This is a genomic window from Enterobacter sp. RCC_40 (assembly GCF_041360735.1).
Taxonomy (GTDB): Bacteria; Pseudomonadota; Gammaproteobacteria; order Enterobacterales; family Enterobacteriaceae; genus Enterobacter; species Enterobacter ludwigii.
The window spans coordinates 115,030-172,700 of the sequence record NZ_JBFUPR010000001.1 but is presented as its reverse complement, the minus strand read 5'-3'; the positions used below and the strand labels follow the sequence as shown (position 1 = coordinate 172,700).

The following is a 57,671-nucleotide window of genomic DNA, read 5'->3' as shown; positions in this document are numbered from 1 at the left end:
CCAGCGGCAGGGTCGGGAAATCCCGGCGATAGCGGGCAATCACTTCCGGCAGAATATAATTGCCGATCGTACTGCTGGCGTAAACGCGGATGGCTCCGTTCTCTTCGCGGAACAATTGTTCGATTTCAGTCGCCTGCTCCAGCAATGCCAGCGCGCGCGGGTACAGCAGGCGGCCATGTTCATTGACGACCAACCGTTTCCCCACTCTGTCGAAAAGCTGAACCCCCAGTTGCCCTTCCAGATCGGTCAGGGCCGCGCTGACCGCGGACTGGGACAGCGCCAGCATTTGCGAGGCCTGCGTCGTCGACCCGCTTTTCAGCACTTCGGCAAAAACTTCCAGCTGACGCAACGTAATGTGCATGGTCACTTACCACTTATATAGATTGATTATAAGTATATAATCAATTTTATTTTTAAGCCACAACGCCGTAACCTTTTAGCCAGATAAAGGAGAAGGTTATGTCAGAACACACCTTACAGCATCAACGTACATTGTGGCACTTCGTGCCGGGTCTTGCGCTCAGCGCGGTGGTAACTGGCGTAGCGTTATGGGGCGGCAGTATTCCGGCCGTCGCCGGGGCAGGTTTTAGTGCCTTAACGCTGGCAATATTGCTCGGCATGGTGGTGGGAAATACCGTTTACCCCCATATCTGGAAGTCCTGTGATGGCGGGGTTATTTTCGCCAAACAGCATCTGCTGCGCCTCGGGATTATCCTTTACGGCTTCCGCCTGACCTTTTCACAGATTGCGGATGTCGGCGTCAGCGGGATCGCTATTGACGTCCTGACCCTGACCAGCACCTTTTTACTGGCCTGCTTTATTGGCCAGAAAGTGTTTGGGCTGGATAAACAAACCAGCTGGCTGATTGGTGCCGGCAGCAGCATCTGCGGGGCTGCCGCGGTACTGGCAACCGAGCCTGTCGTGAAGGCAGAATCCAGCAAAGTGACGGTTGCCGTCGCGACCGTGGTTATTTTCGGTACGCTGGCGATTTTCCTCTACCCGGCCATGTACCCGCTGGTTGCGCACTGGTTTAGCCCCGAGACCTACGGCATTTATATTGGTTCAACCATGCATGAAGTGGCTCAGGTGGTGGCGGCGGGTCACGCCATTAATCCGGATGCGGAAAATGCCGCGGTCATTGCCAAAATGCTGCGCGTCATGATGCTGGCTCCGTTCCTGATTATCCTGGCCGCTCGCGTAAAACAACTCGCGCCGGCAGGCAGTAGCCAGAAGAGTAAAATCACCATTCCGTGGTTTGCGATTCTTTTCATCGTGGTGGCGGTATTTAACTCCTTCCACCTGCTGCCGAAAGCCGTGGTGGATATGCTGGTCACGCTTGATACCGTCCTGCTGGCGATGGCGATGGCGGCGCTCGGGGTCACGACACACGTGAGCGCGCTGAAAAAAGCAGGTGCAAAACCGCTGCTGATGGCGCTGGTACTCTTCATCTGGCTGATCGTTGGCGGCGGTGCGATTAACCTCGCGGTACATAGCCTGATGGCATAAACCACTTCATCCTTCTCCTGTTAACCCGCTATCATACGTATTTCGGGTTAACAGGAGTCCCTTTATGAAATATGTTGGAGCGCACGTCAGCGCTGCAGGTGGCCTTGCGAATGCCGCCATTCGCGCCGCCGAAATTGAGGCGACCGCTTTCGCCCTGTTCACCAAGAACCAGCGCCAGTGGCGCGCCGCCCCGCTCACCTCTGAAGTGATTGATGATTTCAAAGCCGCCTGTGAGAAATACCACTACGGGCCGGGTCAAATCCTTCCCCACGACAGCTATCTCATTAACCTCGGCCATCCCGTGCAGGAGGCGCTGGAGAAATCCCGCGAGGCTTTTCTTGATGAAGTGCAGCGCTGCGAGCAGCTTGGGCTGACGCTGTTGAACTTCCATCCGGGAAGTCATCTGATGCAGATTGACGAAGATGCCTGTCTGGCGCGCATTGCCGAATCCATTAATATCACGCTGGATAAAACCCAGGGCGTGACGGCGGTCATCGAGAACACCGCCGGCCAGGGCAGTAACCTCGGCTTTAAGTTCGAACATCTGGCGGCCATTATTGACGGCGTGGAGGATAAATCCCGCGTGGGCGTATGTATTGATACCTGCCATGCCTTTGCCGCGGGTTACGATCTGCGAACGCTTGATGAGACGAAAAAGACTTTCGATGAGTTTGAACGCATTGTGGGCTTCAAGTATCTGCGCGGAATGCACTTGAACGATGCGAAAAGCGCGTTTGGCAGCCGCGTGGACCGCCATCACAGCCTCGGTGAAGGCAATATTGGGCACGATGCGTTCCGCTTTATTATGCAGGATGCCCGTTTCGACGGTATCCCGATGGTGCTGGAAACCATTAATCCGGACATCTGGGCAGAAGAGATTGCCTGGCTGAAGGCGCAGCAAACCGCTGAACAGGCGGCATAAAAAAAGCCGGGTCGCATAAGCACCCGGCTTTTTTATTGTTTTACCGCTTACGCCGCTTTCGCGACCCCTTCCGCTTCCGGACGTTTCAGCACCGCGTAAGAGAGACCTGCCACCAGCGTACCGGCCACAATCGCCAGCAGATAACCCAGCACTGGCGTGATTGCACCTGGGATCAGCAGCACGAACAGACCGCCGTGTGGTGCCATCAGTTTCGCGCCAACCGCCATGGAGATAGCACCGGTTACCGCGCCCCCCACGATACAGCATGGCAGCACGCGCATTGGGTCACGCGCCGCGAACGGAATTGCCCCTTCGGTGATAAAGCACAGGCCAAGTACCAGGGCGGCTTTCCCCCCTTCCTGCTGCGCTTTGTCGAACTTACGACGTGCAATGATGGTTGCCAGGCCAAGAGCCAATGGTGGCACCATACCGGCCGCCATAATCGCTGCCATTGGCGCGTAGGTCTGGGTACTCAGCAGGCCAACACCGAATGCGTATGCTGCTTTGTTCACCGGGCCACCCATGTCGGTACACATCATGCCACCGAGAATAGCTCCCAGCAGTACCGCATTCGCAGTACCCATGGTTTGCAGCCAGTGGGTCAGACCCGCCAGGATACCCGCTACAGGTTTACCGATGAGGTAAATCATCGCCAGGCCCACCACCAGGCTGGAAATCAACGGGATGATCAGGATCGGTTTCAGCGCTTCCATACTCTGCGGCAGTTTCAGCTTCGAGCTGATAAGCTTCGCAACGTAACCCGCCAGGAAACCGGCAATGATACCGCCGATAAAGCCAGAACCGGTGCTCACCGCCAGCATACCGCCGATAAGACCCGGCGTCAGGCCCGGACGGTCAGCGATGGAGAAGGCGATAAAACCTGCCAGCACCGGCACCATCAGGGCAAACGCGGAACCACCACCAATCTGCATCAGGGCAGCAGCCAGCGTGCCTTCTTCTTTAAACGCGGTAATACCAAACGCGAACGAGAGGGCAATACACAGACCGCCCGCCACCACCATCGGCAGCATATAAGACACGCCGGTCAGCAGATGGCGATAGGCGCCAGCTGACTCTTTCTTACCTTCCGTCGCAGTTTGCGTGGACCCCGTTGCCTGATACGGCTTCGCTTCCACCAGCGCTTTATCAAACTCCTGAGCGGTCTTTTTTAGCGCCAGGCCCGTTGACGTGCGGTACATCGGCTTACCGGCAAATTTCGCCAGGTCCACTTCGATGTCAGCCGCAACCATCACCAGATCGGCTTCAGCCACCTCTTCAGGGGTGATTGCGTTGCCCGCACCAACGGATCCACGTGTTTCAACTTTTACCCACCAGCCGCGTTTTTTCGCTTCGGTTTCAATGGCTTCAGCCGCCATAAAGGTATGAGCCACGCCCGTCGGGCAGGCCGTGATCGCCACAATACGTTTTGGTCCGGACGCGGCAACCGGCGCCGCGACCGGTGCGCTGTAAACAGACGCATGACCTTTCGCTTCGCTCAGGAACAGTTCCGGGTGTGCCACCGCGCGATTGATGTCGCCCAGCCACACTTTTTTGCCATTCAGCGCACTGTCAGCGGGAATGTTATCACCCAGAACAATCACCATTTCGGCGTCGCCCGGGTTATCCGTCATCTCGAGATGTGCTTTGTTCGCCGCCGCTCCCAGCAAGGTCTTCGCCATATAGGCGCGAGCCTGTCCGAGACCGGAGTCAATGATCAGCAGCGTTTTCATTATTCCTCTCCTGCTGTTAGTTAAAAGGTTTTAAGTCAACGCGCGCCATCATCGCGGCTAACTGGGTACGATCGGTAATACCGACATTGCTCTGGCTAACGGCCAGGGCAGCAACGGCGGTGGCAAGACGTAAAGTATGTTCACTGGATTCACGCATCAGCAGGCCATAAATCAGACCGCCAACCATTGAATCCCCTGCGCCAACGGTGCTGACAACGTCAACCGATGGCGGTTTGGCGATCCATTCGCCAGAAGCGTTAACCCACAGCGCCCCTTCTGCACCAAGAGAGATAACCACGTGAGCGATACCCTGCTCGCGCAGCGCATGGGCAGCGTCAATCACATCTTTTAATTCTGGCAGCTTACGGCCAGCCCAGATCTCCAGTTCGCGGCGATTCGGCTTCACCAGCCACGGCGAGGCTTTCAGGCCGGCGACCAGCGCGTCACGGCTGCTGTCAAAAATAATGCATGGGCACTGGCTTCGCAGACGCGTCATCCAGTCGGTGAACGCTTCCGGACTCACGCCGGACGGCAGGCTGCCGCTGACGCACACCATGTCGAACTGACCAAGCCAGGTCAGAGAGTCGTTCACGAAGCGCTCCCAGTCTGACGGAGTCACCTCGAAGCCTGAGAAGTTCAGATCGGTCACTTCGCCGTCTTTCTCCGTCAGCTTGACGTTGATACGGGTACGGCCCTGAACAACCTGAAAACGGTTAGCAATCCCCAGCTCGCTGAAAAGCTGCTGGAAACCATCCTGGTTATCTTTACCGAGGAATCCGCCCACGGTGACATCGATACCGAGATCCTTGAGCACTTTCGCGACGTTAATCCCTTTACCTGCAGCATGCAGGCCAGTGGTACGCACGAGGTTTACTTCGCCGCGCTCAATCTCCGGGCAAAACCCCACCAGGTCGTATGCCGGGTTCAGCGTAATAGTCGCAACACGTCTGCTCATTATGCGCCCTCCCCCAGACCTGCCGCGATGGCGTCGCCAATCGCTTTCAGCGCCTGTTCAGCATCAGCACCCTGTGCGGTAAAGCGCAGACGGTGACCTTTCTTCACGCCCAGCGCGACAACTTTCATCAGGCTACGGCCGTTGGCCGGTTTGCCCGTGCCATCAAGGTTAGTCACGGTAATCTCACTTTCGAATTGTTTAATGGTATTCACCAGCATGGTGCCAGGACGGGCATGCAGGCCGTGCTCGTTACGCACTACAAACTCAGCGGTCAGCACGTCATCAGTCAGCACATCATCGCTGGTCAGCAGCGCCAGCAGCGTGCTTGCGTCAGCGTTCAGCAGTTTTTCAGCCTTGTCATTCAGCAGCAGATCGCCAAGACGTTTTAGCGCGGAAACCGGCTGTTCATCGGTCATCGCGACGGTGACCAGCATCGCCGCGTGCGCGCCCTCAACGTCAAACGCGTTGGCCGCGCGGCTCACCGCGATAGCGCTGCGCAGGTTGCCTTCAGCACTGTCGTTCAGCCAGATACCTTGTCCCAGGTTCAGCGGCTTCTCATTGATAACGCGCGTGATAAAGGACGCGTCTACCGCACCGGCTTCTTTCAGGCGGCCTGCGTTCAGCGCCTGCAGCGTGACCAGATCGCTCGCCACAACATCCAGGGTCAATGTTTCATTATCCAGTTTCAGCGCTTCACTCTGTTTTTCGCCCATCAGCAACGCGCGCAGCTCTTCCGCCGTCGTCGCGGACTTCAGCTGTTCAGCCACCGAATCATCGCTCAGCACATGCGTCAGCTGACGCAGCAGGCCAAGGTGCTCGTCGCTGCTGGCAGCGATACCGATTGCCACGTAAGCAACCTGACCGTCGCCCCACACCACACCCTGAGGGAACTGATAAACCTGAACGCCGGTTTTCAGCACCTGATCGCGGGTGTCCGTTGTACCGTGCGGAATGGCGATGCCATTGCCGAGGAAAGTGGAGGTCTGCTGCTCGCGCGCCAGCATGCCGTTAACGTAGCCGTCCGCGACATTACCCGCCTGCACAAGGGCAGCGGCAACCTGGCGAATGGCCTCTTCTTTGTTCCCGGCCTGAGCGCCCGGGTGGATATCCTGAACAGATAACTGGAACATGGTTCTCCTCTCCTGCTGAACTTGAATCGTTTCAGCTTAAATGAGAAAAAATGCGCTAGCCTGCTCCGTTTGTTAAAACAAGATAGCGCTGAAACGTTTCAAAAAGTCTTGCGCTTTCTGCTTAACCTTGCAAGAAAAGTTACAAATGGCGATGCAGAATTTAGAGATACAGCACATTTCTTCTTCGCTCAGCTGAATCTTGCTGACGTTCAGCAAGTCAGTTTCAGCTAAGTTCAGCCCGCGACTGTTAATTGAAATGGTATTTTGATTTTTCGTGGCGAAATTGACCGCAGTACCTGTTTATTTTCTGACAAGCGTCGTACACTCCGCGTCTCTTTATGACTTGCTGATACTGAAAGTATGCATAACACCCCTGCCGCCGCCTCGCCAAAACCCTTTGATTTGACGTCCACGGCGTTTTTGATTGTTGCCTTCCTTACCGGCATTGCCGGGGCGTTACAGACGCCCACGCTGAGCCTGTTTCTGACCAATGAAGTCCACGCCCGTCCGGCAATGGTTGGCTTCTTTTTTACCGGCAGTGCCATCATCGGCATTCTGGTGAGTCAGTTTCTGGCGGGGCGTTCCGACAGAAAAGGCGATCGTAAAAGTCTGATCGTCTTTTGCTGCCTTCTCGGGGTGTTTGCCTGCGTGTTGTTTGCTTTTAACCGCAACTATTTCATCCTGCTGTTCGTGGGGGTATTCCTGAGCAGCTTCGGTTCCACGGCGAACCCGCAGATGTTCGCCCTCGCCCGCGAGCACGCCGACCATACCGGTCGTGAAGCGGTGATGTTCAGCTCTATTCTGCGTGCCCAGGTGTCGCTGGCATGGGTCATTGGCCCGCCGCTGGCGTATGCCCTGGCGATGGGGTTTGGCTTTACGGTGATGTACCTGAGTGCGGCTGTCGCGTTTGTGGTGTGCGGCACCATGGTGTGGTTCTTCCTGCCGTCGATGCGCAAAGAGCCCAAAGTGGCTTCAGGCGTACTGGAAGCCCCGCGCCGTAACCGTCGTGATGCGCTGCTCCTGTTTGTTATCTGTACGTTGATGTGGGGAACAAACAGCCTTTATATTATCAACATGCCGCTGTTTATTATTGATGAGCTGCATCTGCCAGAGAAGCTGGCGGGCATTATGATGGGAACCGCGGCCGGGCTTGAGATCCCGACCATGCTGATCGCGGGCTATTACGCGAAGCGTTTCGGAAAGCGTTTTTTAATGCGCATCGCGGCTGTCGCAGGACTGCTGTTCTATATCGGTATGCTGACGGTGCACACGCCAGGACTCTTGCTGGCATTGCAGCTTCTCAACGCCATTTATATCGGCATACTCGCCGGGATTGGCATGCTCTATTTCCAGGACCTGATGCCAGGCCAGGCAGGCTCCGCCACCACCCTTTATACCAATACCACTCGCGTGGGCTGGATTATTGCAGGCTCAATGGCCGGCATCGTGGCCGAGATCTGGAGCTATCACACGGTATTCTGGATTGCGCTGGTGATGTGTACGCTGACGATAGCGTGTCTGGTGCGAATTAAGGACGTTTAAGGGGCGGTGAGCGCTTCCAGCTCAAGAAGGTAGGTGATCGCCTGCGCGCGCGTGCTGCCGCACATCTCCGCGGACGGCTGAAGGCCGGAACAGACTTTCGGGCGCAGCGGGGAACCAAAGATCATGCACAGGTTATTTTCAGCAAGCTGCACACAGCGGGTATTAGCAGGTTTGCCGTCCGGCATGCCAGGAATGGGGCTTGAAATGGACGGTGCGGTACAACACGCGCCACAATCGGGACGACAATCCATACAGGCTCTCTTTCGCTGAAGAACGCCCGCGCAGTCGGGCATTGCGCGCACAGTAACACCTTTTGTGTATTGATAGCAAAAGCCACGAATTCCGCTTGCCTGAAAGGCCGAGCACGAGTAATTTGGCGCGATATTTTTTACCACCCGTAAACAGGATTACTGCAATGCCAAGAGCGAACGAAATTAAGAAAGGTATGGTACTGAATTACAACGGCAAGCTGCTGATTGTGAAAGATATCGATATTCAGGCCCCGAGCGCCCGTGGTGCAGCAACGCTGTACAAAATGCGTTTCGCCGATGTGCGTACCGGTCTGAAAGTGGAAGAACGTTTTAAAGGTGACGATATCGTTGATACCGTGACCCTGACCCGCCGCTATGTTGATTTTTCCTACATTGATGGCAACGAATACGTGTTCATGGATAAAGAAGATTACACCCCGTATATCTTCACCAAAGATCAGATTGAAGAAGAACTCCTCTTCATTCCTGAAGGCGGGATGCCTGACATGCAGGTTCTGACCTGGGATGGCGTGCTGCTGGCGCTGGAACTGCCGCAGACCGTGGATCTGGAAATCGTGGAAACGGCTCCGGGCATCAAAGGTGCATCCGCAAGTGCCCGCAACAAACCAGCAACCCTGACGACCGGTCTGGTGGTGCAGGTGCCAGAATACCTCTCCGCGGGCGAGAAAATCCGCATCCATATTGAAGAAAAACGCTATATGGGTCGCGCAGACTAATGCGCTATTCGCCCGGTGGCACAACGCCACCGGGCAACAGACGTTACAGCAGTTCCGGGTATTTCGTCATCTTCAGCGCCAGCTCAACGCCCCGCACTTCCGCCATGCCTTTCAGACGACCAATCGCCGAATAACCTGGGTTCGTTTTCTTACGCAGATCGTCCAGCATCTGGTGACCATGATCGGGACGGAACGGGATAGGACGAACGTCACCCGCGTGCTTACGACGTACCTCTTCCGCCAGAATCGCATCCACTACCGCCACCATATTCACATCGCCGCCCAGGTGCGCTGCTTCATGGAAGGTTTTTGGATTATCCTCACGACAGGTCGCACGCAGATGCGTGAAGTGAATACGATCGCCGAAGGTTTTAATCATCTGCACCAGATCGTTATCCGCACGCACGCCGTAAGAGCCGGTACACATGGTGAATCCGTTATAGATACTGTCCACGGTCTCTTTCAGCCACTGCATATCTTCAATCGTGGACACGATGCGCGGTAAACCGAGAATAGGACGCGGTGGATCGTCCGGGTGCACAGCCAGACGTACGCCCGCTTCTTCCGCTACCGGTACGATAGCGCGCAGGAAAAACGCCATGTTTTCACGCAGCTGGTTTTTATCAATATTCCCGTATTCCGCTAGTCGCGCGCGGAACTGATCCAGCGTATAGCCCTCTTCAGCGCCCGGCAGGCCAGCAATAATATTGCGGGTCAGCTTTTCAATCTCGGCGTCACTGGCTGCGTTAAACCACGCGAGCGCCTGCTGCTGCTCTTCAGCCGTGTAATCGGCTTCTGCACCAGGACGTTTCAGGATGTGCAGCTCAAATGCGGCAAAGGCAATCTGATCGAAACGCAGCGCTTTTGAGCCGTCCGGCAACGTGTACTCAAGATCGGTGCGCGTCCAGTCAAGAATGGGCATGAAGTTATAGCAAACAGTATCAATACCGCAGGCCGCCAGGTGACGAATGCTCTGCTGGTAGTTCGCAATCCAGGTCTGATAATCACCTGAATGGGTTTTGATATCTTCGTGAACCGGGATGCTTTCCACCACAGACCAGGTCAGGCCTTTTTCCGCCAGTAGCGCCTGACGCTTTTTGATTTCTTCAATCGGCCATACCTGACCATTAGGAATGTGATGCAGCGCCGTCACGACACCCGTTGCGCCAGCCTGACGCACATCATCAAGAGAAACCGGATCGTTCGGCCCGTACCAACGCCAGGTCTGTTCCATTGCCTCACCTCTAAAGTTGTTATACCAATATGGATGACTACGATGACGACTACCATACATGTTTGCCGTAAAGGGTCAACACACCGCCACACATTGATTGATCAAACTCACACTTCGGGGATATTTACGGCTCACCAATTTTATTTGCTGTCATATAACTTTACACTGGTGTTGTTAATTAATGGTTAATCAGGTGTGTATTTCATGAAGACAATTGCCTCCACCTCGCTTCCTGCCCATGTCCAGCTCCCTCGCTACGATCGTAAGCAGTTACGCTCTCGCATCGTCCATTTTGGCTTCGGCGCATTTCACCGCGCGCATCAGGCCTTGTTAACAAACCGGGTGCTGAATGAGAAAGGCGGCGACTGGGGTATTTGTGAGATTAGCCTCTTCAGCGGCGACGTGCTGATGAGCCAGTTGCGCGCACAGGATCATCTCTTCACCGTGCTGGAAAAAGGGGCGGAGGGAAACCAGCCGATTATCGTCGGTGCCGTCCATGAATGTCTGAACGCAAAACTGGATTCTCTGCCTGCCATCATTGAGAAATTTTGTGAACCTCAGGTCGCCATTGTGTCGCTCACCATCACAGAGAAAGGTTATTGCATCGATCCCGCCACCGGTAATCTGGATTTGCATAACTCCCGGATCGTTCACGATCTGGAGAACCCGTCTGAACCGCACTCCGCGCCTGGGATCCTGGTCGAGGCGCTCCACCGCCGCCGTGAACGCGGTTTGTCCGCTTTTACCGTCCTCTCCTGCGACAACATCCCTGATAACGGCCATGTGGTGAAAAACGCGGTATTAGGGATGGCCCAGAAACGCGACCCGGCGCTGGCAGAGTGGATTGATTCACATGTGAGCTTTCCGGGGACCATGGTCGACCGAATTGTCCCCGCCGCGACCGAGGCGTCGCTGGCAGAAATCACGCAGGAGCTTGGAGTAGAAGATCCTTGTGCCATCAGCTGCGAACCGTTTATTCAGTGGGTAGTGGAAGACAATTTTGTTGCCGGACGCCCGGCATGGGAAGTAGCTGGCGTACAAATGGTGCAGGACGTGCTGCCGTGGGAACAGATGAAATTGCGCATGCTCAACGGCAGCCATTCTTTCCTCGCGTATCTGGGCTACCTCGCCGGGTATGCGCACATTAACGAATGTATGGAAGACACCGCTTTTCGCGAAGCCGCACGTCGGTTAATGCTGAATGAGCAGGCCCCAACGCTGCGTATTAAGGGTGTCGACCTCACGGCTTATGCCGATAGCCTGCTCGAACGCTTTGCCAATCCGGCACTACAGCACCGGACCTGGCAAATTGCGATGGACGGAAGCCAGAAATTGCCGCAACGCATGCTGGATGGGATCCGCATCCATCTTGAACGGAAAACCGCGTGGCCGCTGCTGGCCCTGGGCGTTGCAGGCTGGATCCGCTACGTCAGCGGTACCGACGAGCGCGGCGACGCGATTGATGTGCGCGATCCGCTGAGCGATAAAATCCGCACCCTTGTTGCAGCCAGCAGCGACGCTGAGCGCGTCAACGCCCTGCTGGGGCTGAGTGAAATCTTTGGTCACGATCTCGCACAAAATAGCCTATTCGTGGAGGCCATCAGCCAGGCCTATCAGCGCATCGCCCGCCATGGCGCGCGTCAGGCTGTTATCGAAACGTTAAATATTTAGCGATTATTGCGCTTAAGGCGAACGGCGATTGCCTCCGTTCGCCCTCCCCCTTCTCATTGCGCCCGTTTTTCGCCAGGATGATGGATAATTGTTATAGCATCACAATTATCGACTGGAGCGCACGTGACCAAAACCAACCTCATTACCGGTTTTCTCGGCAGCGGTAAAACCACCTCAATTCTCCACCTGCTGGCCAATAAGGATCCGGCAGAAAAATGGGCCGTCCTGGTCAATGAATTTGGCGAAGTGGGTATTGATGGCGCATTACTGGCAGACAGCGGCGCGATGATCAAAGAGATCCCCGGTGGCTGCATGTGCTGCGTAAATGGTCTGCCGATGCAGGTCGGGCTGAATACGCTGCTGCGTCAGGGCAAACCAGACCGTCTGCTGATTGAACCGACCGGGCTGGGTCATCCGAAGCAAATTCTCAATTTACTGACCGCGCCGGTCTACGAGCCGTGGATCGATCTGCGTGCCACGCTGTGCCTGCTGGACCCCCGTCAGCTGCTGGATGAAAAAGCCGTGACCAACGAGAACTTCCGCGACCAGCTCGCCTCGGCAGATATTATCGTCGCCAATAAAGAGGATCGCGCAACGGCGGAAAGCCAGTCCGCACTGGAGACATGGTGGCAGCACTTCGGTGGCAACCGTCAGCGGGTGCAGACCACCCAGGGGAAAATTGATAACGCCCTGCTTGACCTGCCTCGCCTGAACCTGGCGGCGCTCCCGGCAAGCGCGGAACACGCCCACAGCCATCCGCAAAAACAGGGTCTGGCTGCCCTGAGTCTGCCGGAACACCAGCGCTGGCGTCGTAACCTTAACAGCGGCCAGGGCTATCAGGCCTGCGGATGGATTTTCGATGCGGATACCGTATTCGACACCATCGGCATACTCGAATGGGCCAGACTGGCTCCGGTCGATCGTGTTAAAGGGATCATGCGCACCCCGGACGGGCTGGTGCGGATCAACCGTCAGGGCGAAGATTTCTTTATCGAAACGCAAAATGTGGCGCCACCTGATAGTCGAATAGAGTTAATTAGTGCGGTTAACGCCGACTGGAATGCCCTGCAGTCCAGCCTGTTGAAGCTTCGTTTAAGTTTGGGCGGCTAACGTTGCCCCAGATTTCACTCTATGCTGAATGTTATGACGACTCGACTTCCCCTGATATTACTGCTTAATGTCGCCGGTCTGGCGCTCTTTTTCTCCTGGTATATCCCGGCGAATCATGGTGTCTGGTTTCCGCTGGATTCTGCCATTTTTCACTTCTTCAACCAGGAGCTGGTGAAGAGCGAAGCCTTCCTGTGGCTGGTTGCTATCACGAATAACCGCGCCTTTGACGGCTGCTCGCTGCTGGCGATGGGCGGCCTGATGCTCTCTTTCTGGCTGAAAGAGGACAAAACAGGACGCCGCCGTATTCTGATTATTGGTTTGATGATGTTGCTGCTTGCAGTGGTAATTAACCAGCTGGCAACGGCCATTATTCCGGTTAAGCGTTCCAGCCCAACGCTGTTCTTCCCCGATATTTATCGCGTCAGCGAGCTGCTGCATATTCCAACGAAAGATGCGTCGAAGGCCAGTTTCCCGGGCGATCACGGAATGATGCTGCTTATTTTTTCCGGCGTGATGCTCCGCTATTTCGGCCGAAAAGCCTTTGCGATAGCCCTGATTATTTTTGTGGTTTTTGCCTTCCCACGGGTAATGATTGGCGCTCACTGGTTCACTGATATTGCAGTCGGTTCGCTCTCTTCTGTGCTGGTTGCGCTGCCGTGGTGTCTGATGACACCGCTGAGCGACAAGATAATAGCCGTGTTCGATCGCTACCTCCCCGGCAAAACGCAACAAATCAGAAACCAATAATTAACCTTAATTAACACTATGCATCAGGGATCGTTTTGATCCTTGATGCACTTTTCTCCCCTTTCCCCCCCTCCCGTCATCATTTCGTCACAATATTCGTGATAAAAATGAATGTGTTGCACGGTTTTTAACCTTGATCGTGCGCTTTTTGAACAATTATCAATTTTTACTTTCTGTATCACAATTTCTTATAAAAAAAAGGCTTTTTTTGCTCGCAATACCCCAGGCAATCGGTTAATCTCGAACTCGTTTTGCCCCATAGAGATAATTATTTCGCTGGTGAATAAATTTGTGCGCTACGCCACAAATGTGATCAGAAAGAATTGTCTCATTGTGAACAGATAATTAGTCTCGTCACGTTTGGCATTTTTTATAACGATATTTGTCGTTAAGGACTTCAAGGGATAATAAACAAAATGGTCAAATCTCAACCGATTTTGAGATATATCTTACGGGGGATCCCGGCGATAGCAGTGGCGGTACTGTTATCTGCATGTAGTACATCGAACACCGCAAAGAATATGCATCCTGAGACGCGTGTTGTGGGAATGGAAGATTCCTCGTCACTGCAAGCCTCTCAGGATGAATTTGAAAATATGGTACGTAATCTGGACGTGAAGTCCCGTATTATGGACCAGTATGCTGACTGGAAAGGCGTGCGTTATCGTCTTGGCGGCAGCACCAAAAAAGGCATTGATTGTTCCGGTTTCGTACAGCGTACTTTCCGTGAGCAGTTTGGGTTAGATCTTCCGCGTTCAACTTACGAACAGCAGGAGATGGGCAAGTCGATTTCACGCACTAAACTGCGCACCGGGGATTTAGTCCTGTTCCGTGCGGGTTCGACAGGTCGACATGTTGGCATTTACATTGGCAATGACCAGTTTGTACATGCCTCCACCAGCAGCGGTGTGACCATTTCCAGCATGAACGAACCTTACTGGAAGAAGCGCTATAACGAAGCGCGCCGCGTACTGACCCGCAGTTAAAATAATCATTGTATCGTTGGTTATCCCTTGGCCGGCGATATGATAAAAAAAAGCACTGCTTCGGCGGTGTTTTTTTTTGCCCGTTACACTGAATACATTCAGCGGCAATCCAGGAACCACGACGTCTATGTTCACCCGCTACTTCTCCAGTAATCGCAAGATACTTTTCCTCAGCCTTATCACCGGCCTGATCACAGCCCTGCTCCTGGGTTCATTGCAATTTTTCTGGAGCTACCACAAGCGGGAAGTCAGATTCGACACCCTGATTGACGACGTGAGCATCTACATGGAAAGCTACTTCGATGAGTTGAAAAGCTCTATCGATCTCCTTCAGCCGCTCACGCTGAACAGCTGCCACGACGTCAACGCTGAGCTGACCTCTCGCGCGGCGTTTAGCCTTAACGTGCGCGCCTTTTTGCTGGTCAGGGATAAACTGGCGTACTGCTCTTCAGCCACTGGTCCGATGAACGTCCCGATGGAAGAACTGATACCCGAGCTGCACATCGATAAACAGATTGATATGGCGTTACTGCCGGGTACACCGATGATGCCGCACAGACCCGCGATTGCCATCTGGTATCGAAATCCGCTGGTGAAGGATGGCGGCGTGTTTACTTCGGTAAACATCAACCTGACTCCGTATATGCTTTACACCGCACGCCAGAACGAGTTCGCGGGCATTGCCATCATCATTGGCGACAATGCGTTGTCGACCAGGTCCGCCACACTGGTTAAGGCACAGGATTTACATGAAACGCCGGCACGCACCGCGACCCTAAAAGAGGTTCCGCTGACGATTAAACTGTACGCCGAAGAGTGGACGAGCGATGAAATCCTGTTCGCGGTGTTCTTTGGACTGGTCTGCGGGATCGCGGCCGGCTCGCTTAATTTCTATATCCTCACTACGCGTCTTAACCCAGGCAAAGAGATCCTGAGCGCCATTAAACGCGGCCAGTTTTATGTGGTGTATCAGCCTGTTGTGGATGCCGAGACGCTGCAAATGCGCGGTGTCGAAGTCCTGATGCGCTGGAAACATCCGACGATGGGGGAAATTCCGCCTGATGCCTTTATCAACTTCGCCGAAGCGCAGAAGCTGATTGTGCCGCTGACGCTGCATCTCTTTGACCTCATCATCCGCGACGCGCCGGTATTACAGACCCTTCTGCCACCGGGCGCAAAACTGGGCATTAACATTGCGCCGGGGCATCTGCATGCGGAAAGCTTCAAAGAGGATATGCGCACTTTCCTGGACTTAGTGCCGCCGGATCATTTCCAGATCGTGCTGGAAATCACCGAGCGCGACATGGTTAACCATCGGGAAGCCAACAATCTTTTCGAATGGCTGCACAATGAAGGCTTTGAAATTGCGATTGATGATTTTGGTACCGGCCACAGTGCGCTGATTTACCTTGAGCGTTTCACCATGGATTACATCAAAATTGACCGGGGTTTTGTCAACGCGATTGGGACGGAAACCGTGACCTCCCCGGTGCTTGATGCCGTACTCACCCTGGCAAGACGACTGAATATGTCGACCGTCGCCGAAGGGGTGGAGACGCCGGAGCAAGCAGCCTGGCTACGCGAACATGGCGTTGTTTTCCTTCAGGGTTACTGGATTAGCCGCCCGATGCCGCTGGAGCAGTTCCGCCAATGGCAGCCTGAACGTTGAATGATTTCACATTGCCCGTGACGTCACTTATTATTCAGCTTAACTGAGCCGGTCAGTCGAAAGGGAGCCGCCGCGAGATGCTTATGCGCTTTATGTTGCTGCTGTTGGCATTAACGAGCCTGTCCAGCCAGGCGCAAACCATCAAAGAGAACATCGCGTTCTCTGTGATTGGTGAGCCAAAGTACGCGGTCAATTTTACGCACTTTGATTACGTCAATCCTGCCGCGCCAAAAGGCGGAAACGTGACCCTCTCCGCCACGGGGACGTTCGACAACTTCAACCGCTTCGCCCTGCGCGGCGTGGCGGCAGCGCGAACAGAATCGCTCTACGATACGTTGTTTGTTACGTCTGATGATGAACCCGGCAGTTACTACCCGCTGATTGCGGACAACGTGCGTTACGCGGATAACTTTGCGTGGGCGGAAATTTCGATTAACCCACGGGCGCGTTTTCACGATGGGACGCCGGTCAAAGCCAGCGACATTGCCTTCACATTTCACAAATTTATGACTGAGGGCGTTCCCCAGTTCCGCATTGTCTATAAAGGTGTTACGGTCAACGCCATTGCCCCGCTCACGGTGCGTATTGAGCTGAGTGAGCCGAATAAAGAGAACATGCTCAGCCTGTTCTCCCTGCCCGTGATGCCTGAATCGTTCTGGAAAAATCACAAACTTAGCGACCCGCTCTCCACACCCCCGCTGGCGGGTGGCCCTTACCGCATCACCGACTGGCGCATGGGGCAGTATGTTGTCTATTCCCGGGTCAAAGACTACTGGGCGGCAAACCTGCCGGTAAACCGTGGCCGCTGGAATTTTGATACCCTTCGCTACGATTACTACCTTGACGATAACGTGGCATTTGAAGCCTTCAAAGCTGGTGCGTTCGATATGCGCGTGGAGAGCAGCGCTAAAAACTGGGCGACACGGTATATCGGCAAAAACTTCGCTAACGGGTATATCGTTAAAGACGAGCATAAAAACGCGTCCGCTCAGGATACGCGCTGGCTGGCGTTTAATATTCAGCGTCCGGTATTTACTGACCGCCGGGTGCGGGAAGCCATTACCCTGGCCTTTGATTTTGAATGGATGAACAAAGCGCTATTTTACGGCGCTTACAGCCGGGCAAATAGCTATTTCCAGAACACTGAATATGCCGCTCGCGATTACCCAAAAGCGGACGAACTTGTCCTGCTGGCACCGCTGAAAGCAGAACTGCCACCGGAGGTGTTCACGACGGTATTTCAGCCTCCGGCGTCAAAGGGTGACGGCTACGATCGCGACAACCTGCTTAAAGCCAGTAAACTGCTGGATGACGCAGGCTGGCCACTGAAGAATAAAAAACGCGTCGATTCCAGAACGGGCAAACCATTAAGCTTTGAGCTGCTGCTTGCGTCCGGAAGCAACGATCAGTGGGTGCTGCCGTTTAAGCACAATCTTGAACGGCTGGGGATTACCATGAACATTCGCCAGGTCGACAACGCGCAGCTCACCAACCGCAAACGCAGCCGTGATTACGACATGATGCAAACCCTGTGGCCCGCGCAGCCGTGGCCCAGCTCAGATCTGCAAATCTCCTGGGCATCCAGCTATATCGACTCCTCCTACAATGCGCCGGGGGTGAAAAGCCCGGCGATTGATGCCTTGATTGCGAAAATTGTGGCGGCGCAGGGTGATAAAGAAAAACTCCTGCCGCTGGGACGCGCCCTCGACAGGGTCTTAACCTGGAATTACTACATGCTGCCAATGTGGTATATGGGCGAAGACCGGCTTGCGCGCTGGGACAAGTTCTCCGAGCCTGCCGTACGCCCTGTCTATTCACTGGGCTTCGACACCTGGTGGTATGACGTTAACAAAGCCGCCAGACTTCCCGCTGAGCGGCGATAAGGAATCATCATGGGTGCGTATCTGATCCGCCGTCTCCTGCTGATTATCCCGACCCTCTGGGCAATCATCACGATTAACTTTTTTATTGTGCAAATCGCGCCCGGCGGCCCGGTCGACCAGGCTATTGCAGCCATTGAATTTGGCAACAGCGGCGGCATGCCTGGTGGCGGTGGCGAAGGAATGGGCGCGAGCCATGCCCGCACCGGCCTGGGAAATATCAGTGAAAGCCATTATCGCGGCGGACGTGGCCTGGATCCGGAAGTCATCGCCGAGATCACCCATCGTTATGGCTTCGACAAACCGCTTCACGAGCGGTATTTCAACATGCTCTGGGACTACCTCCGCTTTGATTTTGGCGACAGCCTGTTTCGCAGCGCGTCAGTTTTAACATTGATTAAGCAAAGTCTGCCGGTGTCGATTACCCTTGGGCTGTGGGGAACGTTGATTATTTATCTCGTCTCTATCCCCCTGGGGATCCGTAAAGCGGTTCACAACGGCAGCCGCTTCGATGTCTGGAGCAGCACGTTTATCATCATCGGCTATGCCATTCCGGCGTTTCTGTTTGCCGTTCTGTTGATTGTCTTTTTTGCCGGTGGCAGCTATTTCGATATCTTTCCGCTGCGGGGGCTGGTGTCAGCGGATTTCAGCACCCTGCCCTGGTACAAGAAGATCACCGATTATTTCTGGCACATCACGCTGCCGGTGCTTGCGACCGTCATTGGCGGCTTTGCGGCCCTGACCATGTTGACCAAAAACGCCTTTCTCGATGAAATCCGTAAACAGTACGTTGTGACTGCCCGTGCGAAGGGCGTCGGCGAAAAGCAGATCATGTGGAAACATGTCTTTCGCAACGCCATGCTGCTGGTGATTGCCGGATTTCCTGCCACGTTCATCAGTATGTTTTTTACCGGCTCGCTGCTGATAGAGGTGATGTTCTCCCTCAACGGACTGGGCTTGCTGGGATATGAAGCCACCGTGTCGCGCGATTATCCGGTCATGTTTGGCACACTTTATATCTTCACCCTGATTGGCCTGCTGCTGAATATCATCAGCGATATCAGCTATACGCTGGTTGATCCCCGAATTGATTTTGAGGGCCGCTGATGCCGCGTTTAAGCCCCGTCAACCAGGCCCGATGGGCCCGTTTTCGCCACAACCGCCGCGGCTACTGGTCGCTGTGGATCTTTGCCGTCCTGTTTGTCTTAAGCATGTGTTCGGAATTGATTGCCAACGATAAACCGCTGCTGGTGCACTTTAACGACCGCTGGTATGTGCCCGTTCTCACCCAATACAGCGAAAGCGATTTTGGTGGCCCGTTTGCGACGCCCGCTGAATATCAGGATCCGTGGCTTCGCCAGCAAATTGAACAGCACGGCTGGGCACTCTGGGCGCCGGTGCGTTTTGGCGCAAACAGCATTAACTTTGCGACCACCACCCCCTTCCCTTCCCCGCCTTCCGCGCAAAACTGGCTGGGAACGGATGCCAACGGTGGCGATGTGCTGGCACGCATCCTCTACGGCACGCGGATCTCGATCCTCTTTGGGCTGATGCTGACCGTCTTTTCCAGCGTGATGGGCGTGGTAGCAGGTGCCGTTCAGGGCTACTACGGCGGGAAAATCGACCTGTGGGGTCAACGTTTTATTGAAGTCTGGTCAGGCATGCCGACGCTGTTTCTGATCATTCTGCTTTCAAGCGTGGTACAGCCAAACTTCTGGTGGTTGTTAGGCATTACCGTCATCTTCGGCTGGATGGCGCTGGTAGGCGTGGTGCGGGCGGAATTTCTGCGCACCCGTAATTACGATTACATTCGCGCTGCCCAGGTGCTGGGGGTGAGCGACCGCGGGATCATTTTCCGCCATATGCTTCCTAACGCCGTGGTAGCGACCCTCACCTTCCTGCCGTTTATTCTGTGCAGTTCCATCACTACCCTCACCTCGCTTGATTTCCTTGGCTTCGGGCTCCCTCTCGGTTCCCCGTCGCTCGGCGAGCTACTGCTGCAGGGCAAGAACAACCTGCAGGCACCGTGGTTAGGCATCACCGCCTTTCTTGCCGTGGCCGTGCTGCTTTCACTGCTGATTTTTATTGGCGAAGCCGTGCGCGATGCTTTTGATCCCAACAAGGCGGTATAAGATGACGCAGCCCCTTCTCAGTATTGATAACCTGTCGATTGCCTTTTCAAAACAGGGTGAGGCGCGTACCGTGGTCACGGAGTTGTCGCTGCAGATCCAGCGCGGCGAAACGCTGGCGCTGGTAGGCGAGTCAGGATCCGGCAAGAGCGTATCGGCACTGTCGATCCTGCGCCTGCTTCCGTCTCCGCCCGTCAGCTATCCGCAAGGCGACATTCTGTTTCACGGTCGCTCGCTGCTGCATGCCGACGAAAAAACCCTGCGCGGAATTCGCGGCAATAACATTGCCATGATTTTCCAGGAGCCGATGGTCTCCCTTAACCCGCTGCACACGCTGGAAAAACAGCTCTATGAAGTGCTGTCCCTGCACCGGGGCATGCGCAAAGAGGCGGCGCGGGGGGAGATTCTGGATTGTCTTGAACGAACCGGCATTCGCAATGCCGCAAAACGGCTGAACGATTTCCCCCATCAGCTTTCCGGCGGCGAACGTCAGCGGGTGATGATTGCAATGGCCCTGCTCACGCGACCCGAACTGTTGATTGCCGATGAGCCCACCACCGCGCTGGACGTGACGGTGCAGGCGCAAATTCTGCGGCTGCTGCGGGAGCTGCGTGACGAACTGAACATGAGCCTGCTGTTTATCACCCATAATCTCAGCATTGTGAGAAAGCTCGCCGACAGCGTCGCCGTGATGCAAAACGGACGCTGCGTCGAGCAGAACACCGCAGCCACCCTGCTGAAAGCGCCTCAGCACCCCTATACGCAGCGTCTGCTTGATAGCGAGCCCACGGGTGACCCGGTTCCCCTGCCGGCTGACAGCGCGCCGTTGCTGCGCGTTGAGGGGCTGGGCGTGTCGTTTCCTGTTCGCAAAGGGATTCTGCGGCGCATCGTCGACCAGAATCCGGTATTGAAAAATATCCATTTTTCCCTGCGTCCGGGCGAATCGCTGGGACTGGTGGGCGAGTCCGGTTCGGGAAAAAGCACCACCGGCCTGGCACTGCTGCGCTTAATCGCCTCGCAGGGTGAGATCCTCTTTGACGGTATGCCGCTGCACAACTGGAACCGTCGCCAGATGTTGCCCGTTCGTCCCCGCATGCAGGTTGTGTTTCAGGATCCAAACTCCTCGCTTAACCCACGGCTGAACGTCTTACAGATTGTCGAAGAGGGTCTGCGCGTTCATCAGCCGGTATTGACCGTCCGGCAGCGGGAAGAAGAAGTGATACGCGTTATGGCAGAAGTTGGCTTAGATCCGGATACCCGGCACCGCTACCCGGCTGAATTTTCCGGCGGTCAGCGCCAGCGTATCGCCATTGCTCGCGCGCTGATCCTCAAACCGGAGCTGATCATTCTGGATGAACCGACGTCGTCGCTGGACAGAACCGTCCAGGCTCAGATCCTGGCATTACTGAAAGGATTGCAGGAAAAGCACAGGCTGGCCTATATCTTTATCAGCCATGATTTACAGGTTGTGCGGGCGTTATGCCATCAGGTGATTGTGTTGCGACAGGGAGAAGTGGTCGAGCAGGGAGAGTGCCAGCGCGTATTTGCTGCGCCAACGCAGAGCTACACGCGCCAGCTGTTGTCCGCAGACTAGCGCTCAGAAAGGATACTGGCCCGAGAAAGGCTCAGCGATAGCAACACCAAAGTTTTTCAGACGGCAGGTCGCGGCAAATTCATCCTGGCTTTTCACGAACAGGCAGGGTTCACCTTCACACTCCAGTACGGAGCTGTCCACTTCAATATCCGTCAGGGCCTCGCTGAGACGCTCCATGACTCGCCATGCATTTTCGTCGCTCGGGCTCAGCAACTTAAGTGCAACCAGACAATTCTCGCAACCCGCGACGCTTTGCGGAATCGGTTCAACTTTCGAACCTGCAAAACCCGCCGACCAGCGATAGCTCTGGGGCAAGCGATGGACTATGGAGAGTTGTAATGTATTCACGTTCGTTCCCCGGAAGCAAAATTTACTTCACAATTTATTTACATTTATAGTAACACATCATCGCCAGCCTGCACTATTCGGCGCTTTTTTATAGGTGTTCAGGCTCGCGTCGGCGCTATATGTACCCGTTTCTGCGATCTAACTCAACCTTTTTAAATACAATGATGTGACTTTTTACACAAATAGATTTTACATAAAAGAAACAAACACAGGGTAAACGAACGCAGCTTTGGTTGATGTGTGTCAACAAAAAAGGCCCTGACTGGGCCTTATTTGCGCGTTAGCTGGCCACCTTTCGCGGCCGACTGGCGTAGAGATAGAAAAGAATGGAGCTGGTTGCACAAAACGCCATCGCCCACAGCATCGGCCAGGCCGTATTAAACGTGGCCATCGACAGTAACGCCCCGACGATGGCGCCGATGCCAAAGCGGAATGTTCCGGCCAGCGACGAGGCGGTGCCTGCCATATGCGGGAATTCGTCGAGGATCACCGCCATCGCATTGGAGGAAACCATCGACACGCAGCCGACGAAGGCCGCAACCCCCACCACCAGCGCCCAGAAGCCCACGCCTGTAAAAGCACTCAGCACCAGCCAGATAGCCATCACAAACTGGATCCAAAGCCCGGCGCGGAACATGTTCAACGCCCCGACTCGGCGGACAAAGCGGCTGTTAATGATGGTCATAATGAACAGGAAGACGATGTTGAGCGCAAAGTAATAACCGAAGTGCTGCGGAGAAACATGGTTCAGTTCGATATAGACAAACGGCCCGGCGCTCAGGAATGAGAACATCCCGGCGAAGCTGAAACCGCTCGCCAGCATATAGCTCAGCACGCGCTTATGACGAAACAGTGAGGCGAAATTCCCCATTGTGGTTCGGATGTGGAACTTCTGTCGGCGCTCCGCGGGTAGCGTTTCATCAATAAAGAAGAAGATCATTGCCGAGGCCAGCAGCGCGGCAAGCGCCAGGATCCAGAAAATCACATGCCAGCTGAACCATACCAGTACCGCACCACCGGCCATAGGGGCCACCAGCGGTGCAATCGTCGTCACCAGCATCACGAACGACATCATCCGGGAGAACTCTTCTTTCGGGTAGATATCGCGCATCAGGGCATTGATCACCACACTTGCCGCTGCCGCCGCCAGACCGTGGAAAAAGCGCATGACAATCAGTTGATCGATGGTTTGCGCCTGCGCACAGGCCACCGCCGCCCCTGCAAAAATCAGGGTCCCGCCAAGGATAACGGGCTTGCGGCCAAAGCTGTCCGCCATCGGGCCATAAAACAGCTGACCGAGGGCAAAACCGAGAATATAGGTGCTGAGCGTCATCTGCGCGCTGCCTGCCGGTACGCCAAACTGCGCGGAAATAACCGGCAGCGCAGGCAGATACATATCAATAGACAGCGGCATCAGCATGGCCAGCAGGCCAAGAATGAAGACGATTTTGAACGACGAGTGTGGCCTGGTGGTCACAGAGTTCTCCTGAAATTAATGCGAAGGCAGACCAACGCTGGCGATCTCTTCTTCCGTTAACGGGCGATATTCGCCGGGCGCCAGCTCAGGATCGAGTTCAATTGCGCCAATACGTTCACGATGCAGACCGACAACGTGGTTACCCACCGCGGCAAACATACGCTTCACCTGATGGTAGCGCCCTTCACTGATGGTCAGACGAACCTCGGTAGGCGCGATCACTTCAAGCACGGCAGGCCGGGTCAGATCTTTTTCATTATGCAACTGAACCCCGTTGGCAAATTGTTCTGCCGTGTCATCCGCGACCGGAGACTCCAGCGTCACCCGATACGTCTTCTCGCAGTGATGACGGGGAGACGTGATACGGTGCGACCACTGCCCGTCGTCGGTCATCAGCACCAGCCCGGTGGTGTCGATATCAAGACGGCCAGCGGCATGCAGCTTGTGCGCGACCGGTTCGTCGAGGAAATAAAGCACCGTTGGATGATCCGGATCGTCCGTGGAACAGACATAGCCTTCCGGCTTATTGAGCATGAAATAGCGCGGCCCGTGCTGTTGGGTCAGCGGGTTGCCGTCATATTCAACCTGATGGTCAGGCTGGAGTTTGAACGCAGTGTCTTTCACAATGTCGCCATCCACGGTAACGCGGCTGGCGCGAATTTCACGCCCGGCAATAGCGCGGCTTACGCCGAGTTGCTGAGCGATAAACTTATCAAGTCGCATGAAATCTTTTTAGCCTTAATGATGCTGGAAGTCGGACAACAGGTCCGAAAAAGAAGCAGTCTGGAATGGCTCAGTATAATGGTCTGGTTGCGCCACTCAAGGGAAAAAGTTTCGTGGCATACTATATGCGAAATAACTAAACCGAGACCCCATGACTTTTACACTTCGTCCTTATCAGCAGGAAGCCGTTGACGCCACTCTCGCCTGGTTTCGTAAACACCAGGCACCGGCGGCCATTGTGCTTCCGACCGGTGCTGGCAAAAGCCTGGTGATCGCCGAACTGGCGCGTCTGGCACGCGGACGCGTGCTGGTGCTGGCCCACGTCAAAGAGCTGGTGGCGCAAAACCATGCCAAGTATTGCGCACTCGGGCTGGAAGCTGACATTTTCGCTGCCGGGCTAAAGCGTAAAGAGAGCCACGGCAAAGTGGTCTTTGGCAGCGTACAGTCGGTGGCCCGCAACCTTGATCTGTTTCGCAGTGAATTTTCGCTGCTGATTGTCGACGAGTGTCACCGCATCAGCGATGACGACGACAGCCAGTATCAGCAAATCCTCACTCACCTGAAAGAGGTGAACCCACACCTTCGCCTGCTTGGCCTGACGGCGACCCCGTTTCGCCTAGGTAAAGGCTGGATCTATCGCTACCATTATCACGGCATGGTGCGCGGCGACGAGAAAGCGCTGTTCAGCGACTGTATCTATGAACTTCCTTTGCGCTACATGATCAAGCATGGCTACCTGACGCCGCCCGAGCGGCTGGACATGCCGGTGGTGCAGTACGATTTCAGCCGGTTACAGGCGCAGAGCAACGGGTTATTCAGCGAAGCGGAGTTGAACCAGGAGCTGAAAAAGCAAAAGCGCATTACCCCGCATATCATTAGCCAGATAGAAGAGTTCGCCGCGACGCGCAAAGGGGTCATGATCTTTGCCGCCACCGTGGAGCATGCGCGAGAAATTACCGGGCTGCTGCCCGCCGAGGACGCGGCCTTAATCACCGGCGAGACGCCCGGGCCGGAGCGCGACCGCCTGATCGACGCCTTCAAAGCGCAACAATTCCGCTATCTGGTGAACGTGTCAGTGTTAACCACCGGGTTTGATGCCCCGCATGTCGATCTGATTGCCATTTTACGTCCGACCGAATCGGTCAGTCTTTATCAGCAGATTGTGGGGCGCGGCCTGCGCCTGGCGCCCGGGAAAACCGACTGTCTTATTCTGGATTACGCCGGTAACCCGCACGATCTCTACTCTCCGGAAGTCGGCACGCCAAAAGGCAAAAGCGACAACGTCCCCGTTCAGGTCTTTTGCCCTGCCTGTGGTTTTGCCAATACCTTCTGGGGTAAAACCACCGCAGACGGCACGCTGATTGAACATTTTGGCCGCCGCTGTCAGGGCTGGTTTGAAGATGACGAAGGACATCGCGAACAGTGCGATTTCCGTTTCCGCTTTAAAAACTGCCCGCAGTGCAATGCGGAAAACGATATTGCCGCCCGTCGCTGTCGCGAATGCGATACGGTTCTGGTCGATCCTGATGACATGCTAAAAGCAGCGCTGAAGTTGAAAGATGCGCTGGTGCTGCGCTGTTCCGGTATGGCACTGCAACCCGGCGCGGATGACAAAGGCGAGTGGCTGAAAATCACCTATTACGATGAAGACGGCGCAGACGTCAGCGAGCGCTTCAGGGTACATACGCCTGCCCAGCGTATGGCCTTCGAACAACTCTTTATTCGCCCGCACACCCGTACGCCCGGTGTACCGCTGCGCTGGATTACCGTGGCCGATATCGTGCGTCAGCAAGTGTTACTGCGCCACCCGGATTTTGTTGTGGCTCGTATGAAAGGACAGTTCTGGCAGGTTCGGGAAAAGGTGTTTGATTACGAAGGCCGTTTTCGTCGCGCCAACGAATTACGCGGTTAAGGGGACTTTTCATTGATGTGAGGGGCATTTGAGTATAAAATGCTGCCCGCTTCATATCCGTGAAGCAGAACACTCACCTGCTGCTGGGTCGCCTGTAGTAGGGTTTAAAATACAGAGAGAAATCAATGTTTACTATCGAAGCAGAAGTACGTAACGTGCAGGGTAAGGGTGCGAGCCGCCGCCTGCGTAACGCTAACAAGTTCCCGGCTATCGTTTACGGTGGCGAAGCTGCTCCAGTTGCAATCGAACTGGATCACGACAAAGTGTGGAACCTGCAGAACAAACCTGAATTCTACAGCGAAGTTCTGACCATCGTTGTTGGCGGTAAAGAAGAAAAAGTGAAAGTTCAGGCTGTTCAGCGTCACGCGTTCAAGCCAAAAGTCACTCACATCGACTTCGTTCGCGCGTAATCGCAAACACGTCGAAAAAAAAGCCCCGCTTCTGCGGGGCTTTTTTTATGCCTGTTATTTCCCGCCAGAGGTGCGGCGCTGAAGCTGATCGCGCAGGTTCGGCGGCGTGCCTTTAATGGTCAGCGTATCGGTGGCCGGATCCCAGAAGATGCGTTCACCCAACAGCATGGCATCAAAGTTGATAGTCAACCCACCGCCGCTACCGGCAAATTTAGTGAGCTGTCGCAGCGTACTGCGATCCGCCGGGAAGCTCTCTTCGAGCTCATAGCCTTTATCAGCGGTAAATTCCTGGAAGCTGACTTCACTGACGCCCGCCAGCTCTTTTGACAGCGACTCCAGCTCAATCTCTTCTCCTGCCTGCAGCTGTTCGTTGCAGTAACTGTACACCTGCTGGCGCACGGTCTGACGCTCAGATTTATCGAGCTGCGCTTCAGCGGTAAAGTCGTCAACCGCCTGCAGCAGCCCTTTGTTCTGCGCTTTGGCGTTAAGACCTTCGCTGGCGCCGAGGAAGTCCATAAAGAAATCAGCCACTTTACGACCGACGCGGCCTTTCAGGAAGGTCAGGTAGCGGGTCGATTCCGGGTTCGTTTCCCACTCGGTTAAATCGATACGCGCCACGATATCCGCATGGTTGATATCAAGATAGTGGGTAGAGCTGATATCCAGCTGCTCATTCACGCGCATGCTGCTTAAATTGTTCAGCACGGTGACCAGCAGATACTCTACTGCCAGGTAGCGATAGTGACAGAACAGGACGATACCGCCGTCTGCGAACGGGTATTTTGCCAGTTCGTCACGCAGACGTCCGGTGGCGGCGCGGCTAAACGCCAGGAAATCCTCTTCGCCCTGACGCTGCAGACGAAGACTATCAGCCAGTTCGCTCTCTTCGCTGAACAGACCATAGGCTTTATTTTTAGCACTGTAGACGCGGTGCAACTCCGCCATCATTTCCACAACGGTCGCCGTGGGTTCCAGTAACGAATCGCGAAGCACCACTTCAAGGGTTTGCTCATCACGCTTGATAAGCTGGTGCAAGGCAATCTGGTTGATTTCCAGACTCATGATAAACTCTCCTTTTAGACCGGGCGGTATTCAACCACCACCAGGTCATGTGTGCAACAACAGATAAAAAAGGGGAAAAAAAGCTGTCGCTACGGTAATATGTTGCCCTTTCATCAACAAACTGATTTTGATTTATGCCACAACATTCCCGCTACAGTGATGAACACGTTGAACAACTGCTCAGTGAGCTGGTCAACGTACTGGAAAAACATAAAACGCCGACCGATCTCTCCCTGATGGTTTTGGGAAATATGGTCACCAACCTTATCAATACCAGCGTTGCTCCGGCTCAGCGTCAGGCGATCGCCAAATCTTTCGCCCAGGCGTTACAGTCCTCCGTCAGCGACGACCAGGCCCATTAAGGGAAACGAACAACAGTTTATGGTGACGAATCGTCAGCGCTACCGTGAAAAAGTCTCCCAGATGGTCAGCTGGGGACACTGGTTTGCCCTGTTCAACATTCTGTTAGCGACGGTCATTGGCTGTCGTTATCTGTTTGTCGCAGACTGGCCGACAACGCTAACCGGGCGTATTTACTCCTGGATGAGCGTTGTGGGTCACTTTAGCTTTTTGGTTTTCGCCACCTATCTGCTGATCCTGTTCCCCCTGACGTTTATCGTCATGTCGCAGCGGCTCATGCGTTTCTTGTCCGCTATCCTCGCGACGGCGGGGATAACGCTGCTGCTTATCGACAGCGAAGTCTTTACCCGTTTTCACCTGCATCTCAACCCCATCGTCTGGGAACTGGTGATCAACCCGGATCAAAACGAAACGGCCCGTGACTGGCAGCTGATGTTTATCAGCGTTCCGGTGATCCTGCTTATTGAGATGCTTTTTGCCACCTGGAGCTGGCAAAAACTGCGCAGCCTGACCCGGCGCCGCCATTACGCGAAGCCCGTTGCGACGCTCTTTTTCGTCTCCTTTATTAGCTCGCACATCATGTATATCTGGGCGGATGCGAACTTCTATCGCCCTATTACCATGCAGCGCGCTAACCTGCCGCTCTCTTATCCGATGACGGCCCGCCGTTTCCTCGAAAAACACGGCCTGCTGGATGCTCAGGAGTATCAACGCCGTCTGGTCGAACAGGGTAATCCGGAAGCGGTCAGCGTTCAGTATCCGCTGAGCGAACTACGCTATCGCGATATGGGCCGCGGGCAAAACGTCCTGTTAATCACCGTCGATGGCCTGAATTATTCACGTTACGAGAAGCAGATGCCTGCTCTGGCTGATTTCGCCAGTAAGAACGTGACGTTTACACAGCATATGAGTTCCGGTAACTCGACCGACGCGGGTATCTTTGGTCTGTTCTACGGTATTTCAGCCGGATACATGGACGGCGTGCTGTCCGCCCGTATTCCTGCGGCACTGATCACCGGGCTTAATCAGCAGGGTTATCAGTTAGGGCTATTCTCATCGGATGGCTTTAACAGCGCGCTCTATCGCCAGGCGCTGCTGTCAGACTTCTCACTGCCGGCGGCACAGAGCCAGACAGATGAACAGACCGCCAGTCAGTGGATAAGCTGGCTGCAACGCTACGCCCAGGAAGATAACCGCTGGTTCTCGTGGGTTGCCTTAAACGGCACCAACCTTGAGGACACGAATCAGAAAGGCTTTGCGCGCCGCTACAGCCGCGCTGCCGGTGACGTGGATGCACAAATCGACCGCGTGCTCGACGCGTTGCGCGAGTCTGGCAAGCTGGATAACACCGTCGTGATCGTCACGGCCGGTCATGGTATCCCGTTGGGTGACGAGACGAAGAGCATGGAGTGGTCGCGTCCAAATCTGCATGTTCCGCTGGTGATCCACTGGCCGGGAACGCCGGCGCAGCGCATCAATATGCTGACTGAACATAAAGATGTGATGACGACCCTGATGCAACGTCTGCTGCACGTCAGCACGCCAGCAAACGAGTATTCACAGGGGCAGGATCTCTTCAGTGCCACCCGCCGCCATAACTGGGTGTCGGCTGCCGGAGAGAGCACGCTGGTGGTGACTACGCCAGCGCTGACGCTGGTGCTGAACAACAATGGGAAGTATCAGACGTATAATCTGCAGGGTGAGCGGTTGAAAGACCAAAAACCGCAGCTGAGCCTGCTGCTGCAGGTTCTGACGGATGAGAAGCGCTTTATCGCTAACTGATTAATTATAAACCAGTTAGCAACAGATTCCCTTGCATTCAAAACGGAATCGAGTAGTATTCTTTTTATGCGTCGGCACGTAGCGCAGCCTGGTAGCGCACCGTCATGGGGTGTCGGGGGTCGGAGGTTCAAATCCTCTCGTGCCGACCAAAAATACTCTTTAAACCAGCCAGCTATGGCTGGTTTTTTTATTGCTTCATTTCTGATGGGAATTAGTACCTGTAGTTTCAGCACCAACGGTCGACAATCCCCCTTAAAACACTCCGCCACGCTTGACGCTGTATATTTTTACAGTAAAAATACCTCCCCCCACTTGAAGTTATTACGGAGGTTTTATGTTTGTTGAATTGGTTTACGATAAGCGAAATGTTCAGGGCCTGGATGGAGCCAGAGAAATTATATTGGCCGAGCTTACGAAGCGAGTGCATAACATCTTCCCTGATGCTGAAGTGAAGGTTAAGCCTATGCAGGCTAACGGACTCAATAGCGATGCCAGCAAAAGCGATCGTGAAAAGTTGAACCGCATGCTGGAGGATATGTTTGAAGAGTCTGATATGTGGCTTACAAATGAATAAATTTCGTTGAAGCCCTCATATCGAATGTACTGGCGCGGACTTTAGCTGATAATTTTCCTTTGTGTAACACAATAACATTGGACAATCGACTTAGTGCGATACACCAACGTCTGGAGCAGTGATGATGAAAACAGTCGAGATACTGCAATACAATTTACACAAAGGCACCGGAGCATTTTTTCATAACGTCATGGCAGAAATTAGCGTTCCCCTACATCAACGCCACGGCATCGATGTGGTGTCGTTTGGTAACTCTCTGCACGATCTTGATTGCTACTATCTCATTCGAGCCTTTGAAAGTATTGAAAATATGAATACGGTGCTTAATTCTTTCTACGCGAGTGCAGACTGGCGCTGCGGGCCTCGTGAGTCCATCATTGACTGCATCGAAACAAGCATTAAGACAGTAATTGATCTGCCACGAGTAAGTGTGGATGGGCTACGAGTGTAAGTCCAAATCTGTTACGTCGCGATTGAGCGTTTACTGCCATATTAGGTTTGGTTCGGTGTATTGAGACAGCCAAAACGAGTCTGAGCTGATACATATCTAACCCTACCCTGCTCCCCATTGATTAACACACCGCGATGTTTGTAATGTCTTCATAAGCCACATGAGGACATCCCCAAGAAGCGTTTTTCCGACCAACATAATCTTGAAAACCAACCCTTCCGGGTTGTTTTTGTATTTCTGCAAAGGGAATTTCGTGTCATGTAACTCACTGGAAAAAAAGGGGCCCGTTTAGGCCCCCTGATGCGTTACTGTTTCACTTTGGCCTTTTCCTCATTGATGACGTTTAGAGCTGCTGCGGTGCAATCACCCTGAGCGATCCTGAGCGTGCCCGCCTGTTGGCGTTGCTCCAACAATGCGGAAAGCGTGTTGTAAACTTTCGTTTCGTGGTGGGCCTGTGCATAGCCCAACGCCTCGCAGATTTGAAAATCTGACATTGCCGCAACACGTTTACCATTTCCCCCCATGAAAGGCCGGGTGCTTAATGCATCCGTTTCGGGTTGAGAAGCAATGCTACATGCTATTGTAGTCACCGCTGCCAGAATGATGAATGTCCACTGAGCCTTTTTCATCAGTAACGCTTTTTTTAAGGGTTTCACTTAAAATACTTCCCAAATTCGACATGTTGTCGCCTGATTTCTTTCAGGTTTGCCACTATTCCAGCCATACACCAGCCACTGACAACCCCCAAAAACCACCCCATCAAGAGATTGACTATCACCAGTGACCCACGTTTCTGGAGCCAGACTGAGCGCTACCACCACCAATATGATTGCCACCGCCTAAGCCGTGGGCGCTGTTGCTGTTGGCTGCATTGTTGCTGCCGTTCCCCGTTCCATGCTCATGTCGTGAGTTATTACGGCTATGATCGCTTCCCTGACGCTGAGAGACGATCAACGCGTCTACATGCGGAACTGCGATTTGCACATTCGGATCGACTTTGGCGATCTCCCCTGCGGTGGTGGTAGTGGTGACACCATTAACCGTGATATTCACAGGCGTCCCCGGCTTCATACTGGACACAGCAACGTTAATCGAGCCCGTGTCTTTTGTTATGGCAACACTTGTAACGTTATCAGGGGCTTTCGTGGTGGCTGGAGTATGAGTAAGCGAGGGCGAAGTAACCGCCGTGCCAGCGGGTAAGGCTGGACCTGTTGTCGCTTGCTGCATAGACACCACTGCGGCGCGGTAAGTTGTGCCTGTGATTTGTGGCGCAGCCACTGCAGACGTTTTGGTGGCGTCAGGGGTGTTAACGGCAGTTCCTGCAGGTAAGGCTGGCCCTGTTGTGACTTGCTGCATTGAAATCACAGCGTTCCGGTAAGTCGTGCCCGTAATGTGTGGCGTTTTCTGCTGCAGGGGTTGCGGCGTTCTTTGTGTTACAGGTCGCGGCGCATCGGGAGCCGTTTCAGTTGCCTGTACTGCATTAATACGATCGCCTGCAGTGCGTAAGCTGTTTTCGATGTCCCCTAAACGGGCCATATTTTCAGGTGAACGGTCGGCATTGTAAGCCTTTAATGCAGCCTGCTTATCCTCCATGGCCTGATTGGCTTCATTGCGAATCGACTGAATAGCAGTGGCTTTTTCATCCATGGTCATGAAATTAGAAGCGAAGGCGTTCACACTTCCGCATGAAAGCGCAATTATTACGGATAAAGAAATGATAGAATGGCGGTTCATTACAATAATTACCTTTAATTTATGTTAAGGGAAAACAGAAACAACAATTAACTACCCCGGCACATGTCGGGGACTTTTTTCAACAAACGAAACAAGCACTTCAAACCGCGCATAATAACGACTGTAAACGATTACACATTTGATATTTATCAATATCCCTAATTCAAATCGTGGAAATAACAATCAACTCAGCCACTATATTTCCCTGTTAATTCGCTTCAAAACATCTCTATTGTTATCGCAACCAATCATTTTTTTAGTGAATAACACTTAGACGGTGAATTTTTCCGGTTTATTATCCTGCATAAAAAAGTGAAATAATGTTTCAGTGCGCGTGCATTGACGTAACGAAAGCATCCCTCCTCTGGATAAAGCGCCCTGTCCCTGCATAGCTGATACGGCCCAAGCCAGACACCGTCAGCAATACAGAGAGGGATACATGCCCGGATTTCACGCGATAAGAGGTGTGATAATTGAACAACGTGGCGGTATAGCGGGAGGCTAATTACAGAGGCAGGAATTTATTGCAATTGATGACAGGGCTGGTTGAATCAGCATGAATGCTGTCCAGCCCTGATTCTTACGACTAAAAAAAGAAAAGCATTTTAATAACCGTATTCTTACCGCACTTCGGCAGGCGTTTTACGCAGATAAAGCAGCGTCAGCAAACAAATCACCGCGCCGGCATAAAAGGTATATTCTGCGCCCCACAGTTCCCAGATAGCGCCGGCACCCACGCTGGCCATCAGTAACCCGAGCCCGCTGACCAGACTGAAAAGACCAAACGCCGTACCGCGCAAATCCGCAGGCGCTGTTTTAGCCACCATCGCGGCCAGCAGCCCCTGAGTCATCCCCATATGCATGCCCCAGAGCGCAACGCCGACAATAATACCGGTCCAGTGGGTACTCAGGGCCAGAACGACATCAGCGGCAATCAAAACGACTAGCCCCCACTGCAGAAGCCGGGTATGGCTCATACCATCAGAGAGTTTGCCAAACGGATAGGCCGAGAAAGAATAGATCACGTTCATCACCACCATCACCAGCGGGATTAAGGCCAGGGGAACGCCAGACTGTTGCGCACGGAGGACAAGAAAAGCCTCGCTAAAACGTGCCAGTGTGAATACCGCCCCCAGGCCAATGACCCACCAGCACGATTTTCCCAGCCGCGTTAAATTCTCTCTTTTGATGGGATTAGTGCGTTTATGTTCGACAGGGGTTTTCGGCTCCTTCAGGCCGAAATACAGCAGCGCAACCGAAAGAAAGCCGGGGATCAGGGCTATCCAGAAAACCGCGCGAAAATCATTGTGTAGCAGCAGCATTAACCCCACGGCCAGTAGTGGCCCCAGAAATGCGCCGGTGGTATCCATAGACTGACGCAGGCCATATGCCGCCCCACGCAGTTCCGGCGGGGTGATATCTGCGACCAGCGCATCCCGTGGAGCACCGCGGATCCCCTTCCCCGCACGATCCATCAGGCGCGCGCCTAAAACCATCCCCGAAGAGGATGCGAGGGCGAAAAAGGGTTTGCTCAGCGCACCGAGGCCATACCCGAGTAGCGCCAGCCCTTTACGCTTGCCAAGATAGTCGCTAATCGCCCCCGAAAAGACTTTGATAAAGAGAGCGGTAGCCTCCGCGAGTCCTTCAATCAGGCCGATAACCAACACGCTCGTTCCAAGCGTAGTCACCATAAACAGTGGAAGCAGGCTGTGAATACTCTCTGACGAGATGTCCATCAACATACTGACGCCACCCACTACCCAGACCCCACGAGGGATCCGGCTGAGTACCGTAAATCTGGAAAGCATCTGTAACTCCTGCTCTGAAAATAGTGGCCTGACTGCTTACAGAATAGGATACGACGGATTAAAAACCTGAGGAAGAACAACGAGCCAATAAAAAAGCCAGCGCTCAGGCTGGCTTTTTTATCGCAGGAAAGGCGTTTAGTGTTTATCACGCCCACCCAGGAAGAAAATGCCCAGCGGAATGGCAAGCAGCACGGTGAACACCAGGCTATAAACAAAGATCATCGCTGATTGCAGGACATACATGCTGGTCGTCCAGGCAGAGAGAGGAATGTTGTACTGTTCAATAACGCCAACAATGGTTGCCCGCCCAACACACGCGGCAGCAATCATAAACACAACCAGTAGCGCCAACAGGAACTTGCGGCCTTCAGGTGTTTTCAGTTTTGCACGTACCATCTCTCTCTTCCCTTCACAGATGAATAACATTATGTGGCGCTTAAAATAACACGATCTGCCGCCAGACTCCAATGCAGTACAAACAACCACTCATTGCGCATGAATAGAGTTTTATACGCTGCCAATATTGAAAATGTAAGTAAATTACACTAACCATTCACGAACATTATGTTAACCTGTGCCTGATAGTTTGACATAAAGGAATGACTGTGAAAAAAGCACCTCAATTTGCCATTGCCCTGATTGCCGCCGCATGCGTTAGCACCAGCGCTTTCGCCAGCGACACCCCTAAAGCGCAGCCTCTGGAAAAAGTAGCGCCTTATCCGCAAGCGGAAAAAGGGATGAAGCGTCAGGTCATTCAGTTACCCGCTCAGCAGGATGAAGCGAATTTCAAAGTGGAACTGTTAATTGGCCAGACGCTGGAAGTGGACTGCAACCAGCACCGTCTGGGCGGTCAGTTGGAAAGCAAAACCCTGGAAGGTTGGGGCTACGACTATTACGTCTTTGATAAAGTGACGTCTCCGGTTTCGACCATGATGGCCTGCCCGGATGGCAAGAAAGAGAAGAAATTTGTTACCGCGTATCTGGGTGACAACAGTCTGCTGCGCTATAACAGCAAGCTGCCAATCGTCGTTTATACGCCTGCAAACGTGGAAGTGAAATATCGCGTGTGGAAGGCGGAAGAAGAGACGGGCACCGCAGAAGTCCGTTAAAGATAAGCCGGGTGGCGATTTCGCCTGACCCGGCCATGATACTGTGCGGTTTAATAAGCCGGGTAAGCGCTAACGCTACCCGGCTTTTTCACATCAGAGTGCGATATCCGCGACCGGTTTGTTTTCCGCCTGAGGCTTCAGCTCTGCCTTCGGTGCTGCGTCAGCAGCAGCTTGCGGCTTCACATATTGCAGCTGCAGAACGCGGCTGGTGTATTCCAGTTCCTGTTCCGTCGCATCAACGTTACCGTTCAGCTTAGTGCCGTAAGAAGGAATAATGGTTTTCAGTTTTGCCTGCCATTCCGGGCTGGCAACTTTGTCTTTAAACACTTTTTCCATCAGATGCAGCATGATTGGCGCAGCGGTAGAAGCCCCCGGTGACGCACCCAGCAGCGCAGCAACGGTGCCTTCTTTGTCACTGACCACTTCGGTACCCAGACGCAGTACACCGCCCTCTTTCGGATCGCGTTTGATGATCTGTACACGCTGACCCGCCTGCCATAAACGCCAGTCTTCTTTCTTCGCCTGCGGATAGTACTCTTTCAGCGCGTCAAAGCGTTCATCGTCAGAGAGCATCACCTGGCTAATCAGGTATTTCACCAGATCGAAGTTATCCAGACCGACGTCCATCATGGGCTTAACGTTAGAGGTGGTGGTCGCACTCAGCAGGTCCCACAGGGAACCGTTTTTCAGGAACTTCGTGGAGAAGGTCGCGAATGGCCCGAACAGCACCACACGTTTACCGTCAAGCACGCGGGTGTCGATGTGCGGAACGGACATGGGTGGTGCACCAACGGAAGCCTGACCGTAGACTTTTGCCAGGTGACGATTCACCACTTCCGGGTTTTCAGACACCAGGAACTGACCGCCCACCGGGAAGCCTGCGTAATCGTCAGCTTCCGGAATACCGGTTTCCTGCAGCAGTTTCAGCGCCGCGCCGCCCGCACCAATAAAGACAAACTTCGCCTTGATGACGTGCTCTTCTTCATTGTGTTTCAGATCGGCAACGGTCACGCTCCAGCTGTTATCCGCATTGCGCTTAAAGCCACGCACTTCGGTGCTGAGCTGCAGATTAAAGTTCTCTTTTTTCTGCAGGGAACCTACCAGCTGGCGGGTAATTTCGCCGTAGTTCACGTCAGTACCAATTTCAGTACGGGTCGCGGCGACTTTCTGGTTCGGGTCACGACCTTCCATGACCAGCGGAGCCCACTCTTTAATCTGCGCGTGATCTTCGGAGTATTTCATGCCGCGGAACAGCGTGCTCTGCTGCAGAGCCGCATAGCGCGCACGCAGGAAGTTAACGTTCTGCTCGCCCCACACAAAGCTCATGTGCGGCACGGTGTTGATGAAGGAGTGCGGATCGTGCATTACGCCGCTGTTCACCTGGTGAGACCAGAACTGGCGAGAAATCTGGAATGCTTCGTTGATCTCAACCGCCTTCTCGATACTAATGGAACCGTCCTTTTTCTGCGGTGTGTAGTTCAGTTCCATGAGTGCCGAATGGCCCGTACCGGCGTTGTTCCAGCCGTTCGAGCTCTCCTGCGCCACGCCATCGAGGCGCTCGACCATGGTCATAGACCAGTCTGGCTGCAGTTCTTGCAGATAGGTTCCCAGCGTGGCGCTCATAATACCGCCACCAATTAAAAGGACGTCCGTTTCCTGCTCTTTTGGCGTGTCAGCTTTTGCCGCCATTGAGACGGTATTCAGCCCCACGGCAAGAGACAAGAGCATGGCAGTCATTTTTTTCATAATTTATGCCTTAGTGTAAAAGTGCGTGATGCGTGGAAATTGCAGGTGAAAAAAGCTGCGCGGGAACGGTAACAACTTTTAAATGGTGTTTAAAGGTTAAGAAATTATTGTAATTGTGAAATTTAATGATGGATTGTTTGTGAGGGATTACCTATGCGGCTGGCAAAAGGCGGCTTTTCTGGCTAGTATGTTGCGTTTTGTGATCGCGCGCACGGAAGCCTGCCCTAACCTGCGAAGTGTTATGTCATTACCCGATTCTTCTTTACCCCATGAAGGCCATGTCGCCTCGGTGTTACGCTCTCCCCGGCTGCTGATGCGTGAAACGCTGGCAGGCGTGATTACTGCCCTGGCGCTTATTCCTGAAGTGATTTCGTTTTCTGTCGTCGCAGGGGTTGATCCTAAAGTCAGCCTGATTGCTTCCGTGGTGCTGTGTCTTGCCCTGTCCGTGCTCGGCGGCCGCCCGGCAATGGTCACGGCGGCAGCGGGTTCCGTGGCGCTGGTGATTGGCCCGATGGTGCATCAGCATGGCGTGCAGTACATTTTGCCGGCCGTTCTGCTGGCCGGGGCGATCCAGATCCTCTTCGGCGTGCTCGGCATGGCGCGACTGATGCGCTTTATTCCGCAGTCGGTGATGACCGGGTTTGTTAACGCGCTCGGTATTTTGATCTTCTTCGCCCAGGTTCCCCATTTCTGGAGCCGAAGCCCGCTGATTGTGGGCCTGTTCGTGCTGACGCTGCTGATCGTCCTCTGGGTGCCCCGCTATATCAAAAGTATCCCCGCGCCGCTTATTGCCATTGTGGTGTTAACCCTGTTTACCGTGACCACCGGGCAAATCCTGCCGACCGTGGGTGACGAAGGCACCATGAGCGGTGGCCTGCCCGGGCTGACGCAGCTGCTTGTCCCGCTGAACACCGATACGCTGAGCATTATCTGGCCATGCGCATTAAGCATTGCGTTTGTGGGTCTGCTGGAGTCGCTGCTGACGGCAAAACTGGTGGATGAGCTGACGGCGAGCCCGTCCGGCAAGCGCCGCGAAAGCATTGGTCTGGGCATCGGTAACATTCTGGCCGGCTGGTATGGCGGTATCGCAGGCTGCGCCATGATTGGTCAAACCATCGTCAACGTGGAGATGGGCAAAGGCCGCAGCCGCATTTCCACTGTTGCGGCCGGTCTGGTGCTTCTGGTGCTGGTGACGGCGCTGAGTGAAGTGATGGCCCGCATCCCGATGGCCGTGCTGGCCGGGATTATGGCGATTGTCGCCGTCAAAACCTTCAGCTGGCATAGCCTGCAGCCCGCGACGGTGAAAAATGCCCCCATTGCGGAAACGGTCGTGATGCTGGTGACCGTTGCAGCCACGGTTTCAACCGGCAACCTGGCCATTGGCGTGCTGGGCGGGATTATCGTGATGGCACTCCTTCCCGCCCGAATTAAGCGTCGGGTTAAAGAAGAAAAAGCGTTGCCAGCCCAAGAAAAATAAAGAAGCCGCCCGTATCGGTGATGGCAGTGATCATGACGCTCGACCCCACTGCGGGGTCGCGCCCGAGCTTTGTCATCGTCAACGGGATGATGACGCCCATCATCGACGCAACCAGCAGGTTCAGCACCATCGCCAGCATCATCACGCCGCCTAATGCCATATCGTCGTACAACCACCAGGTAATGCCGCCCATAATTCCGCCCCACACCAGGCCATTAATCAGCGCCACGCCCATCTCTCTGAAGATCAGGAAGGCAAAGTTACCCGGCTGAATGTTCTCCAGCGCCAGCGCGCGAACAATCATGGTGATGGTCTGGTTGCCGGTGTTGCCGCCTATCCCGGCCACAATCGGCATCAGCGAGGCTAACGCGACCAGCTGCGAAATGGTGTGTTCGAAGCCATCAATCACGCGGGAGGCGATAAACGCGGTACAGAGGTTAATGGCAAGCCAGGCCCAGCGGGTTTTGACCGCCTTGCCCACGGAGGCATGGACGTCATCTTCGGCGCTGATCCCCCCAAGCGCACGCAGATCGTTATCGGTCTCTTCGTAGACCACGTCAACGATCTCATCGATTGTCAGACGTCCCATCAGCTTGCCGACCGAGTCCACGACCGCCGCACTCACGAGGTCGTCACGTTCGAAGGTACGCGCGGCTTTTTCCGCGTCATCCTCCGGCGAGAAGACCATCGGCTCGTTTTCCATGACCTCGCTCACCCGCCGCTGAGTGCTGTTGAGCAGGATCGTTTTCAGCTCCAGCTCACCAAGCAAGGTTTTATCCCGCGAGGTCACGAACAGTTTATCGGTGTTGTCGGGCATACTGCCCAGGCGGCGTAAATAGCGCTGCACCGTGCCGAGCGTGACGTCCGGGCGCACCGTGATGACGCCAAACTCCATAATTGCGCCAACGCTGTGTTTATCGTAGTGCATCACCTGGCGCACGCGCGCCCGCTCATCGGCAGGCAGCGAGGCCAGCAGTCGGCCGGTCAGGTTACGCGGCAGGTGTTGAACAAGGTAAATCTGCTCGTCGATATCCAGCGTTTGCAGGGCATCAAGAATATCCCGGTCGCTCATCTCATCGATAAGATCATCCCAGACGTTTTCCGACGCCTCCAGCAGCACCTGCCCGCGCTCGTGATCCTGCACCAGACGCCACAGGGCGTGACGCTCTTCCGAGGGAAGTGCTTCGAGGGTATCCGCCAGGTCGGGCGGAGGCAAATGGGCAACCAGTGCACCTACCTCAGCAATATCGTCGGCTAAAGTGCCGACATCATATTGCTCAGCCAGGGTCAGTTTGCCCAGTAACGCAGACGTGACCGCTTTATCGGTCGTGAGAAGCCATATGAGACGCGCACGTTCCTGGTCACGCTGCCGGGCGCTGTTTTTCTTTAATACCGACATCAATCATAAATCCATGAAATGAGATGGCATTAAGCATAGCGCGGGGATATGTAAATAAGAATAAACAACGGGACGGGATGCATAAAAAAGCGGCACATCGGCCGCGATTTTATCCCCTCTCCCGGTTGGAGAGGGGAAGACGAGACATCAGGCCGTGCGCGCTACCGCATCACGAGACGCCGCATCGCGCTCCTCGCCGGTCAACTCGCTGAGCTTACCGTCGCGCATCTCCAGCAGACGGTCGGCATGAATGAAGTAGTGATCGTCATGGCTGATGGCGAAAATAGTTTTGCCCATCGCCTTCATCAGCGGCAGTAACACCTGATAAAACTCGCGGCGGAAATGCGGGTCCTGGTCTGCCGCCCACTCATCAAGCAGGATGATGTCGCGCTCTTCAGCCAGTGCCAACAGCAATGCCACGCGCTTTTTCTGCCCCTTCGAGAGTTTCAGGTTCAGGATTTTACCGTCCTGAAGCTCAAGCTTATGGGACATCTGCAGTTGCCCAAGCCATTTCTCCACCAGCGCAGGGTTAGCCTGCTGCCCTTCCGGCCCCAGCAGCTGATCAAAGAGCCAGACATCGGTGAAGACCGCCGAGAAGAGCTTGCGATAATCCTCTGGTTTCTCCGCGCTCAGCGCTTTACCATCCAGCAAAATCTCGCCCGATTGCGGCTGATATAAACCGGTGAGCAGCATCGCCAGCGTGGATTTCCCGCTACCGTTACCGCCAATCAGGAACAGCAGCTCGCCGCGATGAATCGTCAGGTTTACCGGTCCGACGGAAAAAGCGTTGTCCTGATAGCGGAACATGACGTTACGCAGCTCCAGCGTTTGCCAGTTCGGGAAGGCCTGCGGGCGTGGGAATTCGGCTTTAAACGGTGCGAGATCGAATTTATTGAGCTTGTTAAACGCCACCTGAGCGCTCAGCAACGTTGGCAATGCGCCCACGGCGGAGAGGAGCGGTGTACGCAAAAACAGCAGCGTCAGTGAATAGGTCGCCGCGACGTTGGTATCCGCCCATCCCAGACTGTTCGCCATCCAGAAAACCAGACCAATGGCGCCCAACATCATAATGTTCGACCAGTTCACCGCGCTCAGGTGGAAGGTATCGGCGCGAATGATGTGATGCCGGTATTCGCGGGCATCGGGAATATAGAGATGGTTAAAGATATGCTCGGCACGCTCGCGATTCAGGGTCAGCTCTTTACGCCCTTCCAGCACGGTCTGGTAATCGTTATAGAGCTTATCCTCGGTTTCACGCAGCACCGCCATGTGTTTATAGACGCGCGACACCAGCAGAAAACCGCCCCAGATGGTGATAACAATCCACAGCGCAGTGACAGCCAGCATTTTTGTGGAGAGCCAGGCGAGATACGCCGCCGAACCAAAGGTCAAAATAATGCCCTGCACCAGCTCCGGCAGACGAACGAAGGCAATGGTAATGGCGCGCACGTCGCTGGTCAGCCCTGCCAGCAGGGAGGCACTTCCAAGCTGCTCAACGCGTTCTACCTGCGTGTCCAGAATACGCTTGATAAATTCACTGCGCAGACGGAAAACGAAATGGTGTCCCAGCGCCGTCAGCGCCAGCTGCGAGCCGAGCGTCACCGCCATCAACAGCAGTAGCAGGCCAAGAAACTCCGGCAGGACGGCGAGTGAGGTATCGACCATTTCAATCAAGCGCACGTTAATAAACGCGATCAGGCCGATACCTAACGCGGCGCTGGCGAGGCTTAACGCCATGACGGCAATGAAGGGCCAGCGATACTGACGCCAGACGAGGAGAAGTAGTTGCATGCAGGCAATCCGGGCAATAAAAATCAGCCAGCAGTTTAAACTGCCGGACGGTTACATCAAGAATAATTCTTATTTTTATTGGCCACGGGATGCCTGCCGGAACGTCAGGTTAAGGCGGAACTCGCCGGTCTGAGGATGTACTCCCGGTTTGAGGGGCTGAATGCCGTGATAAAAAAGCCGCGATTCCCTGCCCCAAACCACCACATCACCGTGCTCCAGCATGAGCCGTTTCAGCGGATCGTTACGGCGTAATCCGCCAAACTGGAAGACCGCGGGCAGACCTAAGGATACCGAGACGATCGGCGCGCGCAGATCGGGTTCATCCTTGTCCTGATGCAGGGAGAGCTTTGCCCCCACGGCGTAGCGGTTAATCAGACAGGCATCCGGGCGAAAGTCGGCATAGCCCGCTTCAACGGCGGCGTCATGGCAGAGCGCCCGAAAAACGTCAGGCATCGGCGGCCATGGCTGGCCGGTTACAGGATCGCCCGGGGCATATACATAGCCCTGCGCGTTTGTCGCCCAGCCCAGTTCTCCGCAGTTCGTCATCGCCACCGACATGGTGTACCCCCCGGGCGTCACCATGTGTCGAAACGGCGAGACCGCCGCCACCTCATCGATGCCGGCAAGCAGCGCCGCCGCGCGGGAAAGCGCAAAGCGGCGCAGGATCACCGCGCCGGGCGCAAGGGGCTCCTGCCAGGGTTCCGCATCTGCAAAAAGATCGAGCATTATCCCTCCGGGTTCTTTGCCTCACGTTTCAGTAACAACGCCTTTCGTTCTGTCCCCCAGCGGTAGCCCGAAAGCGCACCGTCGTGACGAACAACACGGTGGCAGGGGATGATAACGGCCAGTTTATTTGCGGCACAGGCTCCCGCCACCGCACGGACAGCGCCTGGGCTACCGATCGTCTGCGCCACCTGGCGATAACTTGCCGTTTCACCGCGGGGAATGTCACGAAGCGCCTGCCACACACGCTGCTGGAAAGCGGTGCCCCGAATATCCAGCGGAAGTGCCAGCGGCACGGTATGGTCATCGATAGCGCTAATCACCCGCTCAATACGCCGGGCGAATTCTCCTTCCAGCGTTTCTCGCTCTGCTTTGGGAAACAGCGTCAAAAGCTCCTCGGTTAATGTCGCATCGTCGTCACCCAGCAGAATCGCGCAGATCCCGCGCTCGCTTTCACCCACCAGGCAACGGCCTAACGAACACTCACCAATCGCATAACGCACCGCCACATCCCCTTTGCGGTACTGCTTCGCCGTCATGCCCAGCGCAGCGTTGGCTTGACGATAATAGCTGCTGCTGTCAGGAAACCCGGCGGCCAGCACGGCATCGGTAATTTTGTCCCCCTGCGCAAGCGCGGTACGCAGGCGTTGTACCCGCGCCGCCTGTTGCCAGGCTTTAGGCGTCATACCGGTAACGGACTTAAACAAGCGGTGGAAGTGGAAAGGACTCATGGCGACCTGCTGCGCCAGCATTTCCAGCGTTAACGCGGGATCGCGCTCCAGCAGACGGCAGGCATGTTCAACTTTTGCCAGCGTCTGTTCCTGCGGATCGCGTTTGTCCGGCTGACAGCGTTTACACGGGCGAAACCCTGCCTGAAGGGCATGATCTACATCGGGGTAGAAGCGGACATTTTTACGTAACGCGTGGCGGGCACGGCAGGACGGACGACAGACGATCCCCGTCGTTTGCACGGCAAAGACAAACTGATCGTCAGCACGCGGATCGCGAGCCAGCACGGCCAGCCAGCGATCGTCATCGGTAGTAAAGGTCGGGTTTTTCATCATCAGCTCCTCTTACAAGCATACATACAGCGTGCCCGAGTGCCACTGATTAAAAACCCGCAACCTTGCTTTTTAATTCTTATCACTTACCAGGAAGCTGTCGAACTGCGGCGAACTCCAGGTTTTGAAGCCATCAGCCTCTTTGGTGATCATATAGACAGCCAGTCCTTCCTGGCGGACCACTTCTTTGGCTTTCTCCGGACCGAGGACCATTAACCCGGTATCCCAGGCATCGGCTTCCAGCGCGGTGGGGGCAATGACCGTCACCGAAACCAGATTATGTGCGATAGGGCGACCGGTCTGCGGATCGATGACATGCGAAATCCGCTTCCCGTCGAGCTCATAATAGTTACGGTAGCTTCCGGAGGTGCTGATACCGTGACCGTTGATATCCACAATCGCCTGTACGGCGTTTTGCTGGTCGGTCGGTTTTTGAATCGCCACCCGCCACGGATTACCGCTGGCATTCATGCCGCGGCTGACTAACGCACCGCCCACGGACACCAGGTAACGTGAAATACCTTCCTGGGCCATCAGCGCGGCCAGATGATCTGCCGCATACCCTTCCCCTACCGTCGACAGATCAACAAACAGATCGGGAATATCTTTTTGCAGGTACTGTTGTCCGTACTGGTTGATCACCGTCAGGTGCTGTAACCCTGTCCGGGCGCGGGCGTCATCTATCGCCGCCTGGTCAGGCGTGGTGACAGGCTGCTTGTTCGGGCCAAACCCCCACAGGTTAACCAGCGGCCCCACGGTCACGTCCATCGCGCCGTTGGTCTTGTAGCCCACGCGCATTGATTCGGTCACGATATCGGCCATTGCTTCGCTCACCGGCCACAGGGAAGTGCTGGTAGAGAGGTTAAAGCGCATCAGCGCAGAGTCATTTTTGTAGGTCGAAAGAAGCTGATCGTCGGCGTCCAGCTGCGACTGAATTTTGCTGCGAAGTTCGTCAGCGCGTGTCTTATCGAGATTCATCACGCTGACACGCCAGAATGTGCCCATCGTTTTGCCTTCCAGCACCGTCGCCGCGGGAGCATCCGTTTTGGCCACAGGCGTGGAAGAGTCACATGCTGTCAGGAAAAAAAGTATAGCCAGGAAGCTGGCGCGTAAAAAAGTCATGTCCATTCATTATTATCCTCATGCCAGGGCGGCAAGAGTACACCAAAAGGGTGAATTGTAAGAACCGAAAAGGCACGAAAAAGGGGCCATAAGGCCCCCTTTGTCACACGATGAAGCGATTAGAACTGGTAAACCAGACCCAGCGCTACGATATCATCAGTACCGATACCCGCCTGACGGGTGAATTCATTTTCATCAACCAGGTTGATTTTGTAATCAACGTAGGTGGACATGTTTTTGTTGAAGTAGTAAGTCGCGCCAACATCAACATATTTCAGCAGATCCTGATCGCCGTAACCTTCGATGTCTTTACCTTTGGACTGCAGGTAAGCCACGGATGGACGCAGACCGAAGTCGAACTGGTACTGAGCAACCACTTCGAAGTTCTGTGCTTTGTTAGCAAAGCCGTAAATGTCGCTGCTGCTCTGAGAGTTACCGAAACGGGTTGCGTTATAGGTCTGAGAGTACTGCGCCGCCAGGTAGATGTTGTTGGCGTCGTATTTCAGGCCACCAGAGTAAACTTCAGCACGATCGCCTTCGCCTTTCAGCGCCAGGTTAGCGGTGTCGTTCTGGTCAGCAGTACGTTTAGAAGAAGACATCGCACCACCGATGCTGAAGCCTTCGCCCAGGTTGTAGGTCACGGACGCGCCGTAACCGTCACCGTTCTGTTTCAGGGTGCTACGACCGGAATCGTTTTCACCGCTTACGCTGCCGTTTTTACCCTGATACTGCAGAGCAAAGTTCAGACCATCAACCAGACCAAAGAAGTCCTGGTTACGGTAGGTTGCTACGCCGTTAGCACGGGATTGCAGGAAGTTGTCTGCACCGTAGGTGTCGCCGCCAAATTCTGGCAGAACGTCAGTCCAGGACGTTACGTCGTAGATCACACCGTAGTTACGACCATAATCGAAAGAACCCGCGTCAGCGAATTTCAGACCCGCGAACGCTACACGCGTCCAGGACTGGTTGTCGCTTTCAGAGGTGTTGCCCTGAATCTGGTATTCCCACTGGCCGTAACCGGTCAGCTGATCGTTAACCTGGGTTTCGCCTTTGAAGCCAAGACGCATGTAAGTCTGGTCGCCATCATTGCTCTTGTCGTCAGAGAAATAGTGCAGACCATCAACTTTGCCGTACAGATCTAATTTGTTGCCATCTTTGTTATAAATTTCAGCCGCATTTGCTGCGCCTGCCACCAGCAGAGCTGGTACCAGGAGGGACAGTACTTTAACTTTCATTTTATTAACCCTCTGTTATATGCCTTATAATTGCCACTGCTTACTGATTAACCCTCATTAACCAGTCGGCAATTTCATTCTCCGCAAAATTACAGAATAATCCAACGGGAATATGATACGAAAACTTTGAAAATGTTTCATTTCACGATAAACATGTTTCAAAATGTAAATATCAAGGAACTTTTACAAAGCACAGAGAGCTTAAGAATTTAGCACTTATCATCAAGCGAGAAGAAAAAACATTTAAATTCAGTAAACTACATTAAAAATATTTACAGCACTGAATGACAAAACAAGATCGGCCGTTATCTCTAAAATAACTCTCGCTATCATCATTAACTTTATTTATTACCGTCATTCAGATTTGAATGTCTGTTTATCCCTAATTCTACCGAATGCCTGGCATTCGGTTTTTTTTTACCTTTCTTTACGTAGCATGCGTTTTTTTGTGCTACCGCACTGAAATTGTAACGACTATTAACTAAATTCGTTTCCTCTCTCCTCGAGAACCGCGTCATTACTGCAAATCTCAATTTCTTGTTAATTCGTGCTATTTACCGGTATGTATCGTTTTTTATTTGTACACGCTCACTCGCTTTGTACATGTTTCATGCAATGGCGTTCTCCGATATTGTCAGTCGAAAAAGTGGCGGGTTCAAAGAGCGTGACGCTGGAAATTCAGGTATTACCCTTTATACTGCCCTATCGCCATAGAGCACGACCATTACGGGTTAAAGATATCAATGAGTCAGACTGAAACTACCGCTCCGAGCAAATTCTCCCTCTTACCCGGGAGCATCACCCGTTTCTTTCTTCTTTTGATCGTTGTGCTGCTAGTCACAATGGGGGTTATGGTTCAGAGCGCGGTTAACGCCTGGCTGAAGGACAAGAGCTATCAGGTTGTTGATATCACCCACGCCGTCCACAAGCGCATCGATACCTGGCGCTATGCAACCTGGCAGATTTACGACAACATCGCGGCCGCGCCGGCAACCTCCTCCGGAGACGGGCTTCAGGAGACTCGCCTGAAGCAGGACGTCTATTATCTGGAAAAACCACAGCGTAAAACCGAAGCGCTGATCTTCGGCTCTCATGACAGCGCAACGCTTGAGATGACCCAGCGCATCTCAACCTATCTTGATACCCTTTGGGGTGCCGAGACGGTGCCGTGGTCGATGTACTATCTGAACGGTCAGGACAACAGCATGATCCTGATCTCAACCCTGCCGCTAAAAGACCTCTCTTCCGGTTTCAAAGAGACGACCGTGGGCAGCATTGTCGATTCCCGCCGGGCAGAAATGCTGCAGCAGGCGAACGCCCTTGATGAACGTGAGAGCTTCTCATCTCTGCGCCGCCTCGCCTGGCAGAATGGCCATTACTTTACGCTGCGTACCACCTTTAACCAGCCAGGCCATCTGGCGACGGTGGTGGCCTTCGATTTGCCCATCAATGACTTGATTCCACCGGATATGCCGCTCGACAGCTTCCGTCTGGAGCCGGACAGCAGCACTCAGAATATGCGTGCCGCATCGGACAAAGAGGCCGCAGAGAGCGTATCGATCTCCTTTAACGGATCGAAAATCGAAATTGCCTCTTCGCTGAACTCAACCGGTATGCGTCTGGTGTGGCAAGTGCCGTTCGGCACCCTGCTGCTTGATACGCTGCAAAATATCCTCCTGCCCCTGCTGCTGAATATCGGCCTGCTGGCGCTGGCGCTGTTTGGCTACAGCACGTTCCGCTTCCAGTCAGGGCGTCAAAGCGATGCCGCCCCGGTCCCGGCAGGAACCAGTAACGAACTGCGCGTGTTGCGCGCGCTGAATGAAGAGATTATTTCCGTGCTGCCGCTTGGGGTGCTGGTTCACGATCAGGAAGCCAACCGTACGGTGATGAGCAATAAAATTGCTGACCACCTGCTGCCTCATCTCAATCTGCAGAACATCACCGCCATGGCGGATCAACATCAGGGCGTGATTCAGGCCACCATTAATAACGAGCTGTATGAGATCCGACAGTTCCGCAGCCAGATCGCCTCCCGCACGCAGATCTTCATCATCCGCGATCAGGATCGTGAAGTGCTGGTGAATAAAAAGCTCAAGCAGGCACAACGTCTGTATGAGAAAAACCAGCAGGGGCGCGCTGCCTTTATGCAAAATATTGGTGATGCCTTCAAGAAGCCGTTAAAAATGCTGGCTACCCAGGCGGCGGCGCTGAATACATCTGAAAGCCATCAGCTTGCCTGCCAGGCCGACTCGCTGGTGCGCATGGTAGATGAGATCCAGCTGGCGAATATGCTCGAAAATGATTTCTGGAAAGGAACGCCGACTCTCTTCTCTATCCAGAATCTGATCGATGAAGTGGTGCCTGAGGTCCTGCCCGTGATCAAGCGCAAAGGGCTGCAGCTGCTGATCAATAACCATTTACCGGCGAATGATGAACGCCACGGCGATCGCGAAGCGCTGCGTCGCATTCTGCTGATGATTATTCAGTACGCCGTCACCACCACCCAGATCGGCAAGATCACCCTGGAAGTCAGTACCGACGAGTCGGCTGAAGATCGCCTGACGTTCCGTATCCTGGATACCGGGGAAGGCGTAACGACAAGCGAAATCGATAATCTGCATTTCCCGTTCCTGAATGACACCCAGAGCGATCATTACGGCAAGGCCAATGCCCTGACCTTCTGGCTGTGCGATCAGCTGGCACGTAAGCTCGGCGGCCATCTGAATATCAAGGCCCGCGAATCACTTGGCACGCGTTACTCACTGCACGTTAAAATGGCGGCTAATCCACAGGAAGAAGACGAAGAACGCCTGCTGGATGATGTGGTCGTGATGGTGGATGTGACCTCGAATGAGATCCGCAATATTGTGGTTCGTCAGTTAGAAAACTGGGGCGCGGCCTGCATAACACCGGATGAAAGACTCTCAAGTCAAGAATTTGATCTGTTTTTAACTGATAATCCGTCTAATCTTACTGCCTCCGGCTTGCTTTTAAGCGATGATGAGCCAGGCGTGCGAAAAATCGGCCCAGGCCAGCTGCGCGTCAACTTTAATATAAGCAATGCGATGCAGGAAGCTGTACTACAACTAATAGAAGAGCAACTGGCGCAGGAAGAGATAGCGGAATCACCGTTAGGCGGCAATGAAAATGCCGAGCTTCACGCCAGCGGATACTATTCACTCTTTGTTGATACAGTACCAGATGATGTTAAGCGGTTGTATACTGAGTCCGTTGCGAATGATTTTGCAGCGCTGGCACAGACAGCACACCGGCTTAAAGGGGTGTTTGCCATGCTTAATCTGGTTCCCGGCAAGCAGTTATGTGAAACGCTGGAACATCTAATTCGTGAGAAAGATGCCTCTGGCATTGAAAAATACATCAGCGACATTGACGCCTACGTCAAAAGCTTGCTGTAGCAAGGTAGCCTTATACATGAACAATATGAACGTAATTATTGCCGATGACCATCCGATTGTACTGTTCGGTATTCGCAAATCACTTGAACAGATCGAGTGGGTGAATGTAGTCGGTGAATTTGAAGACTCTACAGCACTGATCAATAACCTCCCAAAGCTTGATGCGCATGTGCTCATCACCGATCTCTCCATGCCTGGGGACAAATACGGTGATGGGATCACACTCATCAAATATATCAAACGTCACTTCCCGGACATTTCGATCATTGTTCTGACCATGAACAACAACCCGGCCATTCTGAGCGCCGTGCTGGATCTGGATATCGAAGGGATTGTGCTGAAACAGGGTGCGCCGACCGATCTGCCAAAAGCGCTCGCTGCGCTGCAGAAAGGCAAGAAGTTCACGCCTGAAAGCGTCTCTCGTCTGCTGGAAAAAATCAGCGCCGGTGGCTATGGCGACAAACGCCTGTCTCCGAAAGAGAGCGAAGTTCTGCGCCTGTTCGCCGAAGGTTTCCTGGTCACCGAGATTGCCAAGAAGCTGAACCGCAGTATTAAAACCATCAGTAGCCAGAAGAAATCAGCAATGATGAAACTGGGTGTGGATAACGATATTGCACTGCTGAACTATCTCTCCTCCGTTACGCTGAGCGCGTCGGATAAGGATTGATGTTGACCGGGTGTGCGGCCTGATGGCCTCACCTCCCCCTCCCGGCGTGTGAGGGAAACAACAAAAAAGGCCCTGACGGGCCTTTTTTTATACTCTCGCTTTTCTGACCCGTTCCGCATACACGGAAATCGTCTGTTTCAGGACGTCCAGCGTCACCGGTTTCGACAGACAACTGTCCATCCCTGACTCCAGACAGCGCTGTTTCTCTTCCGCCAGCGCATTCGCCGTCACGCCCACGACCGGCAACGTCAGGCCAAGCTGGCGTATACGCTGCGTCAGGCGGTAGCCATCCATATTCGGCATGTTGACGTCGCTAAGAACGATATCAATGTGGTTTTTACTCAGCACGTTCAGCGCATCCACGCCGTCATTGGCGGTTTTGCACTGATAGCCAAGCGAACCCAGCTGGTCTGCCAGCAGGCGACGGTTAATCGGATGGTCATCCACCACCAGAATCATCATATCGTCATTCAGCGATGCCAGCGCATCCGGTGACGGCAACTCCGTCGCCCCATCGCTATCTTCCAGCTGCACGCTGTAAATACGTGCCAGCAGGCTCATGAGCTCATGCGGCGTCGCCACGCTGTGCACCCATTCACCCGGAGCTCGTTCGACCGGAATACCGATATGGCGACGGCAGAAGTGAACCACCCCTCTGCCCTGCCAGGGTTGCTCCAGCACCTCGTCGGTGATCAGCACATCGTCGACATCCGGCGTTTGCCCTTCATAGCGGGACACGCGCACGCCGCTGTGGGTAAGAAGCGCCGTCAGGTAATCATTCAGTGAGGCATTGTGTACTGCCAGCCAGCAGCGCTTATCGCTCAGCCCGTCCACCACCGCTTTTGCCGGGTACTGGGCAGAATAGAGCGGAATGCGGATAGTAAACTGGCTGCCCATGCCTGGCTCGGTATCAACGGAGATATCGCCGTCCATCATGCTCACGAGCTTCTCACAGATCGCCAGACCCAGCCCGGTCCCCTGGAAGTTACGCTGTACGCCGGTACCGACCTGGAAGAACGGGTCAAACAGACGCACCACTTCCTTCGCCGGGATACCCACGCCGGTATCACGCACACGAATACTCAGGTAGTCCCCTGCCCGACACACGTGCAACACAATGCAGCCGATATCGGTAAATTTAATGGCGTTACTGAGCAGGTTAGAAATGACCTGCTGCAGACGCATCGGATCGCCATGCAGCGTCAGCGGCACGTCCGGCTCAATAAAGCAGTAGAGGCCCAGCTGTTTACGCACCACCAGCGGCAGATAGTTGGCGCTAATGTGGTTCATCACCTCGCGCGGAGAGAACTCCCGCGGCTCAATTTTCAGCTGCTCCGACTCAATTTTGGAGAAATCGAGAATATCGCTGATGATTTTCAGCAGCAGGCTGGAGGAGTTATTCATCGCCGTCACCAGGCGATCGACCCCTTTCGGCAGCTCTTTGGTCTGGAGAAGATCAAGGTTACCGATAATCCCGTACAGCGGGGTACGCAACTCGTGGCTGACGGTGGCAAGGAACATGGATTTCGACTGGCTGGCCTGCTCGGCGGCCTGCGCCATCTCCTGCAGGGACTCTTCCATCTTCACACGCGCCGAGACGTCAACCAGGACGCAAATTGCCACGTTCTCATTACGATAGCGGGAGTGCACAAAGCTGATTTGCAGGTTCGTGTGCGTGCTGGTCAGCACGTCAACGAAGTTCACCTGCTGGCCACAGATAATCTGCGTCAGCCTCTGTCGGTCCTCATGCGTCAGCATGTTCAGGTAGTTATGCGCCAGCTCGTTACTGAGGATATTGGTCCCGTCCTGCGTGCGCAGGATGCAGATCCCCACCGGCGCCGAGGCGACAATCTTGCGGTTAAACTGCTCGTGCTCTTCCAGCCGCTGGGCGTCGCTTTCGGCGGGTATAAAGATTTTGCGCTCATACATTCGCGCGAGGGTAAACAGCGCCCCCCCGGCCAGCAGGTTCAGCAAAATCGCGTTCATGATAAGAATGCGGATCCGCTCAAGCACCATATCCACGGGCAGCGAATAGACAATACTCAGCGACGAAGGCGGCAAGCTCTTTTTAAGCACCAGCTCACGGAAGCCTGAGGTATAGCCAAACCACGACCGCTCTTGCATCCAGTGCGGGTCGACGTTCAGTCGATTATCCGGACCGGCAAGTGAGATCAGGGTATGTCCGTTTTCATCCAGAATGGTCACGCCCATCGGCAGACTGCCCGGCGTGAAGAAGTTTTCCATGCGAATGGTCTGTTCAATCCCCAGCAGCGCCTGCAGACGATTGCCCAGATAGACCGGCGTCAGGGCGTAGAAATAGCCCACGCCCATGCGTGGCCCCTGGCTTATCCAGAAGATGTTATTCCCGCGCTCGTCCTGCGGCGCATTGCGATATTTCACAATCCGTTCGTGCAGGCTTTTCAGCGCATCATCGCGCTCGACGGGCACATCGCGCAGGCCAAAGTCGGCCATGCAGAGATTTTCACTGCCAATCAGGAAGACGCGGTTCAGATCATAGGCGGCGGAAAAGTTGTCACGCCAGTAGCGCATAAACCAGGAGAGCGACTCCAGTGAACCGCGCCAGGTGCTGCCCATCGCAGAGCAATCGGAATCCGGAAACAGCGGCTCGAAATTCGGTACTTCGGTTTTGTCATTACGCCCACGGATGGCAAGAATACCGTTTTCCGCGGTCAGGCGATTCTCGGCAATGTACTTCAGCTCCTTCATCACGTCGGACGTTCGCTGAATATAGCGCTGGGCCTGATCGGAGCTTAAGTTAAACTCCTGGCGGATCTCCGCTTCTTTCTGGTGAAGGGCGTTAACGATGTAAAACACCGACAATAATGCCACCAGCAACCAAAGCAAGAGCGCCAGCGCCCGAAACAGATAGCGAGAGACTTTCAGCGTGGTACGAAAGGAGACGAGGTATTTCAAAGGGGCGAGGCTCCGCCGTCGGGGTCAAAAAGAATGTGGTTAAGGTAGCGGTAAACGCGCCTTGTCGCAACGTTCACTTATCTGCTTGTGCAAAAGAAAAGGGCCGGAAACCGGCCCTTTTTGCATCAGGAGACATTACTCGTCAGCGTCATCCGCTGCATCATCTTCGGTATCGGCTTCTGGTGCGATTTCATCATCACCTTCTGCGACGCTACCGTCGATGGAGTCGAGCTCTTCGTCATCCACAGGCTCAGCTACACGCTGCAGACCCACGACGTTTTCATCTTCCGCGGTACGGATGAGGATCACACCCTGAGTATTACGGCCAACCACGCTGATCTCAGATACGCGTGTACGCACCAGCGTACCGGCATCCGTGATCATCATGATCTGGTCGGCATCGTCTACCTGTACCGCGCCCACAACGGATCCGTTGCGCTCGGTAACCTTGATAGAGATTACGCCCTGCGTGCCACGAGACTTGGTCGGGTATTCGCTTTCGGCAGTACGTTTACCGTAGCCGTTCTGCGTGACGGTCAGGATAGCACCTTCACCGCGCGGAACGATCAGGGAAACGACGGTATCTTCACCGGCCAGTTTGATACCACGAACACCTGTTGCAGTACGGCCCATTGCACGAACCGCGTTCTCTTTGAAGCGCACCACTTTACCGGCGGCGGAGAACAGCATCACTTCATCGGAACCGGAGGTGAGGTCAACGCCAATCAGTTCGTCACCGTCGTTCAGGTTCACCGCGATGATACCGGCAGAACGTGGACGGCTGAATTCGGTCAGCGCGGTTTTCTTCACGGTACCGCTGGCGGTCGCCATAAAGACGTTCACGCCTTCTTCGTACTCGCGTACCGGCAGAATCGCGGTGATACGTTCGTTCGCTTCCAGCGGCAGCAGGTTCACGATTGGGCGACCACGTGCACCACGGCTCGCTTCTGGCAGCTGATAGACCTTCATCCAGTACAGACGACCACGGCTTGAGAAGCAGAGGATCGTGTCATGGGTGTTTGCCACCAGCAGACGGTCAATAAAGTCTTCTTCTTTAATACGTGCTGCCGATTTGCCTTTACCGCCACGACGCTGTGCTTCGTAGTCGGTCAGCGGCTGATACTTCACATAGCCCTGGTGAGACAGGGTGACCACCACATCTTCGCGGTTGATCAGATCTTCAATGTTGATATCAGAGCTGTTCGCCGTGATTTCGGTGCGACGCTCATCGCCGAACTGATCGCGGACCAGTTCCAGCTCTTCACGGATCACTTCCATCAGGCGCTCTGCGCTACCCAGGATATGCAGCAGCTCGGCAATCTGTTCCAGCAGTTCTTTGTATTCGTCGAGCAGTTTTTCGTGCTCAAGGCCAGTCAGTTTCTGCAGACGCAGATCCAGAATCGCCTGGGCCTGCTGTTCAGTCAGGTAGTACTGACCGTCACGCACGCCGAACTCAGGCTCCAGCCACTCAGGACGCGCAGCATCGTCGCCAGCGCGTTCCAGCATGGCGGCCACGTTGCCCAGATCCCACGGACGGGCAATCAGAGACGCTTTCGCTTCCGCAGGGGTTGGTGCACGGCGAATCAACTCAATGATTGGGTCGATGTTTGCCAGTGCAACGGCCAGCGCTTCAAGGATATGCGCACGGTCGCGGGCTTTACGCAGTTCGAAAATAGTACGGCGAGTCACCACTTCACGGCGGTGACGCACAAACGCGCTCAGAATATCTTTCAGGTTCATGATCTTCGGCTGACCATGGTGCAATGCAACCATGTTGATACCGAAGGAGACCTGGAGCTGAGTCTGGGAATACAGGTTGTTCAGTACAACCTCGCCCACCGCGTCGCGTTTGATTTCAATCACGATGCGCATGCCGTCTTTATCAGATTCGTCACGCAGCGCGCTGATGCCTTCAACACGTTTTTCTTTTACCAGCTCGGCGATTTTTTCAATCAGACGCGCTTTGTTCACCTGATACGGGATCTCGTGAACAATGATGGTTTCACGGCCGGTTTTGGCGTCCGCTTCCACTTCGGCGCGGGCACGGATATAAATCTTGCCACGTCCGGTGCGGTACGCTTCTTCAATACCACGACGACCGTTGATGATCGCCGCCGTCGGGAAGTCTGGACCCGGGATGTGTTCCATCAGCCCTTCAATGCTGATGTCTTCATCCTCAATATAGGCCAGGCAGCCGTTGATCACTTCCGTGATGTTATGCGGTGGAATGTTGGTTGCCATACCGACGGCGATACCGGACGAACCGTTCACCAGCAGGTTAGGGATTTTCGTTGGCATAACGTCCGGAATGCGTTCCGTGCCGTCATAGTTATCAACGAAATCAACCGTCTCTTTTTCCAGGTCAGCCATCAGCTCATGGGCAATTTTCGCCAGACGGATTTCCGTATAACGCATTGCCGCGGCGGAGTCGCCGTCGATAGAACCAAAGTTACCCTGACCATCTACCAGCATGTAACGCAGCGAGAATGGCTGCGCCATTCGGACGATAGTGTCGTACACCGCGGAATCACCATGGGGATGGTATTTACCGATTACGTCACCAACGACACGGGCAGATTTTTTGTAGGCTTTATTCCAGTCATTGCCCAATACGTTCATGGCGTATAGTACGCGACGGTGTACCGGCTTCAGGCCATCGCGGACGTCCGGCAGCGCACGGCCAACAATGACCGACATCGCATAGTCCAGATAGGAGCTCTTCAGCTCTTCCTCGATGTTAACCGGTGTAATTTCTCTCGCAAGGTCGCTCATCTAACCGCTATCCCTCTACTGTATCCCGGATTCAAAGGTCGCAAATTATAACACAGCCGCGGTGATTGAGGTAAACCAATAAGCTTTATTCAACCGCGCGGGCTGATATACTCCGAAGTCTTGCAAAATAAGGAGTAAAAGCGCCCATGAATGCCGAAAAATCCCCGGTGGCTCACAACGTTGACCATGAAGAGATTGCCAAATTCGAAGCGGTGGCATCCCGCTGGTGGGATCTCGAAGGTGAGTTTAAACCTCTGCACCGCATTAACCCGCTGCGTCTGGGCTATATCGCGGAGCGTTCCGGCGGCCTGTTCGGTAAGAAAGTGCTCGACGTCGGCTGCGGCGGCGGCATTCTGGCAGAAAGCATGGCGCGCGAAGGGGCCACCGTCACCGGTCTGGATATGGGCTTTGAACCGCTGCAGGTTGCCCGTCTTCATGCGCTGGAATCCGGAGTGCAGGTGGAATATGTGCAGGAAACCGTCGAAGAACATGCGGCGAAGCATGCCCATCAGTACGACGTGGTGACCTGTATGGAAATGCTGGAGCACGTTCCCGACCCCCAGTCCGTGGTTCACGCCTGTGCAAAACTGGTGAAACCGGGCGGCCAGGTCTTCTTCTCGACGATCAACCGAAACGGTAAAGCCTGGCTGATGGCGGTCGTCGGGGCGGAGTATGTGCTGCGTATGGTGCCAAAAGGCACGCACGACGTGAAGAAATTCATCAAGCCTGCTGAATTACTGAGCTGGGTTGATCAGACGTGGCTCAAGGAGCAGCACATCACCGGTCTGCATTACAATCCATTGACCGATAAATTCAAACTCGCACCGGGTGTAGATGTTAACTATATGTTGCATACAACCGCCAAAAACGACTGACGTCATCCATTATTCTTATAAAGATTGCGCGACATCATGTTGCGCAATTCTGACCTCCCGTTGAAGAAATCAGCACTCGATCAAATTTTGAATTTTTTTTCTTAATTATTGACATCTCTTCCAGGCCTTACGGTACGAGGACTTAGCCTTTTTTACCCTTTGACAACCTCAATTTAACGTCAAAATCAACCCTTGTGCTGAAAAGATTCGATACTAGAATACTCACCATATAGCGTTTTTCTTATCGCAAACCCCCTATATGTAGTATTTATCCACAGAGTTAGTCACAAGACGGATCTGTGGATAAGCGGGGGATATTTTTTATTTCACGGACAGGTAAAACCCACATGAATCAGAGTCTGCTGGTGACTAAGCGCGACGGTACCACCGAGCGTATCAATCTGGACAAAATCCATCGTGTTCTCGACTGGGCAGCAGAAGGACTGAATAACGTATCTATCTCCCAGGTTGAACTGCGCTCTCACATTCAGTTCTACGATGGCATCAAGACGTCTGATATCCACGAAACCATCATCAAGGCTGCGGCGGATCTCATCTCCCGTGAAGCCCCGGATTATCAGTACCTCGCTGCACGTCTGGCGATTTTCCACCTGCGTAAAAAAGCGTACGGCCAGTTTGAGCCGCCAAAGCTTTACGATCACGTGGTGAAAATGGTTGAGCTGGGCAAATACGACACGCATCTGCTGGAAGACTATACGGAAGAAGAGTTCGAGCAGATGAACGGGTTTATCGATCACTGGCGCGACATGAACTTCTCTTACGCGGCGGTGAAGCAGCTCGAAGGCAAATACCTGGTTCAGAACCGTGTGACCGGTGAGATCTACGAAAGCGCCCAGTTCCTCTATATTCTGGTGGCCGCCTGCCTGTTCTCTAACTACCCGCGTGACAC

The 57,671-nt window shown here is 54.1% G+C and carries 48 protein-coding genes and 1 tRNA gene (2 of these 49 only partly in view); 26 read left to right on the top strand and 23 right to left on the bottom strand.

Going from position 1 to position 57,671, the window contains the following annotated elements; genetic code table 11:
* A protein-coding gene (gene yieE, locus AB6731_RS00780; RefSeq protein WP_014170915.1) for a DNA-binding transcriptional regulator YeiE crosses the window boundary here: on the bottom strand, window positions 1-361 show its start. Its footprint begins 506 nt before the window's first position; only the first 361 of its 867 coding nucleotides appear in the window; its start codon is at window positions 359-361; its stop codon lies off the left edge, out of view.
* 98 nt (window positions 362-459) lie between these two features.
* Here yieE and AB6731_RS00775 point away from each other — a divergent pair, with 98 nt between their 5' ends.
* Both AB6731_RS00775 and nfo read left to right on the top strand, forming a co-directional pair.
* A complete protein-coding gene (locus AB6731_RS00775; protein ID WP_032678578.1) occupies window positions 460-1,506 on the top strand; it encodes a YeiH family protein in 1,047 nt (348 codons plus the stop codon).
* A 64-nt stretch (window positions 1,507-1,570) separates the two neighbouring features.
* Window positions 1,571-2,428 (top strand): deoxyribonuclease IV, encoded by an 858-nt coding sequence (gene nfo / locus AB6731_RS00770; protein WP_014170917.1) that lies wholly within the window; start codon window positions 1,571-1,573, stop codon window positions 2,426-2,428.
* A 47-nt stretch (window positions 2,429-2,475) separates the two neighbouring features.
* On the opposite strand, the gene fruA is transcribed toward nfo, so the two are convergent.
* From fruA to fruB, 3 genes are read right to left on the bottom strand one after another with little or no spacing between them, the layout of a single operon-like run.
* Window positions 2,476-4,158 carry a PTS fructose transporter subunit IIBC gene (fruA, locus tag AB6731_RS00765; RefSeq protein WP_151887812.1) on the bottom strand — a complete coding sequence of 561 codons (1,683 nt, stop codon included), beginning with the start codon at window positions 4,156-4,158 and terminating at the stop codon, window positions 2,476-2,478.
* Window positions 4,159-4,174: 16 nt separating this feature from the next.
* The gene (gene fruK / locus AB6731_RS00760) at window positions 4,175-5,113 is read right to left on the bottom strand and encodes a 1-phosphofructokinase (protein ID WP_014170919.1); all 939 of its coding nucleotides are present in this window, start codon (window positions 5,111-5,113) and stop codon (window positions 4,175-4,177) included.
* Window positions 5,113-6,243 carry a fused PTS fructose transporter subunit IIA/HPr protein gene (fruB, locus tag AB6731_RS00755; protein ID WP_014170920.1) on the bottom strand — a complete coding sequence of 377 codons (1,131 nt, stop codon included), beginning with the start codon at window positions 6,241-6,243 and terminating at the stop codon, window positions 5,113-5,115. The genes fruK and fruB overlap by 1 nt, the downstream gene beginning before the upstream one ends.
* A gap of 360 nt (window positions 6,244-6,603) precedes the next feature.
* Here fruB and setB point away from each other — a divergent pair, with 360 nt between their 5' ends.
* Entirely contained in the window at window positions 6,604-7,785 is a 1,182-nt protein-coding gene (gene setB, locus AB6731_RS00750) for a sugar efflux transporter SetB (protein ID WP_020883187.1), read from the top strand.
* Here setB and AB6731_RS00745 read toward each other — a convergent pair.
* Window positions 7,782-8,036 carry a YkgJ family cysteine cluster protein gene (locus AB6731_RS00745; RefSeq protein ID WP_025203636.1) on the bottom strand — a complete coding sequence of 85 codons (255 nt, stop codon included), beginning with the start codon at window positions 8,034-8,036 and terminating at the stop codon, window positions 7,782-7,784. The two genes, setB and AB6731_RS00745, sit on opposite strands and share 4 nt — an antisense overlap.
* A gap of 164 nt (window positions 8,037-8,200) precedes the next feature.
* On the opposite strand from AB6731_RS00745, the gene yeiP reads away from it, so the two are divergent.
* Window positions 8,201-8,773: an elongation factor P-like protein YeiP gene (gene yeiP, locus AB6731_RS00740; RefSeq protein ID WP_008500940.1), complete on the top strand. Its 573-nt coding sequence runs from the start codon at window positions 8,201-8,203 to the stop codon at window positions 8,771-8,773.
* 43 nt (window positions 8,774-8,816) lie between these two features.
* Here yeiP and uxuA read toward each other — a convergent pair whose 3' ends face one another.
* Entirely contained in the window at window positions 8,817-10,007 is a 1,191-nt protein-coding gene (gene uxuA, locus AB6731_RS00735) for a mannonate dehydratase (RefSeq protein WP_020883185.1), read from the bottom strand.
* Window positions 10,008-10,211: 204 nt separating this feature from the next.
* Between uxuA and AB6731_RS00730 the strand changes: the two genes are divergently transcribed.
* The 9 genes from AB6731_RS00730 to yejF all read left to right on the top strand — a co-directional run bounded on the left by AB6731_RS00730 (window position 10,212) and on the right by yejF (window position 21,793).
* Window positions 10,212-11,678, top strand: a complete 1,467-nt coding sequence (locus AB6731_RS00730; RefSeq protein WP_371005753.1) for a mannitol dehydrogenase family protein — start codon at window positions 10,212-10,214, stop codon at window positions 11,676-11,678.
* 123 nt (window positions 11,679-11,801) lie between these two features.
* A complete protein-coding gene (locus tag AB6731_RS00725; RefSeq protein WP_371005752.1) occupies window positions 11,802-12,788 on the top strand; it encodes a GTP-binding protein in 987 nt (328 codons plus the stop codon).
* Between the two features lie 33 nt (window positions 12,789-12,821).
* Window positions 12,822-13,535, top strand: coding sequence for a phosphatase PAP2 family protein (locus AB6731_RS00720; protein ID WP_025203633.1), 714 nt, complete (start codon window positions 12,822-12,824; stop codon window positions 13,533-13,535).
* Between the two features lie 416 nt (window positions 13,536-13,951).
* The gene (mepS, locus tag AB6731_RS00715) at window positions 13,952-14,521 is read left to right on the top strand and encodes a bifunctional murein DD-endopeptidase/murein LD-carboxypeptidase (RefSeq protein WP_014170930.1); all 570 of its coding nucleotides are present in this window, start codon (window positions 13,952-13,954) and stop codon (window positions 14,519-14,521) included.
* A gap of 127 nt (window positions 14,522-14,648) precedes the next feature.
* Complete coding sequence (locus tag AB6731_RS00710; RefSeq protein WP_371005751.1) at window positions 14,649-16,190, top strand: cyclic di-GMP phosphodiesterase; 1,542 nt, start codon at window positions 14,649-14,651, stop codon at window positions 16,188-16,190.
* A 77-nt stretch (window positions 16,191-16,267) separates the two neighbouring features.
* On the top strand, window positions 16,268-18,073 hold the full coding sequence (locus AB6731_RS00705) for an extracellular solute-binding protein (RefSeq protein ID WP_371005750.1): 1,806 nt from the start codon (window positions 16,268-16,270) through the stop codon (window positions 18,071-18,073).
* A 9-nt stretch (window positions 18,074-18,082) separates the two neighbouring features.
* Complete coding sequence (locus AB6731_RS00700) at window positions 18,083-19,177, top strand: microcin C ABC transporter permease YejB (RefSeq protein WP_014170933.1); 1,095 nt, start codon at window positions 18,083-18,085, stop codon at window positions 19,175-19,177.
* Window positions 19,177-20,202, top strand: coding sequence for an ABC transporter permease (locus AB6731_RS00695; protein WP_014170934.1), 1,026 nt, complete (start codon window positions 19,177-19,179; stop codon window positions 20,200-20,202). The genes AB6731_RS00700 and AB6731_RS00695 overlap by 1 nt, the downstream gene beginning before the upstream one ends.
* A gap of 1 nt (window position 20,203) precedes the next feature.
* A complete protein-coding gene (yejF, locus tag AB6731_RS00690; protein WP_148576184.1) occupies window positions 20,204-21,793 on the top strand; it encodes a microcin C ABC transporter ATP-binding protein YejF in 1,590 nt (529 codons plus the stop codon).
* A gap of 3 nt (window positions 21,794-21,796) precedes the next feature.
* Here yejF and AB6731_RS00685 read toward each other — a convergent pair whose 3' ends face one another.
* From AB6731_RS00685 to rsuA, 3 genes are all read right to left on the bottom strand, one after another.
* Window positions 21,797-22,141 (bottom strand): YejG family protein, encoded by a 345-nt coding sequence (locus tag AB6731_RS00685; RefSeq protein ID WP_014170936.1) that lies wholly within the window; start codon window positions 22,139-22,141, stop codon window positions 21,797-21,799.
* A gap of 280 nt (window positions 22,142-22,421) precedes the next feature.
* Window positions 22,422-23,618 carry a Bcr/CflA family multidrug efflux MFS transporter gene (locus AB6731_RS00680; RefSeq protein ID WP_014170937.1) on the bottom strand — a complete coding sequence of 399 codons (1,197 nt, stop codon included), beginning with the start codon at window positions 23,616-23,618 and terminating at the stop codon, window positions 22,422-22,424.
* Window positions 23,619-23,633: 15 nt separating this feature from the next.
* Window positions 23,634-24,341 carry a 16S rRNA pseudouridine(516) synthase RsuA gene (rsuA, locus tag AB6731_RS00675; RefSeq protein WP_014170938.1) on the bottom strand — a complete coding sequence of 236 codons (708 nt, stop codon included), beginning with the start codon at window positions 24,339-24,341 and terminating at the stop codon, window positions 23,634-23,636.
* A gap of 151 nt (window positions 24,342-24,492) precedes the next feature.
* Here rsuA and AB6731_RS00670 point away from each other — a divergent pair, with 151 nt between their 5' ends.
* The gene (locus AB6731_RS00670; RefSeq protein WP_020883178.1) at window positions 24,493-26,253 is read left to right on the top strand and encodes a DEAD/DEAH box helicase; all 1,761 of its coding nucleotides are present in this window, start codon (window positions 24,493-24,495) and stop codon (window positions 26,251-26,253) included.
* A gap of 125 nt (window positions 26,254-26,378) precedes the next feature.
* Window positions 26,379-26,663, top strand: a complete 285-nt coding sequence (gene rplY, locus AB6731_RS00665) for a 50S ribosomal protein L25 (RefSeq protein WP_014170941.1) — start codon at window positions 26,379-26,381, stop codon at window positions 26,661-26,663.
* A gap of 54 nt (window positions 26,664-26,717) precedes the next feature.
* Here rplY and yejK read toward each other — a convergent pair whose 3' ends face one another.
* Window positions 26,718-27,725 carry a nucleoid-associated protein YejK gene (gene yejK / locus AB6731_RS00660; RefSeq protein ID WP_014170942.1) on the bottom strand — a complete coding sequence of 336 codons (1,008 nt, stop codon included), beginning with the start codon at window positions 27,723-27,725 and terminating at the stop codon, window positions 26,718-26,720.
* A 134-nt stretch (window positions 27,726-27,859) separates the two neighbouring features.
* On the opposite strand from yejK, the gene AB6731_RS00655 reads away from it, so the two are divergent.
* The 5 genes from AB6731_RS00655 to AB6731_RS00635 all read left to right on the top strand — a co-directional run bounded on the left by AB6731_RS00655 (window position 27,860) and on the right by AB6731_RS00635 (window position 30,892).
* The gene (locus tag AB6731_RS00655) at window positions 27,860-28,087 is read left to right on the top strand and encodes a YejL family protein (RefSeq protein ID WP_001135586.1); all 228 of its coding nucleotides are present in this window, start codon (window positions 27,860-27,862) and stop codon (window positions 28,085-28,087) included.
* 19 nt (window positions 28,088-28,106) lie between these two features.
* Window positions 28,107-29,867, top strand: a complete 1,761-nt coding sequence (gene yejM / locus AB6731_RS00650; protein WP_371005749.1) for an LPS biosynthesis-modulating metalloenzyme YejM — start codon at window positions 28,107-28,109, stop codon at window positions 29,865-29,867.
* Window positions 29,868-29,939: 72 nt separating this feature from the next.
* A tRNA-Pro gene (locus AB6731_RS00645) sits at window positions 29,940-30,016 on the top strand.
* Between the two features lie 185 nt (window positions 30,017-30,201).
* Window positions 30,202-30,441: a DinI family protein gene (locus AB6731_RS00640; protein ID WP_014170944.1), complete on the top strand. Its 240-nt coding sequence runs from the start codon at window positions 30,202-30,204 to the stop codon at window positions 30,439-30,441.
* A 124-nt stretch (window positions 30,442-30,565) separates the two neighbouring features.
* Window positions 30,566-30,892 (top strand): NIPSNAP family containing protein, encoded by a 327-nt coding sequence (locus AB6731_RS00635; RefSeq protein WP_032681961.1) that lies wholly within the window; start codon window positions 30,566-30,568, stop codon window positions 30,890-30,892.
* Between the two features lie 305 nt (window positions 30,893-31,197).
* Here AB6731_RS00635 and AB6731_RS00630 read toward each other — a convergent pair whose 3' ends face one another.
* The 4 genes from AB6731_RS00630 to AB6731_RS00615 form a co-directional block, all read right to left on the bottom strand.
* Window positions 31,198-31,548, bottom strand: coding sequence for a hypothetical protein (locus tag AB6731_RS00630; RefSeq protein ID WP_371005748.1), 351 nt, complete (start codon window positions 31,546-31,548; stop codon window positions 31,198-31,200).
* A 118-nt stretch (window positions 31,549-31,666) separates the two neighbouring features.
* Window positions 31,667-32,626, bottom strand: coding sequence for a hypothetical protein (locus AB6731_RS00625; protein ID WP_049023593.1), 960 nt, complete (start codon window positions 32,624-32,626; stop codon window positions 31,667-31,669).
* Window positions 32,627-33,246: 620 nt separating this feature from the next.
* A complete protein-coding gene (locus AB6731_RS00620; RefSeq protein ID WP_371005747.1) occupies window positions 33,247-34,434 on the bottom strand; it encodes an MFS transporter in 1,188 nt (395 codons plus the stop codon).
* Between the two features lie 135 nt (window positions 34,435-34,569).
* Complete coding sequence (locus tag AB6731_RS00615) at window positions 34,570-34,830, bottom strand: DUF2534 family protein (protein ID WP_010433451.1); 261 nt, start codon at window positions 34,828-34,830, stop codon at window positions 34,570-34,572.
* Window positions 34,831-35,039: 209 nt separating this feature from the next.
* Here AB6731_RS00615 and eco point away from each other — a divergent pair, with 209 nt between their 5' ends.
* On the top strand, window positions 35,040-35,543 hold the full coding sequence (gene eco, locus AB6731_RS00610; protein WP_040018015.1) for a serine protease inhibitor ecotin: 504 nt from the start codon (window positions 35,040-35,042) through the stop codon (window positions 35,541-35,543).
* Window positions 35,544-35,636: 93 nt separating this feature from the next.
* On the opposite strand, the gene mqo is transcribed toward eco, so the two are convergent.
* Window positions 35,637-37,289 carry a malate dehydrogenase (quinone) gene (mqo, locus tag AB6731_RS00605; RefSeq protein WP_014170951.1) on the bottom strand — a complete coding sequence of 551 codons (1,653 nt, stop codon included), beginning with the start codon at window positions 37,287-37,289 and terminating at the stop codon, window positions 35,637-35,639.
* Window positions 37,290-37,476: 187 nt separating this feature from the next.
* Here mqo and AB6731_RS00600 point away from each other — a divergent pair, with 187 nt between their 5' ends.
* On the top strand, window positions 37,477-38,766 hold the full coding sequence (locus AB6731_RS00600; RefSeq protein WP_050737122.1) for a SulP family inorganic anion transporter: 1,290 nt from the start codon (window positions 37,477-37,479) through the stop codon (window positions 38,764-38,766).
* Here AB6731_RS00600 and mgtE read toward each other — a convergent pair.
* The 6 genes from mgtE to AB6731_RS00570 all read right to left on the bottom strand — a co-directional run bounded on the left by mgtE (window position 38,729) and on the right by AB6731_RS00570 (window position 46,097).
* Window positions 38,729-40,165, bottom strand: a complete 1,437-nt coding sequence (gene mgtE, locus AB6731_RS00595) for a magnesium transporter (protein ID WP_020883169.1) — start codon at window positions 40,163-40,165, stop codon at window positions 38,729-38,731. The genes AB6731_RS00600 and mgtE overlap by 38 nt on opposite strands.
* A gap of 147 nt (window positions 40,166-40,312) precedes the next feature.
* A complete protein-coding gene (locus AB6731_RS00590; protein WP_047742945.1) occupies window positions 40,313-41,956 on the bottom strand; it encodes a multidrug ABC transporter permease/ATP-binding protein in 1,644 nt (547 codons plus the stop codon).
* 75 nt (window positions 41,957-42,031) lie between these two features.
* Window positions 42,032-42,682 carry a DNA oxidative demethylase AlkB gene (alkB, locus tag AB6731_RS00585; RefSeq protein ID WP_020883168.1) on the bottom strand — a complete coding sequence of 217 codons (651 nt, stop codon included), beginning with the start codon at window positions 42,680-42,682 and terminating at the stop codon, window positions 42,032-42,034.
* Window positions 42,682-43,740: a bifunctional DNA-binding transcriptional regulator/O6-methylguanine-DNA methyltransferase Ada gene (gene ada, locus AB6731_RS00580; RefSeq protein ID WP_020883167.1), complete on the bottom strand. Its 1,059-nt coding sequence runs from the start codon at window positions 43,738-43,740 to the stop codon at window positions 42,682-42,684. The genes alkB and ada overlap by 1 nt, the downstream gene beginning before the upstream one ends.
* Window positions 43,741-43,812: 72 nt before the next feature.
* A complete protein-coding gene (gene apbE, locus AB6731_RS00575) occupies window positions 43,813-44,868 on the bottom strand; it encodes an FAD:protein FMN transferase ApbE (protein WP_014170957.1) in 1,056 nt (351 codons plus the stop codon).
* A gap of 113 nt (window positions 44,869-44,981) precedes the next feature.
* Window positions 44,982-46,097, bottom strand: a complete 1,116-nt coding sequence (locus AB6731_RS00570; RefSeq protein WP_020883165.1) for a porin OmpC — start codon at window positions 46,095-46,097, stop codon at window positions 44,982-44,984.
* 743 nt (window positions 46,098-46,840) lie between these two features.
* Between AB6731_RS00570 and rcsD the strand changes: the two genes are divergently transcribed.
* Both rcsD and rcsB read left to right on the top strand, forming a co-directional pair.
* The gene (gene rcsD, locus AB6731_RS00565; protein ID WP_371005746.1) at window positions 46,841-49,513 is read left to right on the top strand and encodes a phosphotransferase RcsD; all 2,673 of its coding nucleotides are present in this window, start codon (window positions 46,841-46,843) and stop codon (window positions 49,511-49,513) included.
* A 16-nt stretch (window positions 49,514-49,529) separates the two neighbouring features.
* Entirely contained in the window at window positions 49,530-50,180 is a 651-nt protein-coding gene (rcsB, locus tag AB6731_RS00560; protein WP_006176468.1) for a response regulator transcription factor RcsB, read from the top strand.
* Window positions 50,181-50,267: 87 nt separating this feature from the next.
* On the opposite strand, the gene rcsC is transcribed toward rcsB, so the two are convergent.
* Window positions 50,268-53,114: a two-component system sensor histidine kinase RcsC gene (gene rcsC, locus AB6731_RS00555; RefSeq protein ID WP_014170962.1), complete on the bottom strand. Its 2,847-nt coding sequence runs from the start codon at window positions 53,112-53,114 to the stop codon at window positions 50,268-50,270.
* A gap of 135 nt (window positions 53,115-53,249) precedes the next feature.
* Window positions 53,250-55,886, bottom strand: coding sequence for a DNA topoisomerase (ATP-hydrolyzing) subunit A (gene gyrA, locus AB6731_RS00550; protein WP_014170963.1), 2,637 nt, complete (start codon window positions 55,884-55,886; stop codon window positions 53,250-53,252).
* 146 nt (window positions 55,887-56,032) lie between these two features.
* Here gyrA and ubiG point away from each other — a divergent pair, with 146 nt between their 5' ends.
* The gene (ubiG, locus tag AB6731_RS00545) at window positions 56,033-56,761 is read left to right on the top strand and encodes a bifunctional 2-polyprenyl-6-hydroxyphenol methylase/3-demethylubiquinol 3-O-methyltransferase UbiG (RefSeq protein WP_014170964.1); all 729 of its coding nucleotides are present in this window, start codon (window positions 56,033-56,035) and stop codon (window positions 56,759-56,761) included.
* Window positions 56,762-57,108: 347 nt separating this feature from the next.
* A protein-coding gene (nrdA, locus tag AB6731_RS00540; protein WP_020883162.1) for a class 1a ribonucleoside-diphosphate reductase subunit alpha crosses the window boundary here: on the top strand, window positions 57,109-57,671 show its start. Its footprint extends 1,723 nt past the window's final position; only the first 563 of its 2,286 coding nucleotides appear in the window; the start codon lies at window positions 57,109-57,111; the stop codon falls past the right edge of the window.

What these genes read in the sequence shown, in the direction of transcription:
- AB6731_RS00775 (WP_032678578.1), top strand. Translation starts at nt 460, where the DNA reads ATGTCAGAACACACCTTACAGCATCAACGTACATTGTGGCACTTCGTG.
- nfo (WP_014170917.1), top strand. Translation starts at nt 1,571, where the DNA reads ATGAAATATGTTGGAGCGCACGTCAGCGCTGCAGGTGGCCTTGCGAAT.
- fruA (WP_151887812.1), bottom strand. Translation starts at nt 4,158, where the DNA reads ATGAAAACGCTGCTGATCATTGACTCCGGTCTCGGACAGGCTCGCGCC.
- fruK (WP_014170919.1), bottom strand. Translation starts at nt 5,113, where the DNA reads ATGAGCAGACGTGTTGCGACTATTACGCTGAACCCGGCATACGACCTG.
- fruB (WP_014170920.1), bottom strand. Translation starts at nt 6,243, where the DNA reads ATGTTCCAGTTATCTGTTCAGGATATCCACCCGGGCGCTCAGGCCGGG.
- setB (WP_020883187.1), top strand. Translation starts at nt 6,604, where the DNA reads ATGCATAACACCCCTGCCGCCGCCTCGCCAAAACCCTTTGATTTGACG.
- AB6731_RS00745 (WP_025203636.1), bottom strand. Translation starts at nt 8,036, where the DNA reads ATGGATTGTCGTCCCGATTGTGGCGCGTGTTGTACCGCACCGTCCATT.
- yeiP (WP_008500940.1), top strand. Translation starts at nt 8,201, where the DNA reads ATGCCAAGAGCGAACGAAATTAAGAAAGGTATGGTACTGAATTACAAC.
- uxuA (WP_020883185.1), bottom strand. Translation starts at nt 10,007, where the DNA reads ATGGAACAGACCTGGCGTTGGTACGGGCCGAACGATCCGGTTTCTCTT.
- AB6731_RS00730 (WP_371005753.1), top strand. Translation starts at nt 10,212, where the DNA reads ATGAAGACAATTGCCTCCACCTCGCTTCCTGCCCATGTCCAGCTCCCT.
- AB6731_RS00720 (WP_025203633.1), top strand. Translation starts at nt 12,822, where the DNA reads ATGACGACTCGACTTCCCCTGATATTACTGCTTAATGTCGCCGGTCTG.
- mepS (WP_014170930.1), top strand. Translation starts at nt 13,952, where the DNA reads ATGGTCAAATCTCAACCGATTTTGAGATATATCTTACGGGGGATCCCG.
- AB6731_RS00710 (WP_371005751.1), top strand. Translation starts at nt 14,649, where the DNA reads ATGTTCACCCGCTACTTCTCCAGTAATCGCAAGATACTTTTCCTCAGC.
- AB6731_RS00705 (WP_371005750.1), top strand. Translation starts at nt 16,268, where the DNA reads ATGCTTATGCGCTTTATGTTGCTGCTGTTGGCATTAACGAGCCTGTCC.
- AB6731_RS00700 (WP_014170933.1), top strand. Translation starts at nt 18,083, where the DNA reads ATGGGTGCGTATCTGATCCGCCGTCTCCTGCTGATTATCCCGACCCTC.
- AB6731_RS00695 (WP_014170934.1), top strand. Translation starts at nt 19,177, where the DNA reads ATGCCGCGTTTAAGCCCCGTCAACCAGGCCCGATGGGCCCGTTTTCGC.
- yejF (WP_148576184.1), top strand. Translation starts at nt 20,204, where the DNA reads ATGACGCAGCCCCTTCTCAGTATTGATAACCTGTCGATTGCCTTTTCA.
- rsuA (WP_014170938.1), bottom strand. Translation starts at nt 24,341, where the DNA reads ATGCGACTTGATAAGTTTATCGCTCAGCAACTCGGCGTAAGCCGCGCT.
- AB6731_RS00670 (WP_020883178.1), top strand. Translation starts at nt 24,493, where the DNA reads ATGACTTTTACACTTCGTCCTTATCAGCAGGAAGCCGTTGACGCCACT.
- rplY (WP_014170941.1), top strand. Translation starts at nt 26,379, where the DNA reads ATGTTTACTATCGAAGCAGAAGTACGTAACGTGCAGGGTAAGGGTGCG.
- yejK (WP_014170942.1), bottom strand. Translation starts at nt 27,725, where the DNA reads ATGAGTCTGGAAATCAACCAGATTGCCTTGCACCAGCTTATCAAGCGT.
- AB6731_RS00655 (WP_001135586.1), top strand. Translation starts at nt 27,860, where the DNA reads ATGCCACAACATTCCCGCTACAGTGATGAACACGTTGAACAACTGCTC.
- yejM (WP_371005749.1), top strand. Translation starts at nt 28,107, where the DNA reads ATGGTGACGAATCGTCAGCGCTACCGTGAAAAAGTCTCCCAGATGGTC.
- AB6731_RS00640 (WP_014170944.1), top strand. Translation starts at nt 30,202, where the DNA reads ATGTTTGTTGAATTGGTTTACGATAAGCGAAATGTTCAGGGCCTGGAT.
- AB6731_RS00635 (WP_032681961.1), top strand. Translation starts at nt 30,566, where the DNA reads ATGAAAACAGTCGAGATACTGCAATACAATTTACACAAAGGCACCGGA.
- AB6731_RS00625 (WP_049023593.1), bottom strand. Translation starts at nt 32,626, where the DNA reads ATGAACCGCCATTCTATCATTTCTTTATCCGTAATAATTGCGCTTTCA.
- AB6731_RS00620 (WP_371005747.1), bottom strand. Translation starts at nt 34,434, where the DNA reads ATGCTTTCCAGATTTACGGTACTCAGCCGGATCCCTCGTGGGGTCTGG.
- AB6731_RS00615 (WP_010433451.1), bottom strand. Translation starts at nt 34,830, where the DNA reads ATGGTACGTGCAAAACTGAAAACACCTGAAGGCCGCAAGTTCCTGTTG.
- mqo (WP_014170951.1), bottom strand. Translation starts at nt 37,289, where the DNA reads ATGAAAAAAATGACTGCCATGCTCTTGTCTCTTGCCGTGGGGCTGAAT.
- AB6731_RS00600 (WP_050737122.1), top strand. Translation starts at nt 37,477, where the DNA reads ATGTTGCGTTTTGTGATCGCGCGCACGGAAGCCTGCCCTAACCTGCGA.
- mgtE (WP_020883169.1), bottom strand. Translation starts at nt 40,165, where the DNA reads ATGTCGGTATTAAAGAAAAACAGCGCCCGGCAGCGTGACCAGGAACGT.
- AB6731_RS00590 (WP_047742945.1), bottom strand. Translation starts at nt 41,956, where the DNA reads ATGCAACTACTTCTCCTCGTCTGGCGTCAGTATCGCTGGCCCTTCATT.
- alkB (WP_020883168.1), bottom strand. Translation starts at nt 42,682, where the DNA reads ATGCTCGATCTTTTTGCAGATGCGGAACCCTGGCAGGAGCCCCTTGCG.
- ada (WP_020883167.1), bottom strand. Translation starts at nt 43,740, where the DNA reads ATGAAAAACCCGACCTTTACTACCGATGACGATCGCTGGCTGGCCGTG.
- apbE (WP_014170957.1), bottom strand. Translation starts at nt 44,868, where the DNA reads ATGGACATGACTTTTTTACGCGCCAGCTTCCTGGCTATACTTTTTTTC.
- AB6731_RS00570 (WP_020883165.1), bottom strand. Translation starts at nt 46,097, where the DNA reads ATGAAAGTTAAAGTACTGTCCCTCCTGGTACCAGCTCTGCTGGTGGCA.
- rcsD (WP_371005746.1), top strand. Translation starts at nt 46,841, where the DNA reads ATGAGTCAGACTGAAACTACCGCTCCGAGCAAATTCTCCCTCTTACCC.
- rcsB (WP_006176468.1), top strand. Translation starts at nt 49,530, where the DNA reads ATGAACAATATGAACGTAATTATTGCCGATGACCATCCGATTGTACTG.
- gyrA (WP_014170963.1), bottom strand. Translation starts at nt 55,886, where the DNA reads ATGAGCGACCTTGCGAGAGAAATTACACCGGTTAACATCGAGGAAGAG.
- ubiG (WP_014170964.1), top strand. Translation starts at nt 56,033, where the DNA reads ATGAATGCCGAAAAATCCCCGGTGGCTCACAACGTTGACCATGAAGAG.